Origin of the sequence: Pseudoduganella albidiflava (assembly GCF_004322755.1) — a bacterium.
Classification (GTDB): Bacteria; Pseudomonadota; Gammaproteobacteria; order Burkholderiales; family Burkholderiaceae_D; genus Rugamonas; species Rugamonas albidiflava.
The window spans coordinates 4,760,831-4,817,041 of sequence record NZ_CP036401.1 but is presented as its reverse complement, the minus strand read 5'-3'; the positions used below and the strand labels follow the sequence as shown (position 1 = coordinate 4,817,041).

The following is a 56,211-nucleotide window of genomic DNA, read 5'->3' as shown; positions in this document are numbered from 1 at the left end:
GGTTCAGCGACAGCGAGCGCCGGTAGTTGTCGATCGCCGCTTCGCGCTGCCCGGCCTTGGCCTGCGCCTCGCCCAGGCTGTCGTACAGGTTGGCGTCCTTGGGATGGAGCTGCGTGCCGAAGCGGAAGATGGCCACCGACTCGTCGAGCATGTCGTCGCGCAGCAGGGCATAGCCCCAGCTGTTGAGGTCATGCGGTTCGAGCTTGAACGTGGCGCCCTGCGCCAGCAGCTCCTGGTGGATCGCCGCCGCCTGGTCGAAGCCGCGGGCCGCCAGTTGCGCGGCGAAGTGCTCCAGCGTGGGCGGCACGCCGCTGCCGGGCCGCGCATCGAGCGATACCATGTGCCGCGGCACGCCGTTCGCCACCGGCTTGTTGGCCATGAAGGCGCGCGCGGCCGCGTCGCCCTTCAGGTAGCCGTCGAGGAACTGGCGCACGTAGCGGGCCATCCAGCCATAGGCTTGCGTGACTTCGTCGCGGCTGTACTCGTCGAATTCCCGGTCGCGCGCGAAGTGCAGGCTGTCCGCGGCGAAGTGGCCGTGCAACAGCGGATGCATCGTCACCACGTACGTGTCGGCATAGGTCATGCGGTTCAGCAGGCTGAAATCCGTGCTCTTCTCGCGCTGGTTCAATTGTTCGATCGAGTTCGGCCGCTGCGCCAGGTACAGCATCGGCACCGCCAGCCGCGCCGGCGTCACGTAGCCGATCGCCGACTTGCCGCCATCGACCATCTGCGGGAAGTAGCGCACCGAGCCATCCAGGCTGACGAGCGCCTTGATGCGGTCATCCTTCGCGGCGGCCACCACGTTGGCCAGTCCTCCCCAGCTGAAGCCGGCCACCGCCAGCCGCCCGGCGTCCGCATGGGGCAGCGTGCTGGCCTGGGCGATCAGCCAGCCGATGTCGGCGGCCTGCGTTTCCACGCCTTCGATATCGGCAGTCATCGAGCGCTGGCGGGCTCCCTGCGAAACGCTGGAGAGCACGATGTAGCCATGGCTTGCCAGGTATTCGCACAGGTCGGCATTTTCCGTTGCCCGGGCACTGAAGCTGGGCGCGTAGATCACCACGGGGAATTTGCCCGCCTGCGCGGGCGCGTCGCGCACTGCCCGCATCGGCCGCGCCAGCGCCCGTTCGCCAGCCGGCCAGCCTTGCGTCAGCTCGGCGAGCCCCTTGTCCGTCACGCGCTTCACGGCAGCGGCATCGAGCGTGAAGTCGGCCTCGGTGGCCGCGGTGGCGAAGTAGTCGCGCAAGGTCACCGGCTTGCCGCCACGGACCGCCGGATACCACACCAGCATCTGCATCGGCCGGGCCCGTTCGCCGCTGGCCGGCTTGCCGGTCACGAGCGACACGCGCGTCTTGTACACGCGCGAGTAATCGTATTGCTGCTTTACCTGCAGGCCCACGGCATGCGGGCCGGGCGGCAGCGGAAAGGTGAAGGTGTCGGCGGCTTGCGCAGCCGTCGCGGCGCAGAAGACCAGGGCAAGAAGGATATGGCGCATGGCGGAAGGGAAGGGGGAAAGGCGCAGTATAGGAGAGCTATTGCAAAGGAAGTCTCTCCGATTGTCACGCGCCGGCCCGCCCCATGCGAAACGGCCCGGCCGCTTGCGCGACCGGGCCGTCCTCGGCAGGTGTTTCACGAAACGGGAAACCGTGTCAGCAGCAGCCGCCCCGCTTGCCTGCACCGCCGTAGCGCGCTTCCTGGCGCTCCTTGAAGAACTCCTCGTAGCTCATGATCGGCTGGTCCGGATGGGTAGCCTCGCAGTGCGCCACATAGGTGTCGTACTCCGGCAGGCCCACCATCAGCCGCATGCTCTGGCCGAGGTAGCGGCCGGCCTTGACGATTTCATCGAACATCTCTGCCTCGCGACGTTTACTGCGCGGCCGGCATCAGCTGCGCCGGCGTTTCCTTGTGGCTCGGATGGGCCGCGGCGTGGGCGCGCAGCGCCATGCGCACGCCGAACACCAGCACCGACAGCACCACCACCATGAAGAAGGCAGCCAGGCCGGCATTGATGTAGTCGTTGAAGATCACCTGGCTCATCTGTTCGAGCGACTTGGCCGGGGCCAGCACTTCGCCCTTGTCCAGCGCGTCCGAGTACTTGTCGGCGTGCGACAGGAAGCCGATCTTCGGATTCGCGTCGAACACCTTCAGCCAGCCGGCATACAGGGTGCAGATCAGCAGCCAGATCGTCGGCACGATGGTCACCCAAGCATAGCGGGCGCGCTTCATCTTGAACAGCACCACGGTGGCGAGGATCAGCGCGATACCGGCCAGCATCTGGTTGGCGATGCCGAACAGTGGCCACAGCGTGTTGATGCCGCCCAGCGGGTCGACCACGCCCTGGTACAGGAAGTAGCCCCATGCCGCCACGCACAATGCCGTGGCCACCAGGCTGGCGAACAGGTTGTCGGTTTCCTTCATGGCCGGAGCGAAGGCGCCCAGCAGGTCCTGCAGCATGAAGCGGCCGGCGCGCGTGCCCGCGTCCACCGCGGTCAGGATGAACAGCGCCTCGAACAGGATCGCGAAGTGGTACCAGAAGGCCATCATGGCCTGGCCGCCGATCACGTTGGACAGGATGTGCGCCATGCCCACTGCCAGCGTCGGTGCGCCGCCGGCGCGCGAGATGATGGTGTGCTCGCCCACGTCCTTGGCCATCTGCGTCAGCATTTCCGGCGTCACGTAGAAGCCCCACTGCGAGATCGCCGCGGCAGCCGATTCTGGGGTGGTGCCGATCAGCGCGGCCGGGCTGTTCATGGCGAAGTAGATGCCCGGTTCGATGGTGGAAGCGGCGATCAGCGCCATGATGGCGACGAACGATTCCATCAGCATCGCGCCGTAGCCGATGAAGCGGGCGTGCGTTTCGTTCTCGATCATCTTCGGCGTGGTGCCGGAAGAGATCAGCGCGTGGAAGCCGGACACGGCGCCGCAGGCGATGGTGATGAACAGGAACGGGAACAGGTTGCCGGACCAGACCGGGCCGGTACCGTCGATGAATTTCGTGATCGACGGCATCTGCAGCGTGGGTGCCACGATGATGATGCCCAGCGCCAGCGCGACGATGGTGCCGATCTTCAGGAACGTCGACAGGTAGTCGCGCGGCGCCAGCAGCAGCCACACGGGCAGCACGGAGGCGATGAAGCCGTAGCCGATCAGCATCCAGGTCAGTTCGGTGCCGGTGAACATGAACATCGGCGCCAGCGCCTCGTGTTCCTGCACGTACTGGCCGCCGACGATGGCCAGCATCAGCAGCACGAAGCCGATGATCGACACCTCGCCGATGCGCCCCACGCGGATATAGCGCGAGTAGATGCCCATGAAGATGGCGATCGGGATGGTGGCCATCACGGTGAACGAACCCCACGGGGAACCGGTGAGGGCCTTCACGACGATCAGCGCCAGCACGGCCAGGATGATCACCATGATCATGAAGGTGCCTAGCAGGGCGATGTTGCCGGGGATCGGCCCCAGCTCGGACTTGATCAGGTCACCCAGCGAGCGGCCATCGCGGCGCATCGACAGGAACAGCACCATGAAGTCCTGCACGGCGCCCGCGAACACCACGCCGGCCAGGATCCACAGCATGCCGGGCAGGTAGCCCATCTGCGCGGCCAGCACGGGGCCGACCAGCGGGCCGGCGCCGGCGATCGCGGCGAAGTGGTGCCCGAACAGCACGTTCTTGTTGGTGGGGACGTAATCGAGGCCGTCGTTGTGCTTGTAGGCCGGCGTCATGCGCCGCGCGTCGAGCTGCATCACGTCGCGCGCGATGAACAGGCTGTAGAAGCGGTAGGCGATCAGGTACACGCACACGGCAGCGATGACGATCCAGATCGCGCTGATCGGTTCACCGCGCTTCAGGGCGATCACGCCCAACGCGCTCGCGCCGGCCAGCGATAGCGCTGCCCAGCCGAATTTCTTCATTACGGGGTTCATGTTTCCTCCAGTTGTTTGCCGCGTTGCGCATGAGCGGGTTCACGCGCAGCCCATCACGGCTTTTATATATAGCAAGTATTCATGACCTGTATATCTCCCACAAGCGCACTTCTACGCAGATGCGCTGCGTAGTATTACGTAGAAAGCCACCCCGGCGCGCAACGTACAATCGCGCCATGAAACTCCGGCAAAAAGTCATCTTTCTCGCCATCACGCCTTTGATCCTGGCGTTGTGCGCGATCGCGCTGGCGGTGTGGCACCAGTCGGCCTTGCTGGCCACGCAGCAGAAGGCCGCCATCGAGCAGGCCTACCTGGCCAGCAAGGAAGCGGAACTGAAGCACTACGTGGCGCTGGCCTCGCACTCGGTGGCGCACCTGTACGAAGCCGGTCGCACCGACCCGGCCGCGCAGGAGGAGGCCAAGCGCATCCTGGCTTCCCTCAGCTTCGGCGACGATGGCTACTTCTTCGTCTACGACATGCGGGGCAACAGCCTGATGCACCCGCGCCAGCCGGAACTGGTGGGCCGCAACCTGTATGCGATGCGCGACAATGCCGGCAACCCCACCATCATGCGGCTGCTGGCGCGGGCGCGCGAGGGGGGCGGCCTGGAACGCTACCAGTGGGTCAAGCCGTCCACCCGGCAGGAAGTGGCCAAGCTGGGCTACGTCATCCCGATGCAGCGGTGGGGCTGGATGATGGGCACCGGCATCTACCTGGACGACGTGGAGCGCGCGCTGGCGAAGATCGACACGCAACAGCGCGGCAACATCCAGAACACCATGCTGTGGATCGCGGCGATCGCGATCCTGTCGGCGCTCGCGGTCGGCTTTTCCGGGCTGGCGCTGAACATCAGCGAGTCGCGCGTGGCCGACGCGAAACTCAAGGCGCTGGCCCAGCGCGTGGTCGAATCGCAGGAGGAGGAACGGGCGCGCCTGTCGCGCGACCTGCACGACGGCATCAGCCAGTGGCTGGTGTCGATCAAGCTGCAGATCGAGGCCGGCATCGAGCGGCTGTCCGGCCAGCCCTCGCAAACGGACAAGGCGCTGGCCGTGTTCGAGCACACGGCCGGGCAGCTGAACAAGGTGCTGGGCGAAGTGCGCCGCATCTCGCACAACCTGCGCCCGGCGGTGCTGGACGATATCGGCCTGGCCCCCGCGCTGGCCCACCTGGCCGAGGAATTCCAGCACGACAGCGGCATGCCGGTGCGGTTCAGCGCCGCGGGCAGCACCGAGCGGCTGCCGGAAACCGCCAACACGGTGCTGTTCCGCATCGCCCAGGAAGCGCTGACGAACATCGAACGCCACGCGCGGGCCAGCCGGATCGCCGTCGCCCTGGCCGGCACCGCGCACGGCGTCACGCTGTCGATCGGCGACGATGGCGTGGGCTTCGATCCAGCCGATATCGCCCAGCACCCGAAGCGCGGCATCGGCCTGCGCAACATGATGGAACGGCTGGAAGCCATCGGCGGCCGCCTGGAACTGGACTCTTCCCCGGCCGGCACCACGGTGCGGGCCCATATCGATTACGGAACGTGACATGACGATCAGGATACTGCTGGTGGATGACCACCCGCTGGTGCGGGATGGCTTGCGGGCGCGGCTCGAAGCCGTGCCGGGATTCGAGGTGGTGGCCGAAGCCGGCAGCGCCGCCGAAGCGCTGGAGGCGGCCAGCGTGCACGCGCCAGGCCTGGTGCTCATGGATATCAATATGCGCGGCACGAATGGTATCGAAGCAACGGCGGCCTTCCGCGCGCGGTTCCCGGATATCGCCGTGCTGATCCTGTCGATGCACGACAAGCAGGAGTACGTGTCGCAGGCGATGGCGGCCGGCGCCCGCGGCTACGTGCTGAAGGATGCGCCGGGCAAGGATATCGTGGTTGCCATCGAAACCGTGATGTCCGGCGGGATCTACTACAGCGCGGCGCTGGCCCGGCAGCTGGTGCGCGCGCCGGCGCAGGAAGAACTCACTTCGCGCGAGCAGGAAGTGCTGCGCCACATCGCCAACGGCGAATCGAACAAGCAGATCGCCCGCGAACTCGACCTGTCGGTGCGCACCGTCGAAACGCACCGCCTGAACATCAAGCGCAAGCTCGGCATCGAAGGGCAGGCCGAGCTCATCAAGTTTGCCGTGCAGCGGGCACGCGACCTGTAGGCGCTAGATGTCGGCAGGCGTCGGCAGGTGGCAGAACTGACAACTGTAGCAGGGAGTTACCGGGAGTAAGCGATTTTCTGTTGCTCGAATTGAACACGGGCCGGTGCATTTTGCGACTCCGTATCGTGCATGACCGTCTGGCGGTGGTTTTCTGATATATTCCCAAATGCATCTTTTTGCTTAATTGAAATATTCAGATAGCAACAGCCGATAGGTTTTGCCCTGCGCAGGGGGCGTGCTGTCCGTTCCAGCTTGCATGACCATTGCGCCCAACCGCAACGAGAAAACGATGTTCCAATCCGACCTGTTCCCCGTGCTGGGACTGGAAGCCGTAGCCGACACCCGGTATCAATGGACCGCGCTGGCCGTCCACCCGCATCCCGCCAGCGCACAAGGCGCCGCACTGCTGGCATTGCTGAGCCAGCCCGACGCGCAAGCCGCCTTCGCTCCCCTCGACTGCATCGTTCCGCTCGCCGATCCGCTGTCCATCGACGCGGCGCAGGCCGCGCTGCTGCCGGCCGCCCGATTCGTGCTGCAGGTACCCGCCGCCGCGCTGCAGGATGCGGCCGCGCGCAAGCATTGCGCCGTGCTTGCCGAGCAGGGGTTCCGCCTGCTGGCGGAAGGGGAGGCGGGTGTGCATGCGCCGCAGGCCGGCATCCGCGGCATCGCGCATGGCGGCAAAGGCCTGCCGTCGGCGCTGTCGCTCCTTAGCCTGCCGGGCCCGCACTGGGCGCATGACGTGGACGATACCGCCCGTTTCGCCGCCTGCCGCGATGCCGGCATGGGCTGGTTCAGCGGCCCTTATTCGCGCCGCCGCGCGGCGGAAGCCGGCGACGGCACCTCGCGCAAGCGCCTGCTGTCGCTGCTCGGCCTGCTGGCGCAGGATGCCGATTCGCGCGAGCTGGAAATGCTGCTGAAGCAGGATCCGGCGCTGTCGTACCACCTGCTCAAGCTGGTCAACTCGGCGGCCTTCGGCTTCACGAACCCGATCCACAATTTCGGCCAGGCGATCAATGTGCTGGGCCGGCGCCAGCTGCAGCGCTGGCTGCAACTGCTGCTGTACGCCCGTCCGCAACAGGATGGCATGCCGAACCTGCTGCTGCCGGAAGCGGCGCGCCGCGCGGCGCAGATGGAAGCGCTGTGCAAGGCCCAGGGCGGCGACCGCGACCGGCAAGACCTGGCCTTCGTGGTCGGCGTCTTCGCGCTGCTCGATGAACTGCTGGCGATGCCGATGAGCGAGATCGTTGCGGCACTGACGCTGGACCTGGACGTGGTGGGCGCACTGCTGGACCGCGCCGGCCCGTTCGGCGCCATGCTGGCACTGGCGGAACAGCAAGTGCCCGATCCCGCCGCCATCGCCGCGCTGGGCCTGACGCCCGGGCAGTTCTGGGAAAGCCAGTTGCAGGGCTGGCGCTGGGCGATCCAGGTCAGCAGGACCATCTGATGTCGCTGCACCCGCCGCCGGCACTCCCCCTCCCGGACTCCATTGCCAGCAGCGCCGCGTTATGCGACGCGGTCCTGCGCCTGCGCGGCCCGGCCCTGGCCGCCGAACTGGGACGCATCGCCGGCGAAGTGACGCACAGCCCGTGGGCCCGCTACGTACCGGCCGACACGGCACCCGCCACCGCGCCGCCGCCGGACGCGCTGATTCAGGACATCGCGCACGACGATTGCCGCCTGGGCCGCTTCGAAGTGGCCGGCGGCCCAGGCGGCCCCGCCGAGCGTCGCAGCCTGGAAAACCTGGCCCGCCTGGCGGCCGGCGTGCTGCACGTGCACTCGCTGGCGCAGCGCTCCACACATGCCTACGCGCAGGTGGAAGCGATGCTGCAGCACCAGGCGCAGATCCTCGACCAGATCCACGAATCGGTCGTCACGATGGACCAGCATGGCTTCATCACGAGCTGGAACAAGGGCGCCGAGCGCCTGTTCGGCTACACGCCGGTGGAAGCGATCGGCCGCAACATCCTGTTCCTGTACGACGACGAAGACCCCACTTTCCACGACCCGTTCCTGATGCAGGGCGGCCGCCTGATGGAAGTGCGGCGCAAGAAGAAGTCCGGCGAAGTGTTCTGGGCCAGCCTGTCGCTGTCGCCGCTGGTCGACGCGAACGACCGCTCGACCGGCCTGATCGCCTACCTGACCGACATCACCGAGCGCAAGCAGGCCGAGGAACGCATCCACCACCTGGCGTACTACGACGCCCTGACCGGCCTGCCGAACCGCACGCTGCTCACCAAGCTGGTGGACCAGGCGCTCTCCGTGGCGCAGCGCACGAAGTCGCACGGCTGCGTGCTGTTCATCGACCTGAACCGGTTCAAGCTGATCAACGACACGCTGGGCCGCGTGGCCGGCGACCAGTTGCTGCGCGAAGTGGCGCAGCGCTTCCGCATGGCGCTGCGCGAGCAGGACGTGGTGGCGCGCCTGAACGGCGACGAATTCGCGGTGGGCCTGTTCGAACTCACGCAGCACTACGAGGCGGGCACGGTGGCGCAAAAGCTGATGGCCGCGCTGTCGCAACCGTTCCTGATCGATGGCCACGACCTGCGCGTGGGCGCCGCGATCGGCATCAGCGTCTACCCGGAGGATGGCCAGGACGCCGAAACCCTGCTGCGCCAGGCCGACATCGCCATGTACCGCGCCAAGCAGGGTGCCGAAGTGGATGGCGTGGCGTTCTACAGTGCGGACATGAACCAGGGCATGCATGAGCGCATGCGCATCGAATCCGGCCTGCGCCACGCGCTGGGCAGCAACCAGCTGCTGCTGCACTATCAGCCCAAGTTCTCGATCGGCGACGGCAGCATCATCGGCGCCGAAGCCCTGGTGCGCTGGCAGCACCCCGAGCGCGGCATGGTGCCGCCCGGCGAATTCATCCCGCTGGCCGAAGCCACCGGCCTGGTGGTGCAGGTGGGCGAATGGGTGCTGGAAGCCGTGTGCGCCCAGGCGCAAGCGTGGAAGCTCGCCGGCATGCGGCCGATCCGGCTGGCCGTCAACGTCTCCGCCCGCGAATTCACCGCCACGCTGCCCGACCGCGTGCAGAACACCTTGCGGCGCTATGAGCTGGAACCGGAGTGGCTGGAACTGGAAATCACCGAGAGCACGCTGATGCACAACATCGACCGCGTGATCGCCATCATGGACCGCATCTCCGCGCTGGGCGTCACGCTCTCGCTGGACGATTTCGGCACCGGCTACTCCAGCCTTTCGTACCTGAAGCGCTTCCCCATCGACACCCTGAAGATCGACCGTTCCTTCACCACCGGCATCCCGCACGACAGCAGCGACTGCGCCATTGCCAGCACCATCATCAGCATCTCGCGGCAGCTCTCGCTGCGCGTGATCGCCGAAGGGGTGGAGACGGTCGACCAGCTATCCTTCCTGGAGCGCTCCGGTTGCGACGAGGTGCAGGGCTACCTGTACTCCCGGCCATTGCCGCCTTTGGAGTTCGAGCAGGCGCTTGTTGAGAAGGGCTGGGCGCCTTCCGCTGCGCACTCTGGCGGTGGGGAATGATTTCTGTATAATGCGGGCACTTCGTTAGTCCGTTTAACGGTACAAAACGTCGAGGGAAGCGTGGCCGAGTGGTTGAAGGCAGCAGTCTTGAAAACTGCCGACGGGGAGACCTGTTCGTGAGTTCGAATCTCACCGCTTCCGCCAATATCCTGAACTAAGCCCCTGATTTCAAGGGGCTTTTTTCTTTTTCGGCGCCGTTTCTGTGCGGGCTAGCCATCTTCGCGAGGCCTTCGAAAAATAATAGTTGCGGAAACGGTTTCCGCAACCCCGCGTCACCTTGTGGGCTTCACGACCTCGCCGACGCGCCGGTAGACCCGCTGCGTGATCTGGTTGTCGCTATGCCCGAGAAGCTTGTTCGCGTCGTCCAGGCTGACAATTTCGCTGGCCGCCTTCGGGCGAATGTCCCGGAACTGGAACGCCCGTACGCGCTTCGCCAGATCAGTCAGACCAGCGGACTCGGCCTTCGCTGCCGCTGCCACGCGGGCGGCATCGAAGCGATCGCGCAGCATCTTCGCCGCGAGCGGCTGGCCGTCCTCCGTGCTGATCAGCCGCCCATTCATCGCCTGCACCGGCCGCGCAAGGAGTCGCTCGATGCACGCGCCCAGCTCGGTTACCTGGCCTTCCGCACTCAGCCGGATACGCACAGGCCGAGTCGTGCGGAAGTACCAGCGTCTGGTCGAGCGATACGACGAATGCCGAGCGCTGAGCAACGGCGTTCAACCCGCCGCGGTGGCAGAAGAGTAGCTTACCCCTTGCGTTTGCGGCCTGCGAAGGCGAGCAGGCCCAGGCCGCCAATCATCATTGCGTACGTTGAGGGCTCAGGGATAGGGGCTATAGCACCCGTGTTGATATCGTATCTCATTGAACCGATTGCAGCATTCCCACTGGTATTAGCGAAAGTGAGCGTGAGTGTCTTCTCTAGATCAAGGTGGGTTCCGACTCCCCAATGTCCAACCCTGTCGCCCAAAAGCTCTTGCTCAAAATGGATCTGCCCGCTAACCGGCATGGTTCCAAACCAATAGGCGTACGCACTTGCAGCATATTCACCGAGTGGATCGTCAGTGTACGCTGCAACATGAGCATCGAGTGAAAAAACCACTTTCGTATTGGCCGACAAAGTAAACTCGAATGCTGAGCTTTCGAGCGCGACGTCGCTCAGCATACCGATATCGTTCCGGCCACTGTCTTTAAGCGTAACGCTTCCAGAGAGCGCTTCTGTCAACGGTGAGTCGCGGCCGACGATACTTCCTATTGCATGCGCGAAGGGGGTGTCGATCTCATACGAGAGGGGCCCCGTCCCGGTGCCAGGCTCATTGATTCCGGTAGACGTGCCATCAAGAGTCTGCACGCTCACACTAATGTTGCCGCGACCGGGCCTTTGCGAATAGCCGATATTCAGGCTGGGCGCAATGCCATCGTTGCTGTTGAGATCGACTAATGTGTAGCGAAGCCCTGAGATTGAAGCTTCAGCGTGCGTCTCCGCAAGCGCCTGAGCGGTTCCTGCCACCAACAAAGCAGCCAATAATCCCTTCCGGTAGTCCATTATTTTCTCCTATAAAACCGCTAATTTAACTTGCAAGGATGGAAATAGTAAACTGTTAACTTTCGGGAGTCGTATCGGATTTGGTAGACTGTACGGATATACAGCACTTCCCATAAGCGATCATGAACGGCAGCACGCATCCCTCGGTGGCCCGCCGGCCGCCGAAATCACGCCTGGACTGCGCGTGTCGGTGATTCTGCTTCGTCGCGACGGCAAGCGCATCACGGGCGAAGAGTTCCGCGCCGCCGACCCCGTGCGCGGCTACCTGCTGCTCGGGCCGACACAGAAGCACCGCAGCGGAGGCGGCGCCTCGCACATGGCCGAGGTGATGCGGCCGGGCACCGTCGCTACGGGCTCTATCTGCAAGCCTGTTCAATCCGGTGATCGAGAAGGCGGACGCGCGCGGTTTCGTGCTGAGCGGCTACGAGATCGCGCTCGAGAACGAGCAACCGGTTTATGTCGAGCAGGTGTGGCTGCTGCGCCCGCTGACGGCTGCCGACTCCCTCTGGCTGACTGCAGACCCTTCCAGTTTCTAAGCTGCAACCCGGTTGACGCAGATCAACCGGTGCCGGCCTCAGCCGTCCTACCCGTGCAACACGGGAGAAACCATGGAAAACAAACCGATGACGATCGAGCTGGAGCCGACGCGCTAAGGCGCCTGGCCGAATAGCTGGACGCCACGCACGCCGCACCGTTCAAGACCTGCTTTCTGGATGAGCACTGGGATGCAGTCGAGCGTGCTTTGGATTGGCTTGTGAATGGTGCGGAGTCGGGGAAACTGTCTAATATGCTGGCAACAGCGATCTCAGAATGGGCATGGACGCGCAGTCTAGGAACCACTGTGTATTTGACGACTCTGGCGCAGGGCTAGACTGCATGCGGCCTTCGAGCTGGTGCGGTCCCGCATGGGGTGCAGGTACGCTACAGTTGGGTTGTCTTCGGTCGAACTGGGGTCTTGCCGGTGCGAATATTGTTGATAGTCGCATCGATGAGTTGGCGGAAGCTTGGGTCTTGATACGCAGCCGTGAGAAAAGCAATGGTCGCCTCAGCTCCGCCCGAGAACGTAAATAGCGGACTGGTGAATTCGCAGTCCTCGAAACCTGTTACGCTTTTGCCGAAAAAGTCAGCTCAGCGCCACTAAACTTGCAGCGCGCGAAGTGCCTTCCGTCAATGACGAGCTGTTGAACCCCAAAATCCTTCCCCTCAATGCGCTCGACGACTTCCGCAGTTTCCTGAGTCGGCTTACCTCGGGCATATAGGACCAGCGACGCGGCGGAGCCGCGTCGCGCTTCGCTTTGCGACCTCGACTGTAGTGATCGTGCCGCTACCGTGCCTGGCGTGTGCAGGCTTTCCAGGCGCCAGCCGCCGCATTGCGGAACGAATGCCGCCCCTAGCGCGGACGCCTTCCCGTACTCGCCGGCGCTCATCAGCATATCGTCCAGATACCCGGGAAACCTCTCATCCAGGACATCAACGGCAGCTACAACACGCGAAGGCGCGCCTCGGCATCGCCCGCATCGAAAAAGCTGCCGAGCAACCGTTCGCATAAGAATATGCAGAAACGATTGTTCATATAACAAGTTCCCACCAGTAAGATCGCATTCTCAACTCTCAAGGAACCGCGATGCGTCACCCACCTCTGCAGCGTTTGCCGCTACGCCAAACCACGATTGTCTGCGCGCTGCTGTTCGCGGCCCTCCCGACAACGCACGCACAAGCCCAAACCGCCAATACCGCCGAAGCCACAAATGCCACCGCCGCCGTAGAATCTGAAAGCGCCGCCGCCATCGATCAGGTCACCATCGTCGGCTCCCGCGCCCGCAACCGCACCGTCTTCGACAGCGCCGTCCCCATCGATCGCTTCGGCACCCGGGAAGTCGAGAACGCACTGTCGACCGGGGACCTTGGCGCAGCCTTGCAGGCCCTGGCACCATCGATCAACTTCCCCCGCATCGAATCGAGCGGCGCAGCCGACTCGGTAAAAGGCATCCAGCTGCGCGGCCTGGCGCCGGACCAGGTGCTGGTGCTCATCAACGGCAAGCGCCGCCATGCCAGCTCTGTGCTGGACACGGAAAGCAGCTTCGCCGGCATCGTGCCGGTCGACATCAATGCCATTCCACCGGGCGCCATCGACCACATCGAGATCCTGCGCGACGGCGCCGGCGCGCAGTACGGCAGCGATGCGGTGGCCGGCGTGATCAACATCGTGCTGAAGAAGGCACGCACCGGCGGCTCGGCATCCATCAGTTACGGCGCCAACCATACCGACTTCGCGCCAACCAATGACACGAAGACCGATGGCCACACCACCATCGTCAGCGCCGATGTCGGCGTGCCGATCGGCGACTCCGGTTATTTCCGCTTCGGCGCCGAACACCGCGGCCGCAATCCGACCAACCGGGCCGGCCCCAGCGATGCCGGCTGGACGTCGTGGAACGCCACGGCTGCCGACATGGCACTCGATGGCCAGGTGGTCTTCAAATCGGGTGATTCCGAACAGCGCAACAACTACGCGTTCTACAACGCGATGGTGCCGCTCGCGGAGGGCGTGGACGCGTATTCGTTCGCCACCGTCAACAAGCGAAAATCCGATGGCAGCGCCTACTTCCGCTACCCGGGCGATCCGTCGAACGTGCCGGAGATCTATCCCGCCGGCTTCCGTCCGACCACGAAAGGCGACATGACGGACGTGAGCGTGGTCGCCGGCCTGCGCCTTGCCGGCGGAGGCTGGAACTGGGACCTGAGCGCGCGCCATGGCGGCAACGAGTTTCGCTACGACTTGTCCAATTCGGTCAACGCTTCGCTGGGTGCAGCCAGCCCGACCCGCTTCCACCTGGCCACGTTCGACTTCGACCAGAACGCCGTCAACGCAGACCTCACGCGCGAGCTGGACGTGGGCATCGGCGCACCGCTCCACGTGGCCGTGGGTGTCGAGTACATGCGCGAAACCTACACCAGTTCGCCGGGCGACCCGGCGTCGTATGCCGCTGGTCCCGTTACCGGGGCGCCGCCGGGCGCGCAAGCCGGGCCAGGCCTGCGGCTGCAAGACACGTTCGATGGCCGCCGTTCGGTGCGCTCGGTATATGCCGACATCGAAAGCGACCTTACCTCGCGCCTGCTGTTGGGCGCCGCCGCCCGGTATTCCGATTACAGCGACTTCGGCAATGCGCGCACTGGCAAGCTGTCCGCTCGCTACAAGGTGACGGAAGCATTCCTGCTGCGCGGTTCGCTGTCGAACAGTTTCCGAGCACCGGCACTGGTGCAGACGGGCTTCCGCTTTTCTACCCTCAACTTCAACAGCGATGGCACGGCGCTGCAGACGGCCGCTCTGCTGCCGGGCAGCGATGCGCTGGCACAAGCGTTCGGCGCTCGCACCCTGCAACCGGAAAAATCCACCAACCTGTCGCTGGGTGCCGCCTGGCGGCCGCAACGCAGTACCAGCGTCACGGTGGACGCCTACCGCATCCGGCTGCGCGACCGCATCGCCCGCACCAGCGACCTGCAAAGCGATGCCGCTACCGCATACCTCACCAGCATCGGCCGCAGCGATATCCAGTCGGTAGCCTACCTGGCCAACCTGCTCGACACGGTCACGACCGGCCTCGACGTGGTGGTCAACCACGACCTGCCATTCGCTGGCGGCAACCTGGACCTGAACGCCGCGCTGAACCTGAACAAGACACGCATCGACCGCGTGCACCAGACCCAGGCCGCGCTGGCCCGCATCGACCCCGACCTGACGCTGCTGACCGAAAACAGCCTGTTCCGCATCCGTCACGCTTCACCGAAATCGAAGCTCGTGCTGGGTGCAGACTGGCAGGCCGCGCGCTGGGGCGTGCAGGCACGCGCTACCCGCTTCGGCGCCCTGAAGGATTTCTCTTACGATGACGAAGCGGAGATGATCGACGGCGTGCACGCGCAGCGCTTCGCCGCGGTGTGGACCGTGGACGTGGAAACGCAATACAAGCTGACGAAGCAGCTGACCCTCGTGGTGGGTGCCGACAATCTGTTCGACCGCTATCCGCAGCGCGTGCGCGAAACGAACAATGCGACTTACGGCGGCGCGCTGCCGTACAACTTCATCAACCCGATCGGCCTGAACGGCGCATACTTTTATGGCCGCGTGCGTTACACCTTTTGAAAAGAGCAACCCATGAAACTATCCAGGATTTTCACTGCAATCTGCTTCAGCGCGCTGATGGCATCCTCCGCGCAGGCCGCCGACAAGAATGCGCTCGTGCTGATGACCGACTTCGGCACGGGCGACGGCGCGGTATCGGCCATGCGCGGCGTGGCCTTCGGCGTCGACCCGGCGCTGCACGTTTCCGACCTGACCCACGAGATTCCCGACTACGACATCTGGCTGGGCGCCTACCGGCTGTACCAGACCGCCAATTACTGGCCGAAGGGCACGGTGTTCGTCAACGTGGTGGATCCCGGCGTCGGCACTCCGCGCAAGTCGGTGGTGCTCAAGACGCGGGAAGGGCGTTACTTCGTTGGCCCCGACAACGGTTTGTTCACGCTGATCGCCGAACGCGATGGCGTGGCGGAGTTGCGCGAGATCGACGAGAACGTCAACCGCCTGGCCGGCTCCGCCGAGTCCTACACCTTCCATGGCCGGGACGTGTACGCCTACGTGGGCGCACGGCTCGCATCGGGCACCATCACGTTCGAGCAGGTGGGCCCCGTGCTGCCGGGCGAATCGGTGGTCAAACTGGCCTACCAGAAGGCAGTGCGCAATGGGGATGTCATCCGCGGTATCGTTCCCGTGCTCGACGTGAAGTACGGGAATGTCTGGACCAATATACCGAAGGCGCTGTTCGAGGAACTAAAGATCGGCGTGCATGACCGGGTACAGGTGCGCTTCCTGCACAAAGGCAAGCAGGTGGCGAGGGTAGTGGCGCCGTTCGAGCACACCTTCGGCGGCGTGGCCAAGGGCAAGCCGCTGGTTTATCTGAACAGCCTGCTGGAAGTGGCCGTGGCGATCAGCCAGGGGAATTTCGCGGGCAAGCATAAGATCGAATCGGGGGTGGATTGGGAAGTGGAGATCGCCAGGTACGCTGGAAAATAGCCGGCTGTTGACGACATGAAGCTGATGATGAGACGATTCGGTCGCCGAATATTCAGATAAATCCGATAAGGCAACCGAATGACATTCAAGTTCCTGTGCAACGGCTGTGGCCAAGTCCACCAGGGCATGCCAGCCTTCGACGCAGTAGCGCCGCTGAGCTATTACGGCGTACCTGAACAAGAGCGCGAAGCGCGTTGTGAGCTCGGCTCAGACGCGTGCATCATCGATGGTTCCCATTACTTCGTCCGCGGCTGCCTCGAGATTCCTGTACATGGCGAATCAGAGCCTTTTTCCTGGGGCGTTTGGGTATCGCTGAGCGAAAACAGCTTCCAGCAATGGTGCGATACTTACGAGTCCGAGAAACGTTCGCATGTCGGTCCGTTCTTCGGCTGGTTGAACGCGGCGCTCGATCCCTATCCTGCCACCGCAAGCCTGAAAACCCACGTTCATCTCAGGGACGGTTTCGTCCGGCCATTTATCGAACTGGAACCGACCATGCACCCGCTGGCCGTAGAACAGCGTGAAGGCATTCCTGTCGCGCGTGTCGCTGAACTCTATGCGCTTGTAGTTCACGGCGACTTTGCGACAGGAATGGAAAGCAATGCCCGGAACTGACAGTCGGGTCACGGCGAACGTGAATAGAGTGTTCCACTATCGTCGACGGCCGTCGGCGCGAGGTTGGCGTTGCATCTGACCGATAGGCCGGCGCAGTTGGAGATGCGTTGAATTTCCCGGTCCATATCACGTTCGAACCTGACTGGAGAACCGCACCACTGGCGTTCTGAGTCCATGTATCGGTAGCTACGTCGGCAAGCGAATTTATTCCACCAGTTCCACGCCCGGTGCTGCACAACGGTACGTCTTCCTGCATGTCGATGCCGGCGGAACCGATCTGCAATTCAGCTCGTTGGCGCAACTCGACCACTTTATCGAAGTCATGGTGGCGAAGTCTCTGCCCACGAGTAGCCAGCTCTCCAGGAAACGTGCAGCGGCCGCCGGCCCGAACGGCCATTGGCTGAGCCGCCTGCCTGCCAGACTCAAAGCGCCGAGGGTACGGGAGAAGCTGGTGATACGGCTCCGCGTCATCAGGGATGCACCGCTACCGTTCGAAGAGGGGCGCACAGTCGTCACATAGGGATAGTTATTGATCTCGCTCGCTCGTATTTCTGTTGCAAACCAACTTCTGTCTTTTGCGCCGGATCAAGAATCGCTATCTGATCCACCCCTGACCAAGGAGACAGAAATGGCAACCGATGCATATTTGAAGATTGATGGGATCAACGGCGAATCTGAAGACGAACGACATCGCAACTGGATCGAAGTGCAAAGCGTTGTCTATGCAGTTCACCAGCCAAGAGCCACGGTCCTGTCGACGGCAGGCGGACATACAACAGGCAGGGCCAACCTCTATCCCATCACGTTTCAGAAACTAGCTGATCTCGCTTCTCCTATCCTTTTGCAAACCTGCGCTGTTGGGAAGACCCTATCCAACGCAGTATTTGAGTTCATGAGGGCTGACGGGGACGGCAAGCCGATTACGTACTTCAAGATCGAACTCGAAAACTTGATTATCGCCAGCATTACCCCTGATAGTGGCGAAGGGGGAATTATTACTGAGCGGGTCCAGTTCGCGTACGCCAAAATCAAGTGGCATTACATACGCCAATCGATAAAGGGCGGAATGCAAGGTAATACGCAGGGCGGTTGGGATTGCTCCACTCATAAAGTATGCTGATCGGAGGAGCTATGTCTAAGCCCTATGACGGAGCCCGAATGATCATATGCCCTCTTGAGGAGGCAGACTTCAGACATGCCTGTGCGGTTATTGTGTCTGGCGACAGCTTCAACCCTTGTGGTCATGCGTTACTGCACGTAGGGAGTAACTGGAGTTGGTATGCGCATATTTCGGGCCCTTACGACATGCCTAAATTTATGCACGAGAGTGAATTCACGCGGTACCTGAACGAAAACGGCAAGCGGGAGATTCGTCGTTGGCCTATCGTTCTTAAGAACCCTAAAGGCGCGCATGACAAATTGCACGAACTGATGGAAAAGCCGTGGCTATGGGGAGGCTTGATTCACAATTGCGCTTCCTTTGTAGAGGAAGTGGTGCAGGCAGGCGGTAGTGAAGCTGGGATCTATCTGAATTGCCCTAGAGCGGAGTCTTTTTCATGAAAACCCTACTCATTTCGATTGGCGTTGCTTTCCTGGTAGCTGGAATTGTGTATGTCTCGATAATTTTGTTCTATCCGAAAATGAATCTCGATTATGCGTTTGGTCTCCTTCTTTATTCTTTCGTCGGGTCAGTGTTCGTAACAGCGCTGGTGTTAATTTTTCGGAATCGTCGTCGTTAGTTGCGGGAGATGACCACATTGCTCGGGAAAGCAAAAGGCCGCTGCGACGGACTTTTGCTTTAGGGGCTAATGTAGTTGGAATAGTTGCGTCCTACTGCACCGTCGGGAATTTCGGATAAGCACTCTGAACTCTACTCTTTTAATAGCATCGAATAACCGAAGTCAGCTCACTACTTCAATATCAAAATCGAATGGCTTTGTGGCGTTGTTTATGATAATTGCGCATCCTTCATCGAGGAGGTCGTGCAGGCAAGCGATAGTGATGCTGGCCGCTACCTGAATTGCCCTAACGCGGAGTTGTTCTCATGAAAAGCATATTCATATCCCTTGGCGTTGCCCTATTGGTAGCTATAGTTGTGTATGTATCGATATTTTTCGTCGATCCGGGGATGAACGTCGAAAAAGCGCTAAATCTTATTATCTGTTCTTTCCTCGGCTCAGTGGTTCTGACGGCGTTGGTGTTGCTGTTGCGGCGTTTTGGCCGCTAGCTGTCAGTTCCGCCAGATCGAAAGCTCCCGGTTCTGACTGACCAACGCTAGCACATGACTTCCCGTGGGCATTCTTCATGTTGAAACCGGTGGCCACAGCACTTTGAAAAAGCAAAAGACCGCCGCAGCGGTCTTTTGCTTTTTTAGCGAACGGTACGACAATACCCGCATCCCGGGGCACTATCCGGCACAACCTGCTGCCCGGCACCCGGATCAGTGACTACGCGCCTCCTCATCAATCTTCGAACTCGCCGCGGTATCCCGCATGAACCAGCAAACCACCAGCGTGCAGGCAATCACCCCAGTCACGTACCAATAGAAACCACTCTCCAGGTTGATCGACTTAAACCACAGCCCCAGGTATTCCGCCGTGCCGCCGAACACCGACACCGCGACGGCATAGGGCACGCCCACGCCGGTGGCGCGGATGGAAGCGGGGAACAGCTCGGCCTTGACCAGCGCATTGATCGACGTGTAGCCCGAGACGATGATCCAGGCGCAGGCGATCAGCGCGAACGCTTCCCACGGGCCGCTGGCGTTGCGGATAGCGGTCAGCAAAGGCACCGTGAAGATCGTGCCGAGCAGGGCGAACGCCACTAGCAGCGGACGGCGGCCGATCCGGTCGGAGAGTGCGCCATACAGCGGCTGCAGGCACATGGCGAACAGCAGCGAGGCGGCCGAGACAGCGGTAGTCTGCGCATCGGTCAGGCCGACTGAAAGGCGCAGGAACTTCTGCATGTACACGGTGTAGACATAGAAGGCCAGCGTGCCGCCCATCGTCAGGCCGATCACCAGCAGCACTTCCTTCGGGTGCTGGGCCAGCTGCTTCAGGCCGCCCATCGGCTTGGCCTTCTTGCGCGCGGCCTCGAAGGACTGCGTCTCGGGCATGTCGTGGCGCATCATCAGCGCGACCAGCGCCAGCAGCGCGCCGATCACGAACGGGATACGCCAGCCCCATTCGCGCAACTGCTGGTTATCCAGGAAGTAGTTCTGCAGGACCAGCAGCAGCACCAAGGCCAGCAACTGCCCGCCGATCAGGGTGACGTACTGGAAGCTGGCGTAGAAGCCGCGCCGTTTCGAGTCCGCCATTTCCGAGAGATAGGTGGCGCTGGCGCCGTATTCACCCCCCAGGCTGAGGCCTTGCAGCAGGCGCGCCAAGAGCAGGATGCACGGCGACAGGATGCCGGCCGTGGCATAGGTCGGCGCACAGGCGATCAGCAGGGAGCCCACGCACATCAGCAGCACGGAAGCCATCAGCGCGACCTTGCGGCCATGCCGGTCGCCCAGGTGGCCGAACAGGATGCCGCCGAGTGGGCGCACGAAGAAGCCCAACGCGAAGATGCCTGCCGTCGACATCATCTGCGCGGTGGGGTCCTGGGAAGGGAAGAACGAGCTGGCGAAATACAGCGCGAACGCCGCATAGCAGTAGAAGTCGAACCATTCGACCAGGTTGCCCGCCGAGCCGACGAAGATCGCGCGCAGCCGCGCGCCGGAGATGCGTTCGGTGGTGTCCGGGCGAGCGCCGCCGATCGCCTTGCCTGTGACTGTATTCATGGGTTGTCTCCTTTATCAGAAGACTCATTGTCGCCATCGGCACGGCGGCGGACATCCGCAACTTCCGGCGCTGCCGTCTCCGTAGAATTACGGAGGCGGTGCCGCGCCGGCCGTGCAACTGTTATCGTTCGCTGCTCAGAGTCACATGGATTGCGATGGCCACCTGGTTCAACCGACGCCGAATGCTGGCCCTTGCCGCCGCCGCGGGAGCGATCGTCCTGGTCGTCGCCGCGGGGAACTGGGCCGAGCGATTCGAGCTGCAAGTCAAGACGGACGCCCTGCGCCAGGCTGCGGCGGCGCACGCACTGGGTCTCCGGGGGCTGGTCGAGAAACATGACTTCCTGCCCCACGCCGCCGCGCGCCACCCGGACGTGCAGGATTTGCTTCGCGCGCCCGGGGATCCGGCCCTGCGGGCACGCGTCAACGCTTACTTCGCCGACCTGCAGGTGACGACCGGCGCCGCCGCGCTGTTCCTGGTCGACCGCGCGGGCATGACGCTCGCCACCAGCAACTGGAACCTGCCAACGAGTTTCATGGGGCAGTCCTACCACCAGCGGCCGTATTTCGAGGATGCCATCCGCGGCAAGCGGGGGATTTTCTATGGGCTCGGCCTGACGACGGGCCAATCGGGCCTGTTCATCGCCGAACCGGTCGGCGCGGCCGGCAAGATCCTCGGCGTGGTGGTCGTCAAGATCAGCCTGGAGCCGCTGCAAGCGACCTGGATGCGCGGCAGCGAGCCGGTGGTGCTGCGGGACAGCCGCGGCATCGTCTTCCTGAGCAGCGTGCCCGCCTGGCTGTTCCACGGCATTCGCCCGGTCTCCGCTGCCGATGCGCGCTGGATCGCAGAGCACGTCCAGTACGGCAACCGGCGGCGCTTCGAAGTCCTGCCGTGGACTGTCAGCGCGCCCCAAGGCGTGGACGGTTTCATCCTGCGCACCACGCTGGACGGGCAGCGCGCCAGGCTGCTCGCGCTGGATACTCCGCTGCCGGAACTGGGGTGGACGCTGACCGTCACCTCCGACATGAAGGAAGTGGTCCAGGCACGCCAGGCGGCACTGGCCCTGACCGCGCTCGCCATGGCACTCGTCTTCGTCGGCGCGCTGTACTGGCGCCTGCGCGAAAAGCGCTATGCGGAGCAGCAGTCGGCACGGCTGGAACTCGAACGCCGCGTCGAGGAACGCACCCGCGACCTGCAGAAGGCGCACGCGTTCCAGAAGGCCATGGAAGACTCGCTCCTGGTCGGCATGCGCGCACGCGATCCCGAAGGCAAGATCATCTACGTCAATCCGTCGCTGTGCGCCATGGTCGGCTACAGCGCGGAAGAACTGCTTGGGTGCCGGCCGCCGTATCCGTACTGGCATCCGGACGACCTGGAAAAGCAGGCCCGCGAGAGCGACGCGGCGCTGCAGGGAAGGGCGGCGCCGCACGGCTTCGAGTCGCGCATCCGGCACAAGGACGGCCACGATGTGATCACGATGGTCTACACGGCGCCGCTGGTCGATGCGCAGGGGCAGCACTGCGGCTGGATGAGTTCCGTGGTCGACATCACGGCGCAGAAACAGGCCGAAGCCCGCCAGCGCGAGCAGGAACTGCGGCTCCAGCGCAGTGCCAGGCTGGCCAGCGTGGGCGAGATGGCTTCCACACTGGCGCATGAACTCAACCAGCCGTTGATGGCGCTGTCGAACTTCGCCGTCGCGGCGCGCGCGCTGGCCGCGCAGGGGCCATCCGACATGATTGCCGGGGCCCTCGATGAAATCGTCGACCAGTCGAAGCGCGCCAGTGAGATCGTCAAGCGGGTGCGCTCCTTCATCAACCCGCAACGCGCGCTGTATGAAAGGGTGCCGGTGGCGACCGTGATTGCCCATGCCGAGGCGCTGCTGCGGCCGGAGCTGCAACGCCACGGTGTCACCTTGCGCCTGTCGCTACGCGATGGCGGCGCTTCGATACGGGGAGACCAGGTCCTGCTGCAGCAGGTACTCGTCAACCTGATCCACAACGCCGTGCAGGCGGTGCAGGATCTTCCCGCGCCACGGCGCTGCATCGACCTGGCCAGCGAGCTGGCCGGGCCAGCGATCAGCATCCAGGTGGCCGATCGTGGCCCGGGCATTCCGGCCGAACAGCTGGACCAGGTTTTCACGCCTTTCCACACCAGCAAGCCGGACGGCCTGGGGCTGGGATTGAGCATTTGCCGTACCATCGTGGAGGCGCATGGCGGTGCCATCGCCGTCGAGAACCGCGCCGGCGGCGGCGCCGCCTTCACCTTTACACTGCCCACCGTGCCATGAAAGATTTTCCCCTGACCTTATATGTCGTCGACGACGACGAGGCGCTGCGCCGTTCGCTGCTGCTCCTGCTGTTTTCACAGGGCCTGGCAGTCCAGGCGTTCGACTCCGGCGAAGCCTTCCTCGAGGCGGTCGACATGCGCCAGCCGGGGTGCGTGCTCCTCGATTTGCGGATGGGCGGGATGAGCGGCCTGACCGTCTTCGAGCGGCTGCTCGCTGAACACAGTCCGCTCGTCACGCTGTTCCTGTCGGCCCATGGCGATATCGCGACCGCCCTCGAAGCGGTACGGCGCGGCGCCTACGACTGGGTGGAGAAGCCGGATACCCGGCAACTGCTCGACAAGCTTCCCTCCGCCATCGCGCTGGCCCGCTCACGCGCGCAGGCGCTGTGGCAATGGGCGCAGCTGACGCCGCGCGAGCGCGAGGTCGCCCGCCTCGTCGGCGTCGGCCAGCAAAACAAGGAGATTGCCCGCACGCTGGTGCCGCCATGCGGGCCACGGTCGGTGGAAACGCACCGCGCCAACATCTTCAGCAAGCTGCAATGCGCCAACGATAACGAGCTGGGGCGCTGGCTGTCGGCGCATCCGTGGCTGGATTGATGTTGCGCCGCGAATGGGCGGCCTCGATTACAACCAATACTGGTCTTGCGCGCCTGTCTCGGACATCCCGATGACCGCCGCTGCGCCAGCATCTGGTCGAACGTCGGCGGCCGCCACGGGTCGTACACTCACCAGGGAGGCAACCGCTTCACCAACTTCGTCCTGGTAAGCAAGGACGTTGGTTGTACTCTCGACGCCCTCCAGCAGATCACGTACCAGCGTGGCGGCCGCGGTGCCCGCATAACTGCCGGCCTTTGCCGGCGTATCCAGGCTGAGAGAGAAGTTCGTGGCCACGTCGATCTTCTTGTCGATCAGGGTCGCATCGAGCCTTCCTTGCGCGGTGTCGTTCGCCAGCGCGCCGGACATGATCGATATCGAAGCGTTGGCCCGGCTCAATGCGCCCGAATCGATTGCGCCCGTCCAGAATGCCAATCCATCGGCATCGGGAGCCCGATCGAGGATGTTCGTGTAGATCGCGTTAACGAAGCTCGTCGTGTCACCGGAGTAAAGCTCTTTGGATTCAAGGCTGGTACCGAACGAATCAACCAGTGCTTTCACGGATGGGTCCGAGTTGTATCGGGCGGCGAAATCGATCACGTTGGTGGGCGCCTCCAGCGCGGACAACTGCAGCTGGAAGCTGGCCAGCGCACCAGGATCGGCCGCCCGGCCGAAATAGCCGATGTACAGGGCTTGCGTGACGTTACTGTATTCCAGATTGACAGTCGTATCGGAAAATTCAATATTCTCCACGGACTCCAGCGTGTCGGCAGATAGTGTGCCCATCTTTGGCGCAACGATGACTTCCGCGCCATTCTTCATTATCCGATAATCGCTGCCTGGCTTGAGGTAGCGAATGGTGTCGATACCGTCTCCGCCGCTGACACGATCTTCCAGAGCGGTCGCCAGGAATGTGTCGTTGCCGCTCCCGCCTTTGAGAACGTTCGCGGTCGGTGGAACCGGCACGGTTGGCGTCACCGGCGGCGTGCCCGGTGAAATCGCGACGATGGAGTCCACATTTTCATAGACCCCGACCGACACGGCGCGATAATACGAGCCTTGGTCCCACCCGGCAGAAAAATAGTAGGTTCCGGAGTAGGGAGCGACAAAGTCGAATACCATGTCGATGCCGTACGTGATATCGGGTCCATTGACAGCAACGACATTGCCTGCGGAGTCGTAGACTTGAATCAGGAATGGATCGAAATAGCTATAGCTGAAAATGTCGTAAGTAGCACCTTCCCTGGCGGTAAATGAGAATGTCGAATTGAGAATGGCATATTTCTCGGAAGTGTAATAGCTCGCACTATTGTCCCATCCAACACTATTATCTTCAGCTTTAGAAAGTTCCAGCCGGATGGCTGACTTCATTTCCGGGAAACTCAAGTCTGGTAAAAAGTCTAAGGTTTTGTATGTCGGCATTTTCTGACCTCCCTGTCAGTAGTGTGGCGTGCTGTTACGCCTTTTGGTTTTCTGTTAGATGACCATGGAATCTCTGGCGGGCGTCCAGCCAGGCGTCGCAGCGAGCGATACGTCGGCTCTGTCCAGGAATGATCGCTGAGGTGGCTATCGATATGAATGCCCGCGCCATGCTTCGTTAAATATGACCGGCATCGCGGTCAGGCTGAAGCCAGTCGCAAGGAACCAGGCGTGAGCAAAAAGACCCCGTCGATAACTTTTGATTTCTCGTCTCCAGGCTGCCGGCAACTCGCATGTATCGTTACCGGAGCGCCTCGCCGCCGTTGACCGCATGAGAGATGGAGAGGTGCCGGCGGCACGCGGGCGGCATTGGTCGCAATTAATGCCACAGAGCAACCAAAACTCTTTGCGGTTTCGTAATTAAGATTGAATAATGGAAATTGTACAGGATTGTCTGGTAAGTAATTCTCACCAATACTCACGGCGATCCCCGATCGGTGAAGATATGGCTTCATTTTTTTGACCGCATGCCGCAGCGATCCTGCATCGCCGGCCTGCCTCGTCACTCTCAGCGGAAGAGGCTCGATCAAGCGCTGGGGTATGAAGTCTTTTGACGGCATCTCCTCCGTGGGGCCCAGTGCTCATCCGCCCGATTCGTGGTTCATCCCGCGCCACCGTACCTCGTCGCATTCCCTTTGCACCCACGCTTTCCCAACGCCATACTCGCCCACACATCAACACACAGGGAGCGTGAATGGTCACCGAAAACAAACTGGGCCGCCTGGTCGGCCTCATGATGCTGCTGTCCATGGCCACCGGCATAGTTGGCTTCTTCGTCGTGCTGCCACCGGCCTTCGACGACCCGGGCTATCTGGTGAACGCAGCCGCCCATGCCGGCAACGTCAGGGCGGGCGCTATGCTGGTGCTGGTGCCGGCGGCCCTGATGCTGTGCATGGTGCTCGCGGGCTGGCCGGTGTGGCGCCGCGACGGCGAACGCCTGCCGCTGGCCCTGCTGGCCCTGGCGGCGACGGGACTGGCGGTAACGGTCATCGAGCAGGGCCTGCTGCTGGCAATGTTATCCTTGAGCCAGGCCCACGCAGCGGCCAGCGCGCCACAGCAGGCCTTGTTCGATGCCGCCCGGGTGTTCGCCGGCAGCGCGCGCTACTGGATTCATTATCTTGCCCTGTTTCTCAGCGGAGTCGCCAGCTTGACCCTGTATGCCCTGTTGTTCCGTTCTCGCCTGCTGCCCCGTGCATTGCCCGCCTTCGGCATGGCGGCGGTAGCGCTGCATCTGGTGGCGATCCTGCTCCACGTAGCGGGACAGCCATTCAACTTCACCCTCGTGGTGCCGGCCGGTGCGAGCCAGCTTGCCACCGGCTGCCTGCTGCTGACGCTGGGCTTCCGCGCGCGGCAAGGTGGCGCACAGCGCACCGTGGCACAGGCCTGACCCTTGCCGGCTGCCGTCACCTCCATCACGCGATTCGACGCCGCGGTGCTGCTGCGGCGCATCGCTGTCGCGGCCGTGGTGGCCATGGCGGCATGCGGGCCACTTGGCCTTCTGTTCGACGTGCCGTTGCCCGCGCTGTGGCTGCGTGCCGCCACGGTCGGGCTGGCAGGGGTGCTGGCGTTTTCCATCCTGGAGCGCTGGCCGCGGCGGTTGCCGAAGCGCGTGGCCCGCTGGGCGTTGCAGGTCGGCGGCGTGGCGCTGGCCGTGCCGTTCACCACGCTGTCGATCTATCTCTTCTCGACCGAGGTCGGCGCGCCGCCATTCTGGGCGGTTCCGGAGCGGCTCTCCGGCGTGGCGCTGCTCACCATGGCGGGCTTGCTGCTGGGGCCATGGACGGCGGTGGCCGCGCTGGTGCGCCAGAAGGATGCGCTGGCGCGCCACCAGGCGCTGGCCTTCGACCTGGAACGCAGCGAACTGGCGCGCCAGGCCCTCGATGCGCGCCTGAAGCTGATGCAGGCGCAGGTCGCGCCGCACTTCCTGTTCAACACCCTGGCCAATGTGCAGGCGCTGGTCGACGTGGGCTCGCCCCAGGCACCGGCGGTCCTGCGCAGCCTCACGGCCTACCTGCGCGCAGCCGTACCGCAACTGCATGACGGCGGCGACACGCTCGGGCAGGAAGTGCGCCTGGTGGAAGCCTACCTGGCACTGATGCACATGCGCATGCCGGACCGGCTGCGCTATTCGCTGCATGTCGACGCATCGCTCGAATCCATTCTCTGCCCGGCGATGACCTTGCTGACGCTGGTCGAGAATGCCGTCCGTCACGGCATCGATCCGGCCGAGGAGGGCGGCAGCATCGATATCGGCATCGAGCGCCGCGGCACGCGCTGCCTGATCCGCGTTGCCGATAGCGGCGTCGGCTTCAGCCAATCGGGCCTGCCTGGCACCGGCCTCGCCACGCTGCGCGAACGCCTCGCCCTGACGTTCGGCGGCGACGCGCAGTTGCGCCTGATGGCGCGCCAGCCCCAGGGCGTGTGCGCCGAGGTGGAATTCCCCGCACTGGAAAGCATGCCATGAACCATCCCACCGCCCTGATCGCCGACGATGAGCCGCTGCTGCGCGATGCGCTGGCGCGGCAGCTGGCCCAGGCCTGGCCCGAGCTGCGCGTGGTGGCACAGGCCCGCAACGGCCGCGAGGCCATCGAACAGTTCGAGGCGATGGCGCCGGACATCTGCTTTCTCGACGTGCACATGCCGGGCATCTCGGGTGTCGAGGCGGCCAGCCGCATCGGCCGGCGCGCGCATCTCGTCTTCGTGACGGCGCATGACCAGTATGCTGTGCAGGCCTTCGCGCAGGGCGCGCTCGATTACCTGGTCAAGCCGGTCGAGATGGCGCGCCTGGCCGACACGGTGTCCCGCCTGCAGGAGCGCCGCGCGGCCGCGCTGCCCGTCACGCAAACGGACGCGCTCCTGCGGCAACTGGCCGCGCAACTGGGCCGCGCCGCGCCGCCACGGCCGCTGAGCTGGATCTACGCCCAGGTGGGCCAGGCCCTGCGCCTGATCCCGGCCGACCAGATCGACTACCTGCGCTCGGACACCAAGTACACGGCGGTGGCCTGGCGCGACAACGGCCAGCCGGCCGAGGCGCTGGTGCGTACGCCGCTGAAGGAACTGCTGGCGCAGCTCGATGGCGACCACTTCGTGCAGGTGCACCGCGCCGTCGCCGTCAACCTGCGCGCCGTCAGCCACATCACGCGCGGCAGCGAGACCGCCACCATCCACCTGAAGCATCGCGCCGAGTCGCTGCCGGTCAGCCGTACTTTCGTGCACCAGTTCCGGCAGATGTGAGCCAGGGAAATCGGCTGCAGCGCCCGCGATCTCGCGGCCGGCCTTTCATTTTCGCGCGCCTTGATTATGGGCTGCCGGCATCGGTCGCCAGGCAATGCCGGATCTCGAAAAAAATAAGAACGAAGTATGAAAAAGGAAGCGGGATGCGCCAGGCCATCCTGACCGGCATCGCAGCCCTGGCGATCGCCACGCCTGGCCTGGCATGGTCCGCGCCCGCCCTTGTGCAGGCCACTGCAAAGCCGGTCGGCGCGGCCCGGGCGGTGACGGTCACCATCGACAGCGCTTCGATCAAGGCCGTGGGCTGACGACCGGCGCGCAGGTCGGCGACGACGACATCTATGCGCTGGGCTTCTATGGCCATGAAGCGCTGCATGCACTGGGCTATGTGATGGCCCGCGCCATCGTTGCCGAGGAGGGCAAGGGCGCCATTGCCGAACTGACGGCAGGCCGCACCGCGCTGACGCAGCGGGCCTGCCCGATCGCTCACGGCTTCAGCGTGACCTTGTAGATCGCGGTATCGGTATTGTTGGGGATACTGTCCTTGTCGCCCGCGGCATCGCTGTTCGTCATCCACAGGTTCCCGTCGATCGTCGGTTCCACGGTGCGCAACCGGTCATAGGTACCGACGAAGAACTGCCGGACATTGACCAGCCTGTCGCCGCTGATCTCGCTGCGATACAGGCGCTTGCCCAGCAGGCAGGCCACGTACAGCGAATTGCGGACGACCGCGATGCCGCTGCACGACGCTTCGGTGTTGCGATACGTGTACTTGGGAGCGATATAGCCGGTCGTCGCGCAGCCCGTGCCCGAGCGGGAGATGACGCCTTCGCAGTTGGGCCATCCATAGTTTCCGCCTTTGACGATCAGGTTGGTCTCATCCTGGGAATCGCCGAACTCCTGTTCCCACAAACGGCCCAGCGAGTCGAAGGCGAGTCCCTGGGGATTGCGGTGGCCATAGCTCCACACATAGTTGCCGAACGGATTATCGGGCGGCGGCGTGCCGTTGGCATTGAGCCGCAGGACCTTGCCCGACAGGTGGTTGACGTCCTGCGCATACGCGCCGTTCTGGGCATCGCCGGTGGTGGCGTACAGTTTGCCGTCCGGGCCGAAGCGCAGGCGCCCGCCGTTGTGGTACTTGTTACGGCCGATCCCTTTCAGCAGTACCTCGAGCGATGCCATGTCCAGCGTACCGTTCACGTACCGGACGCGGACGATGCGGTTGTCCGTCGGGCTGGTGTGGTAGATGTACAGCCACGGATTGCTGGCCGGGAATCCCGGCGCGATGGCCAGTCCCAGCAAGCCGCCTTCGCCATCGGTACCCTGCACGTTCGGGATGACCCCGAGGTTCTTCTTGGCGCCGGTGGCGGGATTGAGCGCGATGATGTCCTTCGCGTCGCGGCGGCTGTACAGCACCGTGCCGTTCGGGAGGGCCACCAGGCCCCAGGGAATATCCGTGTCCTGGGCCACCCTGGCCGTCGAGCAGATCACGTCGGTGCAGGCATTGCCCGAGGTGAGGGACACGGCGGCGCTGCGCGGCGAGACATTGCCCTGCGCATCCCGCGCGGCGACCGCGTACTGGTACGTCGTGTTGGCGGACAGCCCCGTGTCCGTGTACCCGAGCGTGCCGGACGCGCCGACCGCGATGCTGTTGCGGTAGATGTCATAGGCCGTCACGGCCACGTTGTCGGTGGAAGCGGTCCAGTTCAGGGTCACCGTGGTCCCGGCGACCGTGCCCCGCAAGCCCGTGGGAACGGAGGGAGGCTGGGTATCCGCCTGGCACTGCGGCACTTGTACCTGGAGCGAGGTACTGGCCTGCGAAACGTTGCCCGCCGCATCGCGGGCGTTGACGTAGATGCCCCAGCTGGCCCCCGCTGTCAGTGCCAGCTGGGCGGTGAGCGTGCTGGCGTTGACCGTGCCGAGGGCTTGCCCGTCCCGGTAGATGTCGTAGTAGGCCACGCCGACATTGTCGGTGGAGGCTTCCCACTTCAGCGTGGCCGAGCGGCAGGTGAGGGCGCTGATGGCCAGGCCGGAAGGCGGCGTCGGCGCTTCCGTGTCATCCGGTGGCGGCTCCGTGTCGCCGACGATCCATTGCTGGTGGGCGGTGGCTTCGCAGCGCCATGTGTCGATGCCGGTGGCATTGGCGGTCTCGCCGCCTTTCACGGTCAGGCACAGCCCCGATGCCGGATTGATGATGGTCCGGTCCGGCCGCAGCGTCCATTTCTGGTTGGCGCCGCCATGGCATGGATACGATTGAACGACCGCCTGGGGCTGGGTGCTGGCACCGCGGATATCCAGGCAGCGGGCGCCGTCGAACGTGCGCAGTTCACCTGCCGCGGTGAATTCCCATTGCTGGTTGGCGCCGCCGTGGCAGTCGAAGATGATGGCTGGCGTACGCGGCTCCTGGCTGCCCCGGGCGATGTCCAGGCAGCGCTGCGAGTCGGCGCTGATCAGCGTCGCCGATTCGCCCGCGTACGCTGGCGCGGCGCCCAGTATTCCCATGGCAACGGTGGCCTGCACCGCCACACGGCAATTGGCCTGGAGCCGCGGCGCAAAGCGGCGGCGCGTCCCCGCGAACGCAGGCTTCACCCGCGGCCCGAGTGAAGTTGAACCATTCGGAAAATGTCGCATTGCATGGATCCTCATGAATACTCGGGGCCCGGCGGGCCAGCCAAGGGCAGCATAATCCAAGCCCGGTACGGCCTCCGCACCGTTAGACACCGCCAGGGAAGCGAACCGATCTTGCGTCACGATCGTTAAGTCACAAGCGTTGCGTCACAAGCGTTACGTCACAAGCGTTAAGTCACAAGCGTTACGTAACAATCGTTGCGCAACAATACTTACGTAACAAACGCAGTTGCATGATCCGGATTATGCGTTATCATGTAACTCCATAAAGTACATAAGGAGCGATCATGTTCGATGCGATCATCGTTGGCGGCAGCTTCGCCGGCCTGTCCGCCGCACTTCAACTGGCTCGGGCGCGCCGCAGCGTGCTGCTGGTCGACGCAGGCCAGCCGCGCAACCGGTTCGCCGCCACCGCGCACGGCTTCCTGGGCCATGACGGCAAACCGCCGCAACAGATCCGCGCCGAAGCGCGCGAGCAGCTCGCGCGCTATCCCACCGTGACGTTCGCGGACGGATCGGCCACGGCCGCCACCCGGGCCGGCGCCGGCTTTGTCGTCGAGATCGAGGGCACCGGCGGCCAGCGCCAGGAGCATGGCCGCCGCCTCGTGCTGGCGACCGGCGTGCGCGATGAACTGCCCGACTTGCCCGGCCTGGCCGAGCGCTGGGGCAGTACCGTCATCCACTGCCCGTACTGCCACGGCTACGAGGTTGCCGGCAGCACGCTGGGCATCCTGGGCGGCGACGCGATGGCCGCGCACAAGGCCGCGCTGATTGCCGACTGGGGACCGGCGATCCTGTTCACACAGGGCGGCGAGGAGCCGGCAGCGGAGCAGGCCGCGCTGCTGGCGGCACGGGGTGTGGCGATCGAGCGCGTGCCGGTGGCCGCGCTGCTGGGGAACGCGCCGGACCTCGACGGCGTGCGTCTCGCCGATGGCCGCGTCGTCACGCTGGGCGCGCTGTTCGTGTCGCCAGGGGCGAAGCCGGCCAGCCCGCTGGCCGGGCAACTGGGCTGCGCATTCGACGAGGGCCCGTTCGGACCGTACGTGCGCGTCGATGAGCGCAAGCAGACCACCGTGCCCGGCGTGTTCGCGGCCGGTGACGCGGCGACGCCGATGCACAGCGCGACCCTGGCATCGGCCGCCGGCGTGCTGGCCGGCGTGCATGCGCACCAGTCGCTGGTGTTCGGCTAGCGCGGGGGGCGCGAGGAGCGTGGCTGGCGCGCGGATGCCAGCCGCTGGGCTGCTCGTCAATATCGTCGGCCGCCGCTGCGACAGCAACGCATGCCACCGGCCCGGTTGGCGAATCCGGATGACGAGGAGTGGCTGCTGTTGCAGGCGCAGTAGGCGAATGTCGGCTTCAGGGCGCCCTCCGCTGCGCGACCGGGTACCGAAGATCAGCAAGGCGATGCCGGAAGCCAGCATGGCCCAGGCGTCCGGTTCCTGAATGGCCGGCAGCGCAAACGACAGGTTATCGGCATAGCGATGGAGAATGAGACCGCCCTGGCAAGCGAGCATGGCCGCTTGGAGCAGTCACTTCTTCATCAGTAAGGCGTCGCAGGTGTCACAGCCGAACAGTTGCACGCTGCCATCCGGAAAAGTCATCCTTGCTGTGTTGCCAGCGCGAATTTCCCATTCCACTTGTCCCCGTGGCGACCGCGCCGCGCCGCGCACCCAGCATGGCAATGAATCGAACGCATCATGTAGCTGTTGTGGCGGCAATGTCCTGGCGCGGCCAAAGAAGTCCTCGACCTGGCGGGGAGTCAGCCTGAAATCCTTGCAAAACTCCCCGCCTTGATCCGCGCCGCTGGCGTGGATTTCAACATGAGACAACGCGACAGCACGTTCGTCCCGCACCGCGCCCGAACAGCCGGTAGCCAGTACCAATGCCAGCAGAGTGCCCAGGTAGCACCCGGAGGACATCATGGGTTGGTCCAGTTTGCGGTGCTGCCTTCGCTGGCTTGCTTGTAAGCTATCGAGCCGTGGCGATAAATATCGTCTGCGTCCAATACAAGCTTTGTTTCCAATACGCCGACGAGCCACGACAAGGAAGTGTTCTGGTCCTTGCTGACAGTCGCGTAGGTCTGCGATTTGGCGGAGAACTCGCCGACAATCTCGATCCCGAGTGAATCTTCGTTGATCGGATACCGGACAGGGTAAGCCTTGCCAGCTTCGTGCTGGCTCAGGCTCTTGATTCGTGCACTGTAGGATTCGCCTTTCTTGAACAGGAGGGCATTCACGGCTTTCAACGCATCGGTATCGCAGGCCTTCATTTCATTGCACCGCGAGCGGATGTTGCCGACGTGCCAGCACTTCTGGTCAATCCTTGCCGTTTGATAGATCGCGCCATCGGTATCGATCAAAAAATGTGCGCCATTCAATCCCGCATCGTAGCTGCTGAACGATGACTGCGCCGTCGCAGCGCCCGTCTGATGCACAACGATGGCGTTGACCCCAGCGAGAGTTCCCTTCTCGATTTTGCTGTTGACCTTGTCGGTCACCCTCGCGTGAATCAGCTTTCCACCCGACCAGACTATCTCGTCCGCCATGGACAGCTCCCTGTTCAATGATTCGTGGATCGGGCCGGATGCGAGGCAACGTGCCACGCTCGCGCAATTCAAGATAGGCACACGGGAGGGCTTGCACAAGAAAAAACCTGACGCCTGTCGTTATCGCGACAGACGCCGCAGGTGATTGCAAAAGCAGCCGCGGTGAGCTGGCGCTCGGCATCGCCATATAATCGACAGAAGAACAATTTCCTGTGTGCCGCCATGACCGGATTGCGCCGCCTGCCGCCCGCCGCCGCACTTGCCGCGCTCTTCTTCTGCATCCCCGCATCGGCCGGCGATACGATCGACGACCTGGCGGGCGACTACGGCCTGGCATCGTCGACCACCGTACCGGCCAGCGACTGGGGATATTCGAAAGGCCGCATCTCGATCCGGAAGCTGGACGACCGGCATGTGCTGATCCTGCTGGCCTGCGAGTGGAAGCGCGACCCGAAGGCCGTGTGCGGCGACCATTATTTTGCCCGGCAGCGCGATGGCGGCATCTATCTGCAGGACATGAATACCGGCTGGCTGCGGCTTTACTTCGATCCGGCGACACGCAGCCTGGCCATCATTTCACGGGGTGCCGATGCCCGGGAAAGCGTGCGCCGCGACATCTTCACGCCGACTTCGGCACCGCTCGGCGACCGTGCGCTGATCCGCCGCATGCAGCGCGAACAGCGCAGTGCCGGGCACCAGGAAAACCTGCGCGTGTTCGGCCATCACAGCCGGCGCGCCTACCTGAATAACCGCATCGAATTCCAGAGCACGCCGTGAGCCCGGCGTGCGTGTGGCCCAGTAAGCCGGACAGGCGCCGCGGCAGGGTTGCCCGTCAGCGGGGATACACGAACCCCGTCCGGATATCCATCGGCACCAGCCGCTGGCCATCGCGCACCGTCAGGCGCTGCGGCGGCTCATCCCCGGCCAGCGCGCGTGGCGCGACAGGCAAGCCTTCGCCCTTGCGCAGCAGCGCGTCGCAGCGCTCGTAGACATTCGGGCAGCCGGTGGCGCTCAGCAGCGCCTGCACAACCGCCACTTTCCACAGGTCGACGCCACCAGCGTTGAACTGGCACACCAGATATCCGGCAGTGCCGCCATAACCCTGCACCACGAGCCCCGGCAAGCCATCCTTGTCGCCATCGACCAGCAGCACCAGCGCCTGGGGATCCGCATTGCGCACGGCGGCGGCGCGGCGCGCCACGGCGGCCTGCACGCGCCGCTTCATCATCGCGTGGTCGACCGGTTCATCCTCGCGCAGGGTCCACACGCGGGCGGCGATCTGCGACTTGGCGTTATAGGCTGCCCGGGCCAGGAACTGGCGCGCCGACGATTGCACGATGGCCGTGGCGCCCGGCTTGTTCCGTTCCTGCGGCTTGCCGTCGACCTTCTCGATGGCGGAGGCATAAATGAACGGGTCGCCCGCCAGGAGGCTTTTTTCCTTGCCCTGCTTGATGGTGATGATGAGCATATGCAGCTTTCGTGTAAGGGGCGGGATGATACAGCATGCCGCGCGGATCGAAGCGGGATTGTCGGGCTGGAGCGCGGATTCCCACGGACGCGGTACGTAGCGATTGATTGCATCTTGCTAGCTGCTATCCCTGCAAAATTGCCCTGATTTGGCGAAATGCTCCGCACGTCCAATCATAAAAGTCGAGCACTTTCCAGCGTTTTCTTTAGTTAGACGACTACAGTAAACTTATTTACAACATCGATGCCGATTCCGTACCAATCGTGCCGACATGCTTGGAAAAAACGTGGCACGCTGTGCGTTATCGAACGATGCCAGACACTTTGCCGCCACGTGCCAAGGCAGCAAAGCGAAGCTAGTCATGCTGAACGGCCCATGCGCCCGGCCTGGGCCGTTATGCGATACCTGTCTCCTAACGCCGGGAATCAACCTGAGGAGCAAGAATCCCATGTATGTAGAAGACCAAACCACCGTATCTGCCGAGTTGGCGGAAGCATCGTCCGAAGTGTTCAGCGAATCGACGATCGAGAGCATCCTTGCCCTGATCAGCACGACGGAAGATCCCGAAATTGCCATCGATAACCTCAGCGCGGCCAATAACGCCGTGATCAATCCGGACGATGAAACCGAGCTGCTCTTCGTGGAGCTCACTGGCACCACGCCAACGACGGTCACCGTCACCGGCGATACGGAAGTGATCGTGTTCCAGGGAGGCGGCGGCGTGGAGGCAACCTTCAATTCGGTCGCCCCGGCGGGTGCGCGAGTCGAAGGCGAGATCATCCTTGGCGCGGGGCCGCAGGCGGCCGAAGGCGACGAGACGATCGAGCGGGTCATCGTGGGAACGGCGCAGGCGGATGAAATCACGATCCTGGATGACGTGGCCACCAAGGTCATCGCCGGCGATGGCGACACGATATTGGCGGGCGACGGACACACGGTGGTGGTCGCGGCGCAGGGCAGCAGCACGGTATTCGGCGGTGCCGACACGATGCTGCAGGCGGTCGGGAAGGATACCGACTTCACTGTCACGGCGGGAGACGGGTCCGTGACAATCGCCAATGCGACAACCGGGGTCGAGGTCGAGATATCGAATGCGCAGTACGTGATGCTCGACGATGGCGATGCCCTGATCTTCGCGGCGAACGAGGCGGAAGCGGCCGTGGCGAACCTGTACCAGGCGGTGCTGGGTCGAGCGGCGGACGCGGAAGGGCTTGATTTCTGGTTCGGCGCGCTACAGCAGGATCAGACGGTCGACGCGATCGCGCAAGGGTTCCTTAACTCCACGGAGTATGGCGACCCGGATCTGGACAACACCGAGTTCATCGCCGAGCTGTACCAGAACGCGCTGGGCCGAACGGCGGACACGTCAGGCGCGGCGTTCTGGGTGGCGGCGCTGGAGAGCGGGGCCTCGCGGGCCGGGGTGGTGGCCGAGTTTGCGAGAGTGGCGGCCAACCATGAAGAGTTGAACGAGCCAGGCGTGGTGGGTTCTGTCACCATCGTCGACAACATCATCAGTTGACGGTCGCTCGGCGCAGATGAAAGGGGGCTTCGGCCCCCTTTTTTTTGCTGGCCGAGACCGTGAGCACGGTCGATGGACGGCGCGGCACAGGCCCGCTGTAGCGGCAAGGTCTTTGCGAACGTCCGCGCGGCATGTACCGGCGGATGGTCCAGTACAGTAAGGCATGCCGCTGTACTGCCCGGGCGCGCGCGATTGCCCTACGATGGCGCTTCAACCAGGAGCCCACATGAAAACCATCGGCCTGATAGGCGGCATGAGCTGGCAATCGACGGTGCCGTACTACCGTGAAATCAACCAGGCGATACAGCGGCGCCTCGGCGGCCTGCATTCGGCAAGGATCGTGCTGTACAGCGTGGACTTCCACGAGATCGCGGCATTGCAGCATGCCGGCGAATGGGCTGCCGCGGGCGCCGCGCTGGCGGACGCGGCCACGGCGCTCGAGCGCGCCGGCGCGGACTTCATCGTGCTGTGCACGAACACCATGCATACGGTCAGCGATGCCATCACCGCCGCGGTCGGCATTCCGTTGCTGCATATCGCCGATCCGACAGCCGATGCCGTGGTGCGCGCCGGTGCGGGAACGGTTGGCCTGCTGGGTACGCGCTTCACGATGGAGCAACCGTTCTATCGGCAGCGGCTGGTCCGGCGCGGCCTGGAGGTACTGGTGCCGCCAGCCGATGAGCGCGAGCTGGTGCATCGCATCATCTACGAAGAACTCTGCCAGGGGCGCATCGAACCGGCTTCGCGCGAACTCTACCGCCGCGTGATGACGGGCCTGGCGGCGCGCGGCGCGCAGGCGATCATCCTGGGCTGTACCGAGATTTCCCTGCTCGTCAACGGAGACGATGCGGCCGTGCCGCTGTTCGATACCACCGCGCTGCACGGCGTCGCGGCCGCGGAGCGGGCCCTGCGGGACGGGGACTGAAGAGCGCGTTCAAGAGCGGCCGATGAAGGGCAGCTGCTGAAGGGCAGTTGTTGAAGGGGCACTGCTGAAGTGCAGATGCTGAAGGACAGTCGATCAAGGACAGCCGATCAAGGACAGCCGATCAAGGCCAGCTGCTGAAGGGCAAGCAACCGAAGGCCGCGACCGATGCACCCGTCATCGGTGGCAGCGCTGTGAGGCGGGCAGAGCGAGTTATGCGCCCCGCCTGGTACCGCGCCGCTGCGCGGGTTCGTCCAGCACGCGCCGGATCACCGGTGTCGGCACGCCATCGCGCGCCATCACCAGGGCGGCCTGGTAGCGGCTGATGTTCGGCATCAGGTCCACGGTGGCATCGACGGCTTCGGCCACCGGTTCGTTCGGCTGGGTGCGGCGTTCGTTTTGCATGGTTACCTCCGGTTGCCAGCTTACACTCGTCCGGCGCCGGCGGCCAGGACGTTACCGCTGTTTTCGCTGGCGCCGCGCCGCCAGCACGGCCAGCGGCAAGCCTGCCAGCAGCAGCGCCCATGTGCCTGGTTCGGGCGCGGGCGAAATGGCAAATGTCGTTTGCGCTGTCCAGTGGTATTCCCACTCCTCGGAATGTTCGGGCCGGAACGAATAGCGGTATTCGCGCTCGCCGGAAAAGTAGAAATGGCCGTCACGGATCCAGCCTTCCGGATCGCTGCTGTACTGGCCGGCGGTGAAGGACAATGCGCCGTCCCGGTAAGCGAAGGCTTCCGCGCCACAATGCCAGAACTCGTTGCTCTGGCTTTCGCACGCAACGAAATCGAAGCCGTCGACGATGAGCGAGGTGATTTCCGAGCGGACCAGCACACCGTCGGCATCGGCGTCCCAGCCATCGAAGCTGCCCGTCATCTTGCGGTCGGGCAGGAACTTCCCGGCCATCAAGTCATGGAAGCCCTGGTACTCGAAATGCCAGGTTTCGGCCTGGCCGGGAATGGCGCAGGCCGCCAGGACAACACAGAGGAATGTTCTCGACATGGCGGCCTCCCGAAATATCGCAAGGCTTCCAGTCTACGAGCAAGTGCGGTGCGATGGTCCCGGCAGTAGCAGCGATTTGTGGAAGCTCAATGCCCCGGTCAGGGATGCAGCAGGCCGGCGGTGCTGGGTGCGGGGCCCAATGGTCCGGAGCGCAGCTGCGTCAGTTCCGGCAGGTGATCGGTCACGAAGCGCGCCAGCGGCTCGCCCAGCAGCAGGCCGCACAGCCCGACCGCGGCGATGACGCCCATCGCCAGCGCGATCGACATCACGAAGCGGCGGTTCGGTACCCGCAGCACAAAAGGCAGGTTGATCGCCACGCTCGCCAGCGAAGCGAGAATGGCGCCGGTGGCGGCCACGTCCAGCTCAAGCTTGCCTTCGGCCGCCAGGCTCGCCGCCGCCGCCACCGCGCTGGCACTCGACACGGTGCCGCCCAGCGCACTGACGACATAGAAGCCCACGTTGCCGAAGTATTTTTGCGTCAGCACGCCGACGATGTGCAGCAGCAGGAAAACCAGGCCGTACTTCAGTGCGCTCCACAGCGAAAACGGCAGCACGATCTGGTTTTCCTGCCCGTCGGCGGGCAGCTGGACGTCCGGCGTCGCCGGGTGGCGCCGCACGAACACGAAAAAGGCCGTGGCCGCCAGCATGCCCGCGAAGGCACCGATCCCCGCCACGGCCACGGCCGGGGCCAGCAGGGCAAGAATCACGGCATTGCGCATCACCATCGCCACGGTTGCCAGCAAGATGCCACGGTAGGCCGCCGCCGCCACCGCGCCCACCGCGCCGCCGCTGACGCGCGAGGCCAGTTCGTTGACGGTCACGCTGCTGTTCACCAGGCCGCCGAGGAAGCCGGCGATCGCCACGCCGCGCGCGCCGAAGGCCTTCCACAGCACGTAGTTGACGAATCCGATGCCGGCGATCAGGATCACGGTCGCCCAGGCGGCGCGCGGCTGGATCAGGCCCATGGGCCCGATGCTGCCGGTCGGCAGCGCCGGATAGATGACGATCGCCAGGATCGCCAGCAGCAGCGCCGAGCGCAGTTCGCGCTCGGTGAGCCCGATCGAGAAGCCTTGCAGGATATCCTTCCACGCCAGCAGCGCGGTGGACGACACCATGATGGCCGCGGGCGTCAGCGTGTGGCCCTTGCCGCACATGATGCCGGCGATGCAGGTCACCAGCATGGCGGCGGAAGTCGTCAGCTCGGTGCCTTCGTGGGTGCGCATGTCCTGCAGGTTCAGGAAGATCGTCAGCAGACCGGTCAGGCACAGCACGATGTAGGCGTACATATCGCCGAGCGATGCGCCTACCGCGCCCAGTACGGCAATAAAGCCGAAGGTGCGCAAGCCCGCTTCCTTCTTGCGGCGTTCGCGTTCCAGGCCGATCAGCAGGCCGAGCGCCAGCGCCAGCGCGAAGCGCGTCAGCATTTCGAGGTAGGGCCAATCGGTGACAGGGTGAATGACCCCTGGCGCGGCCGGCAGCGCGGAAATCAAACTCATGAGCCGACTGTACCGCCGAACGCGGCGCGCCGCCCACACATTTTGGAGCGCGGCAATGCTGTGCGGCGAAAAAACGCGTTGGGCTAAGATGAATATTCGGATAACACAGGAGGCATCATGCAAAACGACGACAAGGAACGGCTCCAGCAGCCGCCGATCCATACGCACCTGCCGGACACGGTGCCGCCCGAGGACGTGAAGAAAATCGTCGGCGACGCGGTACCGCACGGCGCCGACTACAACCTGCCGCCGCCAGCGGGCGCCGGCAAATCGATGGGCAGCGGTCTCGATGACTCGGTGGGCGGCCCGACGATGGGCGCCGACCCGGCACCGCGCGGCCAGGCAGCCACCACGCGCGACCAGGACAGCCGCGCCGTCGACCAGCACATGGGCAACCTGCAACAGGGCAGCCAGCAGCTGGGTGGCCAGCAGCAGGGGAATCAGCAGCAAGGCAACCCGCAGCAGGGCAATCAGCAGCAGGGCAATCAGCAGCAGGGCAATCCGCAGCAGGGCAATCAGCAGCAGGGCAATCAGCAGCAAGGCAACCCGCAGCAGGGCAATCAGCAGCAAGGCAACCCGCAGCAGGGCGGCCAGGGTAGTAGCGCGGGGGGCCGTTCGGACAGCGCGTCCGGAGGCAGCCAGTCGGGGTCGCCCGGCAATACCCAGCGCGCAACGGAGCAAGGCGGAGCGCGTTCCGAAGGCTTGCTGCCTGCCGGCGGCGAGGCTGACGGGCGGTTCGAGGTGGGCGAGGAAGTCAGCTTCGACCAGCAATCCGACCAGGCGCGCAAGGTCGGCAGCATGGACGAGACGGCGAAAGGACCGCACGGCGAGAAGCTGTCCGATGCGGTGGCCGGTACGCTGGGCAAGGACAGAGACAAGACCTGATCATTGGCCGATCGTTGAAATTCCAATGCGTGGGCAATCGGCTGGCTGAAACGCCGGCCGATTGCCCGCACGCGCATTGCGAAAAACACATTGCGCACATTTTTCGCCGCGACTTTTAAGCTGTATCAAATCTCCTGCTGAGCATTCCCCCGGGTCCCCTGCCTATACTGCGGAGTATTGCGCAACGCAACGTGTGTTGCCTAAGAAAAAGGGGACTTTCCATGCATCAGGATCCGCTGTTAGCCAGCATTGGTGGCATGCTGCGCCGCTTCAGGCGCGCCGAGGCGTGGTTACGCAAGGCCGGGCTGCCGGTGCTGCTGGCGCGCTTGCCCGTATGGCTGCTGTGCCTGCAATATTGCATCATGATGCGCGGCAAGACGGTGCGCATCACCCGCGTTTCCCAGCGCATCGGGCGCTGGCTTGAAACGATCACCGATCTGTCCCGGCATGAAACCGCGCGGACCGAACTGCTCGACATGGATGGCGGCATGCGCAACGATATCGAGTCGACCAAGCGAACCCTGCTGCTGCTGCGCGATCTGTGCGTGGACATGGGCGGCATGTTCGACAGCATCGGCTTCCACTCCAGGGTCCTGGACCGCACGCAGGAAACCTTCCTCGCCATCGTCGACGAATCCTGCCTCACCGCCACGACGCTGCAGCGTGCGCTGGTCATGCACGATACGCGCGCACTCGCGCTGCTGCGCGAAATGCATGAGGCGGAACACGGACCCGGTGCGATTGGCGCCGATAGGGAAGGAGCCAACAGGGATGGCGCCGATAGGGATGGCGCCGATAGGGATGGCGCCGATAGGGATGGAGCCGATAAGGATGGGACCGATGCAGGTGTCGATGCAGGTGCGCCGCCGCAAGCGGGGCCGTACCGGGATATCGGCGTAGTGGCCAAGGCCTGATGCACGGTGATGGCAACCCGGCCATCACGCCAGGCACGATGTCCGGGCAGGACTTCCAGGAGCGGTGCCCGGCTGCATCCGCCGCTAGTCAAGGCCGTGTTTCAGCCTGCACCGCCTGTCCAGCCAGCCCGCGCCGCTTTCCCAGCCAATACCGCTTGTCCAGCCTGCATCGCCTTCATGGCTGCATTGCCATCAGCCCGCACTGCCTTCAAGTCCGCATTGCCTTCGAGTCCGCACTGCCTTCAGCCCGCATTGCCTTCCACCCGGCATCCGCTGCCCAGCTCCTCCGGCGTCCCACTTTTTCTCACAGCCACTGTCAAGTCACGCCGGGACGTGGCCACCGGCACGGCTGCCGGCTGCGCTGCGGCACATGGAACGCGGCGGGTGAAGAGGTGCCGCCGCGTGCCCCAGTGCGCTGGCCACGTCCGCCGTGAGCGGTTGTCGCCGCACAGTCGTGGCCACTGTGCGACACTGCACAGATCGATTACTGTGCTTTGGACAAGATCAACAGCCAGCGGCCGAACAACAGGATCTCGATATGGCCCGGCTGCACGCCGGTATCGCATTCGATGATCGGGTTGACCGCGTAGAAGCGCTTGCGGAAGTCGCGGCAGACCAGCATCTCGCGCTTGCCGAAGCGCACCAGGAAAGACGTTGGAGCGTACTCGAGGCCGAAACGCGATTCGAAACGCGAAGGGAGACGGCGAGGGTCGTAGTCGATGGTTGCCATGACAGTGTTCCTTATCGAAAAAGGATCAAACAAGAAGTTCGCAGTGCCAGCCGCACGCCAGGGGATGCCACGTAGAGCTTCTAAGCTGCTGTTAAGCCGCTGCAGGGAAGCTACATGGACGCCTGGCCACCGTACGCTGGCGGTGCCTGGAGCACGCGGAAAGCATCCCTGGGCGAGGTCTGCAAGGATCTGCCGGACCGGTCCTGGAGGCGCTTACCGAGTGCTGCCTACTGGATAGAAGCTTAACATAACTACTGTACAAAAACACAGGACTGTATGAAAAAACAGGTTTTTTGTTCACCCGTTGCAAAAGTGCGAAAACGATGAACCAGACCATGTACTCCAGGCTGCTGCGCTTCCTCGCAGCGCGTCTCACGCCCGGCGGCGAATTCGGCCTGCACCTGACGGCAGGGCTGGCGCTGCTGGTCTCCGCCGTGGCGATGTTCCGCGAAATTGCCGAAGCCGTCGGCGAGCAGGACGATGTCGCCCGCTTCGATGTCCACCTGGCCGAGTGGTTCAATACCCACGCGTTCGAACCGCTGACCACCATCATGCTGGCCATCACGCATTCTCACGGCATCGTCGGCATGTCGATCGCGTCGAGCCTGCTCGCACTGTGGTTCTGGCGCAGGAAGGCACAGTACTGGCTGCTGTGCGTCGTCATCGCGGCACCCGGCGGCATGCTGATCAACGTGCTGCTGAAGAACGTGTATGCGCGGCCGCGGCCCATGTTCGAGGAACCGCTCCTCACGCTGGCCACCTACAGTTTCCCCAGCGGCCACACGGCCGCCTCCACGCTGTTCTACGGCCTCATCGCCAGCTATATCGTCACCACGTCGCCCAGCTGGCGGCGGCGCTGCACGGCGATGGTGGCCGCCGCCATCATGGTGCTGCTGGTGGCATTCAGCCGCGTCTACCTGGGTGCGCATTATGTCTCCGACGTGCTGGGCGCGATGGCCTACAGCGCGGGCTGGCTGGCGGTCTGCATCGCCGCCGTGTCCACGCTGCGCCGCCGCCGCCTGGCACGCAGGGACGAGTGATGGCCCGGGCCATCGTGATCGTCAACGGTGGGGCGGGGCAGGGCCATGACGGCGAACGGGTCGCGGCGCTGCGCGACAAGTTCGCGGCCGTGGATATCGAAGCCGACGTGACACTGGCCGGCAGCGGCGAGGAGATGACCGGCGCGGCGCGCGAGGCGCTCGACAGCGGCATCCGCCTGGTGGTGGCTGGTGGTGGCGACGGCACCATGAATGCCGTGGCCTCGGTGCTGGCCGGCAGCGACGCCACTTTCGGCGTGCTGCCGATGGGCACGCTGAACCATTTCGCCAGGGACCTGAACATCCCGCTGGCGCTGGACGATGCCATCGCCAACATCGCCCAGGGCCGGCCGATGGCCGTCGACGTGGGGGAGGTCAACGGCCGCATCTTCCTGAACAATTCCAGCCTGGGCCTGTATCCGGACATCGTGCGCGACCGCGTCAAGCAGCAGCGCCGGCTCGGCCGCGGCAAGTGGCTGGCGTTCTGCTGGGCCAGCCTGGCAGCCCTGCACCGCTACCCGTTCCTCAGCCTGCGGCTGCACGTGCACGGTGACGAACATGCGCGGCGCACCCCTTTTGTCTTCATCGGCAATAATGCCTACACGATGCAGGGCTTCAATATTGGCGAGCGCACGCGGCTCGACTGCGGCCACCTGAGCCTGTACGTGGCGCAGCGGCCCACGCGCTTCGGCCTGGTGCGCCTGGCGTGCCACGCGCTGGCCGGCAAGCTGGCGCAGGCCCGCGATTTCGACGTGCTGCTGGCCGACGAGCTCACCATCGATACCCGGCGCAAACTGGTGCGCGTCGCCACCGATGGCGAAGTGACGCTGATGGCGCCCCCGCTCAATTACCGTTCGCGCCCCGGCGCGCTGACGGTCATGGTACCCCGCTAGGAGAAAGCATGCGAATCATCGTGCACCTGTCCGACATTCATTTTGGCCGCGTCGACGAGCGGCTGCTCGCGCCGCTGCGCGCCACGGTCGAGGCGGTGCAGCCGCATGTCGTGGTGGTCTCGGGCGACCTCACGCAGCGCGCCCGCAGCGAACAGTTCAAGCAGGCCAGGGCCTGGCTCGACACGCTGCCGCAACCGCAGATCGTGGTGCCCGGCAACCACGACATCCCGCTGTACAACGTGGCGGCACGCTTCCTGGCGCCGCTGACGAAGTACCGCCGCTACATCACGCCGAACCTCGCGCCCGAATACGTCGACGAGGAGATCGCCGTGATGGGCCTGAACACCGCGCGCTCGCTGACGATCAAGGATGGCCGCGTCAACCGCGAGCAGGTGGAACGGCTGCAGGAAAGGATGGCGAAGGTGGCTGCGAACGTGACGCGCGTCGTCGTCACGCACCACCCGTTCGACCTGCCCGAATCGTTCAACGAGGACGACCTGGTCGACCGGGCGCCGATGGCGATGGAAGCGTTCTCGAAATGCGGCGTGGACCTGCTGCTGGCCGGGCACCTGCATGCCAGCCATTCCGGCAACAGCGCCCGGCGCTACAAGATCGCCGGCTATTCCGCGCTGGTGGTGCAGGCCGGCACGGCCACGTCCACGCGGGGCAGGGGAGAAACCAACTCGTTCAACGTGCTGCGCATCGAGGGCGATGAAATCCAGGTCGAGCGCTACGGCTGGAAGGATGAAACGGCCGCGTTCGAGGTGGCCACGATCGAGATCTTCCGCCGCGACGGCAATACCTGGCAACCGCTGGGCACCGCCCCGGACATGCCGGAAGCGATCACCAGCGACGAAACGGTGGCGCCGCAGACCGTCAGCGGCTGAGGGCGGGGAAGTGCTGGTTATCGTGCCGCCGGCTGGTGTCCGATTCCGCTCAGGAAGGCCTACCCCAAGTGCAGACTCCGGGGTCAGACCCGGCGGGTCTGACCCCAGCACTTCGCCGTTGGGGTAGATGCATGCACTGGTAGGGCTACAGCCAGTAATCCCACACCTTCGAGGCGAACTCCTTCATCCGGTTCAGCAGGGGCCGCGCACGCCACGCGGTCAGCGTGACCTCGGTGGAATTCTTGACGTCGTCGCGGAAGGCCGCTTCCATTTCCTTGCCGAAGGCGTCGCCCAGCACGATCACGTTCACCTCGGCGTTGTGCTGGAAGCTGCGGCGGTCGATATTGGCCGAGCCCACGGTGGACCACACGCCGTCGATCACCATGGTCTTGGCATGCAGCACCGCCAGCTTCAGTTCGTAGATCTGCACGCCCGCCGCGAGCAGCCGGTCGTAGAACGCGCGGCCGGCGTGGAACACCATGCCGCTGTCGGAAACGCTCGGCAGCACGATGCGCACCTTCACGCCCCGTTTCGCGGCATCGACCAGCGCCTGCAGCGTCTGCTCGTCGGGCACGAAATAGGCGCAGGTGATGTGGATCGACTTCTTCGATTCCTGGATCGCCAGCAGCATCGCCTTGTAGATCTCGTACTGTCCGCCCGGTTCGCTGCCGAGCACGCGCATCAGCTTGTCCCCGGCGATCACCGGGGTGGGGAAGTAGTCGGCCTCGCGCAGGTCGTCCGCATCCTGCCCGGTCCAGTGCTGGATGAACAGCCACTGCATTGCCTGCACGGCGGGGCCCTCGATGCGCACGTGCGTATCGCGCCAGCCTACGTCCTTGGCGTTGCGCGGCCGGCTCTTCGAGCGGAACGGCGAGCTCTTCGAATAGGTATCGCTGATGTTGATGCCGCCCGTGAAGCCGATCTTGCCATCCACGATGAGCATCTTGCGGTGGTCGCGGTTGTTCACCTTCCAGCCGTTGCCGCGCACCTTGGCCGGGTTGACGGGGTTGTAGGCGATCAGGTGGACACCGGCGGCGCGCATGCGGTCGAAGAAGGCCTGGGGCACCATCAGCGTGCCCACGCTGTCGTAGATGATGTTGACCGTCACGCCCGACTTCTGCTTGGCGATCAGCAGGTCGGCGAACTTGTCGCCCATCTCGTCCTGGTCGAAGATGTAGGTCTCGAAGTTGATGTGGTTCTTCGCCCCCTCGATGGCCTTCATCATCTCGGCCATCGTCACGGGGCCGTCGAACAGCAGTTTCACCTGGTTGCCGGCGATCAGCGGCACGCCGGTGGCGGCTTCCTCGAGGGCGGCCTGGGCTTTCAGGTCGAGCGTGTTCTTCGACCAGCGCTTGGCCAGCAGTGCCTTGGCGCGGGCCGGCGACAGCTCGCCGTTGACGGACTTGACGACCGGTACCGCCGAAGCGGCTTCCTTGGTCTTGTCGGGATCGACGGCCGGCAGCGACGCGCAGGCCGCCAGGCACCATCCGGCCAGAAGCACCGCCAGCGAGCGGCGCGGATTCCAGTGTTTCATTTCAACTCCTTGGTGCCAAAGAAAAAGTCCACCGGCGACTTCCACAGCCGGCTGCCCAGCGCCCGCAGCAGCAGGAAGCCGTGCTCGAACGGGATGCGGCGCGCGCGCAGCGCCACCCACAGCGCAAGACCGAAACTGACCAGCAGGTTGACGGCCCCGATCGCCAGGAAACCGGTAACGGATGTCACGACCAGTTGCCAGCTCACATTGTGATCCAGCGCGACCAGGGCTGTCGCGAAATTGGCCGAGGAGAAAGTAACGTGGCGGATATCGATCGGCAGCCCCAGCAGCAGGCCCAGGGCGCTGGCCATGCCCAGCATGATGCCGAAGAAGAAATTGCCCATCAGGCTGCCCAGGTTGTTTTCCAGGTAGCGGCCCAGGCGGATCGTGCGCTCGGCGCCCAGCAGGTCGTTCAAGCCGCGCAGCTGGGCGATCCGGCGGCCCCAGCGGGTGTACAGGGCCTGGTTGTCGTAATAGCCGGACACCAGCCCCGCCAGGAACAGGCACACGCCGGCGATCGCCGCATAGAACAGGGCCGGCGTATGGATGGGATCGATGTCGTGCAGCAGGTGCATCGCCTTGCCCTGGCTGACCAGGTGCTCGCCGGTCAGTTGCAGCCAGCCCCAGGCGATCACCCAGGCGGTCGGCAGGCAGGTGGCGATGTTGCCGAGTACGGCCGTGACCTGGGTGCGGAATACCTTGGTGATCAGCTCGGCCAGGCTGTCCGGATCGATGTGGCGGCCGTCGCGGCTTTGCAGGCTGGCGGCGATGTGCGACGCCGTCATCGCCGGCTGCTTGGTCGCCACCGTGAAATGCAGCAGGTGGATCAGCACGAAGCCCAGCGAGTAATTCATCGAGAACAGGAACGCTTCCACCAGCGGCGCCGCGCGCAGCGTGCCCAGCAGGATCTTGAACAGGGCCATGAAGCCGACGATCACGCCGGCACCCGCCGCGGACAGGAACATGCCGCCCAGCGCGCGCCGGTTCTCGGCGATGTAGTGCTCGCCCGTGCGGCTGGCGTTTTCCGTCACGTTGCGGGCCAGCAGGTGGATATTGTCGCGGAACAGGTCGCGCACCGTGTACTTGTTGTTGTGCGCCTCGATCAGTTCCAGCGCCAGCGCCAGCGTGGCGGCACGGCGCTGGGCCTGCCGGGTGACGGGCACGCGCTGCGGCTGGGTGCCCACCGTGCCCGTCACCAGGTTGACGGACGGTTCGGCACGCAGTTCTCCCGATACGTCGACCAGGAACAGCAGCTTGCGCAGCCGGTCGATGCTCTGGGTGAGCGTCACCAGCAGGTAGGTGAGGGCGATGGTGGTGCCCTGCACCAGGGCCTTGCGGCGGATGCGGGCGATCACGCTGTCGCACTGGTCCAGCATCACCAGCAGGTGCTTCGGATCGTCGAGCTCGATGTCCTCGCCGGCCATCAGGCGCGCGTAGCCGTCCAGGTAGTGCAGTACTTCGCGGTTCTGCACCAGGAACGGCGATTCGAACTCTTCCATCTCGGTGTGGAAATTGGTCAGCTTCGGTTCCAGCCCCACCGCCGCCACGCGGTACGACAGGGTGCGGATCGCTTCCAGCATCCCCGGCAGCATCACCTTGCGATCGCGCCGGTGGAACACCGTGTCGAACAGGTCGAGCCAGTCCAGCGAGGGCACCGCGCTGATCCATTGCCAGTCGCTCTGCTTGTAGAACACCTGGTCCAGCAAGTCCGCCAGGTATTCGTCGCCCAGCGCGGGCGGCAGCATGCGGTAGGCGATACGGCGCTTCAGTTCGGTGAAGAAGCCGTCGTTCGACAGCACGCCCACTTCCGTATACAGGCTGGCGTGGCGGCGCGCCTGCAGCAGGCGCAGCACATAGGCGCGCAACTGGCGGGCGTGTTCCGGGTTACCGCGCAGCAGCTGGGTAAGGGTGCGGACATTGGCGGCGGCACGGATGTAGTTGCCGCGGCGGCGCGGGCGCAACTCGGCAACGAGCGCGACCAGTGCGGCCACCCCCGTGGTGTGTTCATCGATGCTGTCGAGGATGGCAAGCATGGGGCACTTGGTGAGGAAAGTCCGCAGTATACCGCTCAGCCATATCTCGTCTGTACGCTAGCGAACCCAAGCCCCGGCTGTGGTTTCCCGGGCGTGGCGTGGGTGAGTCATTTCCTTGTAACAACTTCATGTGCTCTGCAGTTTTTGATTCACTTTCACCGTGCAGGGGTATATGGTTGAACTACGAGTCCTAGTTTGTGAACCTCCGCACAGAGAGGCGGTGCAGGTCGGCGATAAACTTGCATCAAGCTTTAGGTACAAAGCACGCAAGGTGGCGGGGCCGAGCCAATCGGTCGTTGGACTTGACCTAGAGACGAATCATGAATACCAAGCTGATGGCGCTGGCCTGCCTGTTCCCGATGGCGGCGCTGGCGCAGGAATCCTCTTCGATCCGCGTGTATGGCGTGCTCGATGCCGGTGCCGTGTCCGAACACGATTGCCCGAACGGCGACTGCCCCAGCACGAAGATCTCCCCGGGTGTCTCCACCGGCTCGGTGCTCGGTTTCTCCGGCCAGGAAGACCTCGGCAACAACACGCGCGCCATCTTCACGCTGGAAGCGGGCGTGCGCAACGATACCGGCCAGTCCGACCAGGGCGGCCGCCTGTTCGGCAGCCAGGCCTACGTGGGCCTGGCCAATCGCTGGGGCGCGCTGACAGTGGGGCGGCAATACGACGTCGGCTATGAAACGCTGGTCGAAGTGGCCGACCCGTTCCGCACCGGCACCGCCGGCACGGCGACGAACCTGATCGGCAACGGCACGAAGCGTTCCGACAACTCCATCAAATACCGTTCCAGCAAGTTCCGCGGCTTCTCCGCCAGCGCGATCTACAGTTTCGGCGAGTCGGCGTTCAGCACTACGCGCAACCGCGCCTATGGCGCCACCATCGGCTACGAAGGCGGCCTGTTCACGCTGCGCGCGGCGCACCAGCGCAAGAACAACTTCCTGCAGGGCGCAGGCGCCACGACGCCGGTGGACCTGTCGGCGCGCAATTCGATCATCGCGGCCAACATGCACATCTCGAAGGCGGCCACGCTCTACACGGCCTACGCCGTCAACAAGGGTGTCGGCAGCTCGCCGTGGGACCAGGACAATCCATATGGCGCGCTGGTGCTGGCATCGCCCTCCACGCGCAGCAACGACGCGCTGGCCGGCGTGTCGTATTCGGCCGGTCCCGCCACGTTCATGGTGTCGTACATCCGCAAGGACGACCGCACGCTGGCCAACCAGGATGCCAACCAGGTGGCGGTCGGCATGACGTATTCGATGTCGAAGCGCACCGCGTTCTATGCCGCCTACGCGAAGATCAAGGATGAGAACAACGCGCCTTACCGGGTCGGCAACTTCAGCGAACAAGGCAAGGGGCGCAGCGCCTTCAACGTGGGGTTGCGGCACGCGTTCTGACGGATGGGGAGGACACTGGTGTCGGACACCGATCTCACCCCAAGTGCAAATTCAGGGGTCAGACCCGGCGGGTCTGACCCCTGCCCTTCGCTGTTGGGGTGAGTGCATGCGCTTTCAATCTGCCGTATGAGACTCAACTCAACGGCAACAGTGTCCGACACCATTAGTGTCTGACACCATTTCTGGATGAAGCGCCCGAAAAGAGTGTCAGATACCGTGCTCATGCGGAGAGGTGTGAGTCGCGGGCAAGACGCAGACAACGGCGGCCAGTGCGCCGCCATGATGTCACTGCACCGGCGGGGTACTTCCGCAATCCGCGGACAGCCAGCGCCCGGCGCTTTCCACCGTCATTTGCTGCGCCTGGCCCTGCACGGTGCTGTCCACGTTCATGCGCATCGAATAGCCGCTGTCGCCTTCGAAGATCACCTGGCCGGTGCCGGACGAGGGCGGCCGGGTGCACTTGAAGGCGATGTTCAGGCCGCCGGGCACGGGTGTCTGCGTGGTGCTGCACTGGCCCGGCTGGCCCGATGGCAGCCGTGGATTGGCGGCCTGTTCCTTCGACAGGCAGAAGTTCACCTTCACGCCACCGCCCTCGGCCAGCTGCATCGTCACGCCATGCTGGGCCAGCATCTGGTCGATGGCGCGGCGCTGCTCGGGTGGCAGCCCGGCCATCTGCTGCTGCGCCATTGCCAGCGCCTGCATCGTTTCGGGCGAAGCGGCGGCGACCTTGCTGGTCATTTCCCACAGCCCCGGTTTCAGCGCGGCGCCATGGGCCGCCTGCGCGCAGGCGGCGGCGAACACCACGGCAAGCAGGCGTGACGATGTCATCGTGGCCTCCGGGGTCAGGAACGCGGTGCCGGTTCGGCCACGTAGATTTCCACGCGGCGGTTGCGGGCACGGCCGCTGTTGTCGTCGTTCGACGCGATCGGTTCGCGGGCACCGCGGCCTTCGACCACCACGCGCGTGGGCGATACGCCGCGCGAGGCGAGGTAGTCGCGGGTGTGCGAGGCGCGTTCGACGGACAGCGGCTGGTTGACAGAATCGGAACCCGTGCTGTCGGTATGGCCGATGATCGTTACCGTGGTCGCCGGATTTTCCTTCAGCGTGGTGGCGAAGCGGTCCAGGATCGGGCGGAAGTTGTCCTTGATGTCGGCACGGTTGGTGTCGAACGAGATATCGCTCGGGATCTCCATGCGCAGGCGGTTGTCGGCGGTCTGCGAGACTTGCACGCCGGTGCCCGCGGTCGCCTGTTCCATCGCCTGCTTCTGGCTTTCCATCCGTTTCGACCAGATGTTGCCGACCACCGCGCCAGCGGCCGCGCCCAGCACGGCGCCGCCGGCGGCACGGCCGCCGCCACCGCCACCGGTGGTGGCACCCAGGATGGCGCCCAGCCCGGCACCGACGCCGGCACCCGTGGCGGTGCCGCGATCCGTCGAATCCATGTTGGCGCAACCCGTGGCGCCAACGGTCATTGCGGCGGCCACGGCGACAGCCACGGCCTTGCGCATTGCATAGGGAATATTCATGATGTTCTGTCCTCCTTGTCAGTGCATTCTAGACCCATCGAGCCGGGCCATAAAAACAAGGCGGCGCTGCAGTCGAATGCAGCGCCGCCGCGGTGCCCGTCAACGCTACAGGCCTCGTCCGCTGATCAGGCGCAGCAGGATCATGATGACGGCGACCACCAGCAGGATATGGATGAAGCCGCCGATGGTGTAGGAGGTCACCAGGCCCAGCAGCCAAAGGATGATAAGTACTACAGCAATGGTATAAAGCATGATCGTGTCCTCTCGTCTCGGGTTTATATGTCCGGCGTTAGCCGTCATGGGTTTCAGTATGCGACCGGGCGGTAAGCGCTTCTGTACGGTGCCGTACGAAGTTTGTCATTTTTTCATTGCGCCGGGCGGCGCCACCCAGCCCAGCAGGCCAAGCAGGCCGGTCACGCCGAGCAGGCCGGCCAGCAGGCCACCCGTCAGCAGTACCAGCGCTAAGACTTCGGGCGCGCCGCCTTCCACTGCCTGTCTCCCGGCATCCAGTTCCAGGTACGCGATCCGCGCCAGCAGCAAGCCTGCGGCGATCAGCCAGCCCCACAGCATCCTGTTCATGTGTCCTCCCGCGCGCCCCCATGGCGCATGACTTATTGTCGGGTTCACTCATCAGGAGGCTCTGTTCGCTGGCAGACAGAACGAAAAAAAGCCCCGCGCGGTGGCGGGGCTGCAACAGGACAGAAACGGATCAGCGCGACTGCAGCTGACCCTCGACCACCTTGACCTGGTCGCCGCCACGCCACACGGGCGAATCGGTGTAGAAGGTGCGCAGTTCGCCATCCTGCATGCGCACCACGACTTCGTAATTGCGCTTGCCTTTCAGGTTGCCTTCGACCTGGTTGCCGATCACGGCGCCACCCACGGCGCCGGCCACCGTGGCCAGGTCGCGGCCGCGGCCATCGCCCACCTGGCGGCCCAGCAGCCCGCCGACCACGGCGCCGCCGGCGGCACCGAGGCCACTGCCTTCGCCGCGGGTCTTGCCATCCTTGACCGATTCCACGGTGCCGCATTCCCGGCATGCCGTTGCCGCGCGCTGCGGTTCCTGTGCCTTGTCTTCGGCGCGCTCGCGTTCACGTTCGCGCTGCAACGCCTTGTCGCGCACCGGGGCCGCGACGCGCTCTTCCTGGGCCGGTACCACCGGCGCCGGCACCGAACCGCCGCTGCTGCCGCTGGCCGAATTGCCGGAGGTCGACACGTTGCCCGCGGGACCGCCGTTGATGGTGCCCGCGCCGGCCGCATAGTGGCTCGACTGGGTGGCCGGGGTGGCCGGCGCGACGGGCGCCGTGGCCAGCTGTTCGGCGGGCGGCGTCATCAGTTCGCCGGGCCGGCCGGCGTGCTTGTTCGACGGCAGCCAGCCCATCAGGGCGGCGATGCCGACACCGGCGAACAGGATCAGCACGATGGCCACGATGATGGCGAAGGCAGGCTTGTTCTGCTTGGTGGGAGGGGTGCTGGGGTGATTCATGTCGAGTCCTTTTTTGTGTGTGGCGGCCATTGCTGGCACGGTGAAACGATTGTCCTGCCGCACCGGCGGGTGTTCCGTGCGTCACCGTACATACACCCCTGTAAGGAATCGTTAACCTCGTTACAAGATGTGCACATGCCAACCGATCAGACCAACATGAACCTGAATTTTGACACCGCGCACAGCAATCCCGCACTGCCCCCACCGGTGAGCAATCGCCTGCTGGCGAGCCTGCCGGAAGAAGACCTGGCGCAGATCGAGGCCCTGTGCGAAACGGTGGAAGCCGACGTGGGCGAAGTGCTGTACGAGCCGGGACGCCCGATCGCCTCCATTTATTTTCCCATCGATGCGCTGGTCTCGCTGCTGGCCGTCGCGGAAGGCCGCATGACGCTCGAAGTGGGCTCGGTGGGCCGCGAGGGCATGCTCGGCGCCTCGGTGGCGCTGGGCCACCGGCAGGCGCAGGTACGCGCCGTGGTGCAGCGCGCCGGTACCGTGCTGCGCATGCGCGCCGAGGACTTCCGCGCCGAATTCACCCGCATGGAATCGCTGCAGCACCTGCTGCACCGCTATACCGATACGCTGCTGGCGCAGGCGATCCAGATCGCCGTGTGCAGCCGCTTCCACGTGCTGGAAGCACGGCTGGCGCGCTCGCTGCTGATTACGCGCGACCGCCTGCAGTCGGAGAAATTCCACCTCACGCACGAGTTCCTCGCCCATGCGCTCGGCGTGCGGCGCGTCGGCGTCACCAAGGCCGCCAGCGCGCTGCAGAACCAGAAGCTGATCACCTACAGCCGCGGCAATATCGAGATCCTCGATTCCACCGGACTGGAAGCCGTGTCCTGCCGCTGCTATGAACTGGTGAAGGAAAACGGCGCGATCGGCATGGGCACGGTATTCGTCTAGCACGCCAGCGTTGGAACGCCAGGCGCCTAGAACTCCAGGTCGCGCGCCGTGAACAGGCGTGGCGGCACGCCTTGCAGGATCACACCCATGACCGTGTTCATCGTCACCGGATCGTTGTCGAAGCCGCCGTGCGTATTGCTCTGCGTGCCCATGCCGGACGGTGACACGTTCCCCGCCACGAACACGCCTGGCAGCATGGCGCCCGCGTCGCCGTGCGGCCGGGGCGCCCGCAACGGCGCCAGCGCCGCATCGGCTTCGAGGAATTTCTGCATGCCCAGCAGCGGTATCGCGCGCGACGGTTCGAACGCGTTGCTGACCAGGTACAGCAGCGACTTGCCATAAGGGCCCACGTCGTCGTCGAGTTCGCCCACGTCGCTCAGTACGTACAGCTGCGGCAGCGGGCAGCGCTCGCCCACGGCCGGCTCGAAGAGGCTGCGGTAGTCGGCCACCGTGATGGCTGGCGCCAGCAGCTGGGTGGTTTTCCATGGCACGCCGGCTTCCATCAGCAGCGGCGCCGCCGACGCGGCGAAGATCGAGCCGGCGCTATGCCCGACCACGTGCAGTTCCCACGCCTGCAGCCCGGCCGGCGGCAGCGCGGCGGTGGCCTGGCGCACCGCATTCGCAACGATGCGCATCGCGCCCTGCGCGCCTTCCGATGCCAGGCGGGCGTTTTCCTTCATCTCCTGCCACAGGGCGCCGCCGGGCTTGGCCAGCGTCAGCTCGAACATGCGGTCGCGCGCTTCGCGCACCCAGTCCTTGAACGACCAGCCGGCGCGCTGGTCCTGGCTGGTGAACAGGTCTTCGAGCATGCCGACGGTGGAGCGGAACCAGTCGCTTTCCCACATGATGTGCAGCGGGTAGATCTCGTTTTGCAGGCACACGTCGCGGAACGCCACGACGCGCTTGGCCACGGCTTTCTCGTCGTTCAGGCCACCGTGCAGGAACAGCATCACGCGGCGCTTGCGCCAGCCCGCGGTCTGCCGCGGAATCGTTTCGGCGAACAGGCGGGTGACGTCTTCTTCCGAGGTCCAGTAGTCGCCGCTCTTCGACAGCAGGCCGTTGTTGCCGATGTTGATGACATATGGCCGGATATCGCCGAGCGGGATCACTTCGCCGGCGCGGTGGCGGCCGCTCAGCACGTCGGCCGCGCCGCGTTCCCACAGGTCCGCGGTGACCGGCACGCCCAGCTGCGCCACCCACACGTCGGTCGCATGCATCATGAAGTCCTCGTAGGGCAGCAGGGCGTAGCCGCCGTTGCCCCAGCCGCGGCCCCACGAATTCTGGATGATGAAGCCGCGCGCGGTATAGCCGACGATGGCCACCGCGTGGCCGGCATCGGCGCGCCCCTTGCGCATGATGACGGGCAGCGCCATGGTGGTGGCGCCGTCGACGTCCACGTCCACGGTGGGTTCGTCGCCTTCCAGGCCCCAGCCCTCGTGCACCATCAGCGTGGCGAAGGCGATGCCCGCTTCATTCAGCGCGGCATGCAGGTGGCGCACCTGGCGGAAGTCGACCCGGTAGTAGGCGCCGCCCGGCACCTTGCGGGACAGGATGCCCAGTTCGTCGGTCAGGTGGCCCGGCCCGTGCAGCTCGTCCGGCCAGCGCTCGCGGTCGCACACGCCGTGGCGCTGCCAGCCCTTCATGGCGCCCCGCGCGGACGAGCCTTCGTATTCCTCGCCGGGCCATTCATCGTAGCGCCGCGCCATCTCGTACAGCATGCGCGGACTGACCCGCGTGGCGCAGCCCCGTTGCGCCTGCAGGTAGTTGATCACGGCGGCCAGCGCGAAACCGGTGCAGGCGCCTTCGCGCCCCTGGTCCAGCACTACCGGCACGGCGCCGATGTTGACCAGCTGGTCGGGCAGGGCGCGCAGCGTCGGCCGGTAAGGCCAGTCGCCCGCATCGAAGCGGTCCGGAAAGGCGTCGAACGTGCGGCTCAGCGGTATTTCGACGGATTCGTTTTCCGCGTCGTCGCGCCGCGACGGCGCCTCGGGGCGGGTGGTCTTCGGCGCGGATTCGCGGGCTACGCCGGCGGGCGTGGTCGCGGTGCTGTCATCGGTATGGGTGGTCATCTCGGTCCTCCAGGAATGGGCGTCAGGATGCGCGGCGCGCGCCTGCCCGGGGCGCCGTCGCCGATCGCTTGCGCGAACCCGCGGCCAGGAAGAGTGACTTGTATTTGTAGACTGACAGTATGCGAGCCACCCGCCAGGCGGGCGCTGCGGTGTT

51 protein-coding genes and 1 tRNA gene (1 of these 52 running past the window's edge) are annotated in these 56,211 nt (G+C 64.5%); 28 read left to right on the top strand and 24 right to left on the bottom strand.

Translation table 11 applies throughout. The annotated features are described in order from the left end of the window. From EYF70_RS19955 to EYF70_RS19945, 3 genes are all read right to left on the bottom strand, one after another. Positions 1 to 1,492 carry the 5' portion of a CocE/NonD family hydrolase gene (locus EYF70_RS19955; RefSeq protein WP_131146976.1) on the bottom strand. The gene continues 59 nt to the left of window position 1, outside the view, so the window shows 1,492 of its 1,551 coding nt (coding positions 1-1,492); the start codon lies at positions 1,490 to 1,492; the stop codon falls past the left edge of the window. 154 nt (positions 1,493 to 1,646) lie between these two features. Next, positions 1,647 to 1,847 carry a YbdD/YjiX family protein gene (locus EYF70_RS19950; protein ID WP_131146975.1) on the bottom strand — a complete coding sequence of 67 codons (201 nt, stop codon included), beginning with the start codon at positions 1,845 to 1,847 and terminating at the stop codon, positions 1,647 to 1,649. Positions 1,848 to 1,863: 16 nt separating this feature from the next. Then, positions 1,864 to 3,924 carry a carbon starvation CstA family protein gene (locus tag EYF70_RS19945; protein ID WP_131146974.1) on the bottom strand — a complete coding sequence of 687 codons (2,061 nt, stop codon included), beginning with the start codon at positions 3,922 to 3,924 and terminating at the stop codon, positions 1,864 to 1,866. A 176-nt stretch (positions 3,925 to 4,100) separates the two neighbouring features. Here EYF70_RS19945 and EYF70_RS19940 point away from each other — a divergent pair, with 176 nt between their 5' ends. The 5 genes from EYF70_RS19940 (at position 4,101) to EYF70_RS19920 (ending at position 9,726) form a co-directional block, all read left to right on the top strand. Then, a complete protein-coding gene (locus EYF70_RS19940) occupies positions 4,101 to 5,459 on the top strand; it encodes a cache domain-containing protein (RefSeq protein WP_131146973.1) in 1,359 nt (452 codons plus the stop codon). Between the two features lies 1 nt (position 5,460). After that, complete coding sequence (locus EYF70_RS19935; RefSeq protein ID WP_131146972.1) at positions 5,461 to 6,075, top strand: response regulator; 615 nt, start codon at positions 5,461 to 5,463, stop codon at positions 6,073 to 6,075. Between the two features lie 289 nt (positions 6,076 to 6,364). Next, positions 6,365 to 7,519, top strand: a complete 1,155-nt coding sequence (locus tag EYF70_RS19930; protein ID WP_131146971.1) for an HDOD domain-containing protein — start codon at positions 6,365 to 6,367, stop codon at positions 7,517 to 7,519. Then, entirely contained in the window at positions 7,519 to 9,582 is a 2,064-nt protein-coding gene (locus EYF70_RS19925; protein WP_131146970.1) for a putative bifunctional diguanylate cyclase/phosphodiesterase, read from the top strand. The genes EYF70_RS19930 and EYF70_RS19925 overlap by 1 nt, the downstream gene beginning before the upstream one ends. 54 nt (positions 9,583 to 9,636) lie before the next feature. Beyond that, positions 9,637 to 9,726: transfer RNA gene (locus tag EYF70_RS19920), tRNA-Ser, on the top strand. A gap of 128 nt (positions 9,727 to 9,854) precedes the next feature. Here the strand turns inward: EYF70_RS19920 and EYF70_RS19915 are convergent. Together EYF70_RS19915 and EYF70_RS19910 are read right to left on the bottom strand one after the other, a co-directional pair. Beyond that, on the bottom strand, positions 9,855 to 10,226 hold the full coding sequence (locus EYF70_RS19915) for a site-specific integrase (protein WP_131146969.1): 372 nt from the start codon (positions 10,224 to 10,226) through the stop codon (positions 9,855 to 9,857). A gap of 101 nt (positions 10,227 to 10,327) precedes the next feature. Beyond that, positions 10,328 to 11,125 carry a PEP-CTERM sorting domain-containing protein gene (locus tag EYF70_RS19910; RefSeq protein ID WP_131146968.1) on the bottom strand — a complete coding sequence of 266 codons (798 nt, stop codon included), beginning with the start codon at positions 11,123 to 11,125 and terminating at the stop codon, positions 10,328 to 10,330. A gap of 380 nt (positions 11,126 to 11,505) precedes the next feature. Here EYF70_RS19910 and EYF70_RS31150 point away from each other — a divergent pair, with 380 nt between their 5' ends. The 7 genes from EYF70_RS31150 to EYF70_RS19880 all read left to right on the top strand — a co-directional run bounded on the left by EYF70_RS31150 (position 11,506) and on the right by EYF70_RS19880 (position 19,038). Continuing rightward, positions 11,506 to 11,661 (top strand): hypothetical protein, encoded by a 156-nt coding sequence (locus EYF70_RS31150; protein WP_165497747.1) that lies wholly within the window; start codon positions 11,506 to 11,508, stop codon positions 11,659 to 11,661. Positions 11,662 to 12,749: 1,088 nt separating this feature from the next. Beyond that, complete coding sequence (locus tag EYF70_RS19905) at positions 12,750 to 15,266, top strand: TonB-dependent receptor plug domain-containing protein (protein ID WP_131146967.1); 2,517 nt, start codon at positions 12,750 to 12,752, stop codon at positions 15,264 to 15,266. A 12-nt stretch (positions 15,267 to 15,278) separates the two neighbouring features. Then, complete coding sequence (locus EYF70_RS19900; protein ID WP_131146966.1) at positions 15,279 to 16,196, top strand: SAM hydrolase/SAM-dependent halogenase family protein; 918 nt, start codon at positions 15,279 to 15,281, stop codon at positions 16,194 to 16,196. A 78-nt stretch (positions 16,197 to 16,274) separates the two neighbouring features. Continuing rightward, positions 16,275 to 16,811 carry a DUF2199 domain-containing protein gene (locus EYF70_RS19895; protein WP_131146965.1) on the top strand — a complete coding sequence of 179 codons (537 nt, stop codon included), beginning with the start codon at positions 16,275 to 16,277 and terminating at the stop codon, positions 16,809 to 16,811. Positions 16,812 to 17,439: 628 nt separating this feature from the next. After that, positions 17,440 to 17,931, top strand: a complete 492-nt coding sequence (locus EYF70_RS19890; protein ID WP_131146964.1) for an Hcp family type VI secretion system effector — start codon at positions 17,440 to 17,442, stop codon at positions 17,929 to 17,931. Positions 17,932 to 17,942: 11 nt separating this feature from the next. Beyond that, complete coding sequence (locus tag EYF70_RS19885; protein WP_131146963.1) at positions 17,943 to 18,371, top strand: hypothetical protein; 429 nt, start codon at positions 17,943 to 17,945, stop codon at positions 18,369 to 18,371. Positions 18,372 to 18,855: 484 nt separating this feature from the next. Further along, a complete protein-coding gene (locus tag EYF70_RS19880; RefSeq protein WP_131146962.1) occupies positions 18,856 to 19,038 on the top strand; it encodes a hypothetical protein in 183 nt (60 codons plus the stop codon). A gap of 213 nt (positions 19,039 to 19,251) precedes the next feature. Here EYF70_RS19880 and EYF70_RS19875 read toward each other — a convergent pair whose 3' ends face one another. Beyond that, complete coding sequence (locus EYF70_RS19875; protein WP_131146961.1) at positions 19,252 to 20,592, bottom strand: MFS transporter; 1,341 nt, start codon at positions 20,590 to 20,592, stop codon at positions 19,252 to 19,254. Positions 20,593 to 20,774: 182 nt separating this feature from the next. Here EYF70_RS19875 and EYF70_RS19870 point away from each other — a divergent pair, with 182 nt between their 5' ends. Both EYF70_RS19870 and EYF70_RS19865 read left to right on the top strand, forming a co-directional pair. Continuing rightward, positions 20,775 to 22,877 carry a sensor histidine kinase gene (locus tag EYF70_RS19870; RefSeq protein WP_229420468.1) on the top strand — a complete coding sequence of 701 codons (2,103 nt, stop codon included), beginning with the start codon at positions 20,775 to 20,777 and terminating at the stop codon, positions 22,875 to 22,877. Beyond that, a complete protein-coding gene (locus tag EYF70_RS19865; RefSeq protein ID WP_131146959.1) occupies positions 22,874 to 23,473 on the top strand; it encodes a response regulator transcription factor in 600 nt (199 codons plus the stop codon). Before EYF70_RS19870 ends, EYF70_RS19865 begins: the two co-directional genes overlap by 4 nt. A 27-nt stretch (positions 23,474 to 23,500) precedes the next feature. On the opposite strand, the gene EYF70_RS19860 is transcribed toward EYF70_RS19865, so the two are convergent. Next, entirely contained in the window at positions 23,501 to 24,892 is a 1,392-nt protein-coding gene (locus EYF70_RS19860; protein WP_131146958.1) for a DUF4214 domain-containing protein, read from the bottom strand. A 751-nt stretch (positions 24,893 to 25,643) separates the two neighbouring features. On the opposite strand from EYF70_RS19860, the gene EYF70_RS19855 reads away from it, so the two are divergent. The 3 genes from EYF70_RS19855 to EYF70_RS19845 are packed head-to-tail and all read left to right on the top strand — an operon-like array spanning position 25,644 to position 28,183. Next, positions 25,644 to 26,336 (top strand): DUF4386 domain-containing protein, encoded by a 693-nt coding sequence (locus EYF70_RS19855; protein WP_131146957.1) that lies wholly within the window; start codon positions 25,644 to 25,646, stop codon positions 26,334 to 26,336. Positions 26,337 to 26,339: 3 nt separating this feature from the next. Further along, on the top strand, positions 26,340 to 27,413 hold the full coding sequence (locus EYF70_RS19850) for a sensor histidine kinase (RefSeq protein WP_218943703.1): 1,074 nt from the start codon (positions 26,340 to 26,342) through the stop codon (positions 27,411 to 27,413). Continuing rightward, positions 27,410 to 28,183, top strand: coding sequence for a LytR/AlgR family response regulator transcription factor (locus EYF70_RS19845; RefSeq protein WP_131146956.1), 774 nt, complete (start codon positions 27,410 to 27,412; stop codon positions 28,181 to 28,183). The genes EYF70_RS19850 and EYF70_RS19845 overlap by 4 nt, the downstream gene beginning before the upstream one ends. Before the next feature lie 64 nt (positions 28,184 to 28,247). Here EYF70_RS19845 and EYF70_RS19840 read toward each other — a convergent pair whose 3' ends face one another. Together EYF70_RS19840 and EYF70_RS19835 are read right to left on the bottom strand one after the other, a co-directional pair. Beyond that, positions 28,248 to 28,670, bottom strand: a complete 423-nt coding sequence (locus tag EYF70_RS19840) for a hypothetical protein (RefSeq protein WP_131146955.1) — start codon at positions 28,668 to 28,670, stop codon at positions 28,248 to 28,250. Further along, positions 28,667 to 30,682 (bottom strand): PQQ-dependent sugar dehydrogenase, encoded by a 2,016-nt coding sequence (locus EYF70_RS19835; RefSeq protein WP_131146954.1) that lies wholly within the window; start codon positions 30,680 to 30,682, stop codon positions 28,667 to 28,669. Before EYF70_RS19835 ends, EYF70_RS19840 begins: the two co-directional genes overlap by 4 nt. A 410-nt stretch (positions 30,683 to 31,092) precedes the next feature. On the opposite strand from EYF70_RS19835, the gene EYF70_RS19830 reads away from it, so the two are divergent. Next, the gene (locus EYF70_RS19830) at positions 31,093 to 31,998 is read left to right on the top strand and encodes an NAD(P)/FAD-dependent oxidoreductase (protein WP_131146953.1); all 906 of its coding nucleotides are present in this window, start codon (positions 31,093 to 31,095) and stop codon (positions 31,996 to 31,998) included. A 339-nt stretch (positions 31,999 to 32,337) separates the two neighbouring features. On the opposite strand, the gene EYF70_RS19825 is transcribed toward EYF70_RS19830, so the two are convergent. Continuing rightward, complete coding sequence (locus tag EYF70_RS19825; RefSeq protein ID WP_131146952.1) at positions 32,338 to 32,730, bottom strand: hypothetical protein; 393 nt, start codon at positions 32,728 to 32,730, stop codon at positions 32,338 to 32,340. Next, complete coding sequence (locus tag EYF70_RS19820; protein ID WP_131146951.1) at positions 32,727 to 33,353, bottom strand: peptidoglycan recognition protein family protein; 627 nt, start codon at positions 33,351 to 33,353, stop codon at positions 32,727 to 32,729. The genes EYF70_RS19825 and EYF70_RS19820 overlap by 4 nt, the downstream gene beginning before the upstream one ends. A 141-nt stretch (positions 33,354 to 33,494) precedes the next feature. Here EYF70_RS19820 and EYF70_RS19815 point away from each other — a divergent pair, with 141 nt between their 5' ends. Next, complete coding sequence (locus EYF70_RS19815; protein ID WP_131146950.1) at positions 33,495 to 34,130, top strand: hypothetical protein; 636 nt, start codon at positions 33,495 to 33,497, stop codon at positions 34,128 to 34,130. 55 nt (positions 34,131 to 34,185) lie between these two features. On the opposite strand, the gene EYF70_RS19810 is transcribed toward EYF70_RS19815, so the two are convergent. Then, positions 34,186 to 34,821 (bottom strand): class I SAM-dependent rRNA methyltransferase, encoded by a 636-nt coding sequence (locus EYF70_RS19810; protein WP_131146949.1) that lies wholly within the window; start codon positions 34,819 to 34,821, stop codon positions 34,186 to 34,188. 448 nt (positions 34,822 to 35,269) lie between these two features. On the opposite strand from EYF70_RS19810, the gene EYF70_RS19805 reads away from it, so the two are divergent. Together EYF70_RS19805 and EYF70_RS19800 are read left to right on the top strand one after the other, a co-directional pair. Next, a complete protein-coding gene (locus EYF70_RS19805; protein WP_165497746.1) occupies positions 35,270 to 36,340 on the top strand; it encodes a DUF4214 domain-containing protein in 1,071 nt (356 codons plus the stop codon). Between the two features lie 226 nt (positions 36,341 to 36,566). After that, the gene (locus EYF70_RS19800) at positions 36,567 to 37,265 is read left to right on the top strand and encodes an aspartate/glutamate racemase family protein (RefSeq protein WP_131146947.1); all 699 of its coding nucleotides are present in this window, start codon (positions 36,567 to 36,569) and stop codon (positions 37,263 to 37,265) included. A 210-nt stretch (positions 37,266 to 37,475) separates the two neighbouring features. On the opposite strand, the gene EYF70_RS19795 is transcribed toward EYF70_RS19800, so the two are convergent. The 3 genes from EYF70_RS19795 to EYF70_RS19785 all read right to left on the bottom strand — a co-directional run bounded on the left by EYF70_RS19795 (position 37,476) and on the right by EYF70_RS19785 (position 39,757). Continuing rightward, positions 37,476 to 37,667: a hypothetical protein gene (locus EYF70_RS19795; RefSeq protein ID WP_131146946.1), complete on the bottom strand. Its 192-nt coding sequence runs from the start codon at positions 37,665 to 37,667 to the stop codon at positions 37,476 to 37,478. A gap of 51 nt (positions 37,668 to 37,718) precedes the next feature. Next, positions 37,719 to 38,261, bottom strand: a complete 543-nt coding sequence (locus tag EYF70_RS19790; RefSeq protein WP_131146945.1) for a PEP-CTERM sorting domain-containing protein — start codon at positions 38,259 to 38,261, stop codon at positions 37,719 to 37,721. 98 nt (positions 38,262 to 38,359) lie between these two features. Continuing rightward, positions 38,360 to 39,757 carry an MgtC/SapB family protein gene (locus tag EYF70_RS19785; protein WP_131146944.1) on the bottom strand — a complete coding sequence of 466 codons (1,398 nt, stop codon included), beginning with the start codon at positions 39,755 to 39,757 and terminating at the stop codon, positions 38,360 to 38,362. A gap of 117 nt (positions 39,758 to 39,874) precedes the next feature. On the opposite strand from EYF70_RS19785, the gene EYF70_RS19780 reads away from it, so the two are divergent. Then, positions 39,875 to 40,642, top strand: coding sequence for a hypothetical protein (locus EYF70_RS19780; RefSeq protein WP_131146943.1), 768 nt, complete (start codon positions 39,875 to 39,877; stop codon positions 40,640 to 40,642). A gap of 221 nt (positions 40,643 to 40,863) precedes the next feature. After that, a complete protein-coding gene (locus EYF70_RS31400; RefSeq protein ID WP_218943702.1) occupies positions 40,864 to 41,556 on the top strand; it encodes a hypothetical protein in 693 nt (230 codons plus the stop codon). Between the two features lie 484 nt (positions 41,557 to 42,040). On the opposite strand, the gene EYF70_RS19770 is transcribed toward EYF70_RS31400, so the two are convergent. Beyond that, the gene (locus EYF70_RS19770; protein ID WP_131146942.1) at positions 42,041 to 42,286 is read right to left on the bottom strand and encodes a hypothetical protein; all 246 of its coding nucleotides are present in this window, start codon (positions 42,284 to 42,286) and stop codon (positions 42,041 to 42,043) included. A gap of 323 nt (positions 42,287 to 42,609) precedes the next feature. Between EYF70_RS19770 and EYF70_RS19765 the strand changes: the two genes are divergently transcribed. The 3 genes from EYF70_RS19765 to EYF70_RS19755 are packed head-to-tail and all read left to right on the top strand — an operon-like array spanning position 42,610 to position 45,103. Then, positions 42,610 to 43,326: a phosphatase PAP2 family protein gene (locus EYF70_RS19765; RefSeq protein WP_131146941.1), complete on the top strand. Its 717-nt coding sequence runs from the start codon at positions 42,610 to 42,612 to the stop codon at positions 43,324 to 43,326. After that, positions 43,326 to 44,216, top strand: coding sequence for a diacylglycerol/lipid kinase family protein (locus EYF70_RS19760; RefSeq protein ID WP_131146940.1), 891 nt, complete (start codon positions 43,326 to 43,328; stop codon positions 44,214 to 44,216). The genes EYF70_RS19765 and EYF70_RS19760 overlap by 1 nt, the downstream gene beginning before the upstream one ends. Before the next feature lie 8 nt (positions 44,217 to 44,224). Next, entirely contained in the window at positions 44,225 to 45,103 is an 879-nt protein-coding gene (locus EYF70_RS19755) for a metallophosphoesterase family protein (RefSeq protein ID WP_131146939.1), read from the top strand. Between the two features lie 145 nt (positions 45,104 to 45,248). Here the strand turns inward: EYF70_RS19755 and cls are convergent, their stop codons facing one another. Together cls and EYF70_RS19745 are read right to left on the bottom strand one after the other, a co-directional pair. Beyond that, positions 45,249 to 46,637, bottom strand: a complete 1,389-nt coding sequence (gene cls / locus EYF70_RS19750) for a cardiolipin synthase (RefSeq protein WP_131146938.1) — start codon at positions 46,635 to 46,637, stop codon at positions 45,249 to 45,251. Further along, on the bottom strand, positions 46,634 to 48,670 hold the full coding sequence (locus EYF70_RS19745; protein ID WP_131146937.1) for a site-specific recombinase: 2,037 nt from the start codon (positions 48,668 to 48,670) through the stop codon (positions 46,634 to 46,636). Before EYF70_RS19745 ends, cls begins: the two co-directional genes overlap by 4 nt. A 320-nt stretch (positions 48,671 to 48,990) precedes the next feature. Between EYF70_RS19745 and EYF70_RS19740 the strand changes: the two genes are divergently transcribed. Beyond that, positions 48,991 to 50,073, top strand: coding sequence for a porin (locus EYF70_RS19740; RefSeq protein ID WP_131146936.1), 1,083 nt, complete (start codon positions 48,991 to 48,993; stop codon positions 50,071 to 50,073). A gap of 285 nt (positions 50,074 to 50,358) precedes the next feature. On the opposite strand, the gene EYF70_RS19735 is transcribed toward EYF70_RS19740, so the two are convergent. The 5 genes from EYF70_RS19735 to EYF70_RS19715 form a co-directional block, all read right to left on the bottom strand. Next, positions 50,359 to 50,901, bottom strand: coding sequence for a DUF3617 domain-containing protein (locus tag EYF70_RS19735; protein ID WP_131146935.1), 543 nt, complete (start codon positions 50,899 to 50,901; stop codon positions 50,359 to 50,361). 14 nt (positions 50,902 to 50,915) lie between these two features. Beyond that, positions 50,916 to 51,581, bottom strand: coding sequence for a YiaD family glycine zipper/OmpA-like lipoprotein (locus EYF70_RS19730; RefSeq protein WP_131149215.1), 666 nt, complete (start codon positions 51,579 to 51,581; stop codon positions 50,916 to 50,918). A gap of 123 nt (positions 51,582 to 51,704) precedes the next feature. Beyond that, on the bottom strand, positions 51,705 to 51,851 hold the full coding sequence (locus EYF70_RS19725; protein WP_121670992.1) for a lmo0937 family membrane protein: 147 nt from the start codon (positions 51,849 to 51,851) through the stop codon (positions 51,705 to 51,707). 105 nt (positions 51,852 to 51,956) lie between these two features. Next, complete coding sequence (locus tag EYF70_RS19720; protein ID WP_131146934.1) at positions 51,957 to 52,178, bottom strand: hypothetical protein; 222 nt, start codon at positions 52,176 to 52,178, stop codon at positions 51,957 to 51,959. Positions 52,179 to 52,308: 130 nt separating this feature from the next. Then, positions 52,309 to 53,085, bottom strand: coding sequence for an outer membrane lipoprotein (locus tag EYF70_RS19715; RefSeq protein ID WP_229420467.1), 777 nt, complete (start codon positions 53,083 to 53,085; stop codon positions 52,309 to 52,311). Positions 53,086 to 53,241: 156 nt separating this feature from the next. Here EYF70_RS19715 and EYF70_RS19710 point away from each other — a divergent pair, with 156 nt between their 5' ends. Further along, a complete protein-coding gene (locus tag EYF70_RS19710; RefSeq protein WP_131146933.1) occupies positions 53,242 to 53,988 on the top strand; it encodes a Crp/Fnr family transcriptional regulator in 747 nt (248 codons plus the stop codon). A 26-nt stretch (positions 53,989 to 54,014) separates the two neighbouring features. Here the strand turns inward: EYF70_RS19710 and EYF70_RS19705 are convergent, their stop codons facing one another. Beyond that, positions 54,015 to 56,057: a C1 family peptidase gene (locus tag EYF70_RS19705; protein WP_165497745.1), complete on the bottom strand. Its 2,043-nt coding sequence runs from the start codon at positions 56,055 to 56,057 to the stop codon at positions 54,015 to 54,017. Positions 56,058 to 56,211 lie beyond the last annotated feature (154 nt).

What these genes read in the sequence shown, in the direction of transcription:
- EYF70_RS19950 (WP_131146975.1), bottom strand. Translation starts at nt 1,847, where the DNA reads ATGTTCGATGAAATCGTCAAGGCCGGCCGCTACCTCGGCCAGAGCATG.
- EYF70_RS19945 (WP_131146974.1), bottom strand. Translation starts at nt 3,924, where the DNA reads ATGAACCCCGTAATGAAGAAATTCGGCTGGGCAGCGCTATCGCTGGCC.
- EYF70_RS19940 (WP_131146973.1), top strand. Translation starts at nt 4,101, where the DNA reads ATGAAACTCCGGCAAAAAGTCATCTTTCTCGCCATCACGCCTTTGATC.
- EYF70_RS19935 (WP_131146972.1), top strand. Translation starts at nt 5,461, where the DNA reads ATGACGATCAGGATACTGCTGGTGGATGACCACCCGCTGGTGCGGGAT.
- EYF70_RS19930 (WP_131146971.1), top strand. Translation starts at nt 6,365, where the DNA reads ATGTTCCAATCCGACCTGTTCCCCGTGCTGGGACTGGAAGCCGTAGCC.
- EYF70_RS19925 (WP_131146970.1), top strand. Translation starts at nt 7,519, where the DNA reads ATGTCGCTGCACCCGCCGCCGGCACTCCCCCTCCCGGACTCCATTGCC.
- EYF70_RS19910 (WP_131146968.1), bottom strand. Translation starts at nt 11,125, where the DNA reads ATGGACTACCGGAAGGGATTATTGGCTGCTTTGTTGGTGGCAGGAACC.
- EYF70_RS19905 (WP_131146967.1), top strand. Translation starts at nt 12,750, where the DNA reads ATGCGTCACCCACCTCTGCAGCGTTTGCCGCTACGCCAAACCACGATT.
- EYF70_RS19900 (WP_131146966.1), top strand. Translation starts at nt 15,279, where the DNA reads ATGAAACTATCCAGGATTTTCACTGCAATCTGCTTCAGCGCGCTGATG.
- EYF70_RS19895 (WP_131146965.1), top strand. Translation starts at nt 16,275, where the DNA reads ATGACATTCAAGTTCCTGTGCAACGGCTGTGGCCAAGTCCACCAGGGC.
- EYF70_RS19890 (WP_131146964.1), top strand. Translation starts at nt 17,440, where the DNA reads ATGGCAACCGATGCATATTTGAAGATTGATGGGATCAACGGCGAATCT.
- EYF70_RS19885 (WP_131146963.1), top strand. Translation starts at nt 17,943, where the DNA reads ATGTCTAAGCCCTATGACGGAGCCCGAATGATCATATGCCCTCTTGAG.
- EYF70_RS19880 (WP_131146962.1), top strand. Translation starts at nt 18,856, where the DNA reads ATGAAAAGCATATTCATATCCCTTGGCGTTGCCCTATTGGTAGCTATA.
- EYF70_RS19875 (WP_131146961.1), bottom strand. Translation starts at nt 20,592, where the DNA reads ATGAATACAGTCACAGGCAAGGCGATCGGCGGCGCTCGCCCGGACACC.
- EYF70_RS19870 (WP_229420468.1), top strand. Translation starts at nt 20,775, where the DNA reads ATGCTGGCCCTTGCCGCCGCCGCGGGAGCGATCGTCCTGGTCGTCGCC.
- EYF70_RS19865 (WP_131146959.1), top strand. Translation starts at nt 22,874, where the DNA reads ATGAAAGATTTTCCCCTGACCTTATATGTCGTCGACGACGACGAGGCG.
- EYF70_RS19860 (WP_131146958.1), bottom strand. Translation starts at nt 24,892, where the DNA reads ATGCCGACATACAAAACCTTAGACTTTTTACCAGACTTGAGTTTCCCG.
- EYF70_RS19855 (WP_131146957.1), top strand. Translation starts at nt 25,644, where the DNA reads ATGGTCACCGAAAACAAACTGGGCCGCCTGGTCGGCCTCATGATGCTG.
- EYF70_RS19845 (WP_131146956.1), top strand. Translation starts at nt 27,410, where the DNA reads ATGAACCATCCCACCGCCCTGATCGCCGACGATGAGCCGCTGCTGCGC.
- EYF70_RS19835 (WP_131146954.1), bottom strand. Translation starts at nt 30,682, where the DNA reads ATGGGAATACTGGGCGCCGCGCCAGCGTACGCGGGCGAATCGGCGACG.
- EYF70_RS19825 (WP_131146952.1), bottom strand. Translation starts at nt 32,730, where the DNA reads ATGATGTCCTCCGGGTGCTACCTGGGCACTCTGCTGGCATTGGTACTG.
- EYF70_RS19820 (WP_131146951.1), bottom strand. Translation starts at nt 33,353, where the DNA reads ATGGCGGACGAGATAGTCTGGTCGGGTGGAAAGCTGATTCACGCGAGG.
- EYF70_RS19810 (WP_131146949.1), bottom strand. Translation starts at nt 34,821, where the DNA reads ATGCTCATCATCACCATCAAGCAGGGCAAGGAAAAAAGCCTCCTGGCG.
- EYF70_RS19805 (WP_165497746.1), top strand. Translation starts at nt 35,270, where the DNA reads ATGTATGTAGAAGACCAAACCACCGTATCTGCCGAGTTGGCGGAAGCA.
- EYF70_RS19800 (WP_131146947.1), top strand. Translation starts at nt 36,567, where the DNA reads ATGAAAACCATCGGCCTGATAGGCGGCATGAGCTGGCAATCGACGGTG.
- EYF70_RS19795 (WP_131146946.1), bottom strand. Translation starts at nt 37,667, where the DNA reads ATGCAAAACGAACGCCGCACCCAGCCGAACGAACCGGTGGCCGAAGCC.
- EYF70_RS19790 (WP_131146945.1), bottom strand. Translation starts at nt 38,261, where the DNA reads ATGTCGAGAACATTCCTCTGTGTTGTCCTGGCGGCCTGCGCCATTCCC.
- EYF70_RS19785 (WP_131146944.1), bottom strand. Translation starts at nt 39,757, where the DNA reads ATGAGTTTGATTTCCGCGCTGCCGGCCGCGCCAGGGGTCATTCACCCT.
- EYF70_RS19780 (WP_131146943.1), top strand. Translation starts at nt 39,875, where the DNA reads ATGCAAAACGACGACAAGGAACGGCTCCAGCAGCCGCCGATCCATACG.
- EYF70_RS31400 (WP_218943702.1), top strand. Translation starts at nt 40,864, where the DNA reads ATGCATCAGGATCCGCTGTTAGCCAGCATTGGTGGCATGCTGCGCCGC.
- EYF70_RS19770 (WP_131146942.1), bottom strand. Translation starts at nt 42,286, where the DNA reads ATGGCAACCATCGACTACGACCCTCGCCGTCTCCCTTCGCGTTTCGAA.
- EYF70_RS19765 (WP_131146941.1), top strand. Translation starts at nt 42,610, where the DNA reads ATGAACCAGACCATGTACTCCAGGCTGCTGCGCTTCCTCGCAGCGCGT.
- EYF70_RS19760 (WP_131146940.1), top strand. Translation starts at nt 43,326, where the DNA reads ATGGCCCGGGCCATCGTGATCGTCAACGGTGGGGCGGGGCAGGGCCAT.
- EYF70_RS19755 (WP_131146939.1), top strand. Translation starts at nt 44,225, where the DNA reads ATGCGAATCATCGTGCACCTGTCCGACATTCATTTTGGCCGCGTCGAC.
- cls (WP_131146938.1), bottom strand. Translation starts at nt 46,637, where the DNA reads ATGAAACACTGGAATCCGCGCCGCTCGCTGGCGGTGCTTCTGGCCGGA.
- EYF70_RS19745 (WP_131146937.1), bottom strand. Translation starts at nt 48,670, where the DNA reads ATGCTTGCCATCCTCGACAGCATCGATGAACACACCACGGGGGTGGCC.
- EYF70_RS19740 (WP_131146936.1), top strand. Translation starts at nt 48,991, where the DNA reads ATGAATACCAAGCTGATGGCGCTGGCCTGCCTGTTCCCGATGGCGGCG.
- EYF70_RS19735 (WP_131146935.1), bottom strand. Translation starts at nt 50,901, where the DNA reads ATGACATCGTCACGCCTGCTTGCCGTGGTGTTCGCCGCCGCCTGCGCG.
- EYF70_RS19730 (WP_131149215.1), bottom strand. Translation starts at nt 51,581, where the DNA reads ATGCGCAAGGCCGTGGCTGTCGCCGTGGCCGCCGCAATGACCGTTGGC.
- EYF70_RS19725 (WP_121670992.1), bottom strand. Translation starts at nt 51,851, where the DNA reads ATGCTTTATACCATTGCTGTAGTACTTATCATCCTTTGGCTGCTGGGC.
- EYF70_RS19720 (WP_131146934.1), bottom strand. Translation starts at nt 52,178, where the DNA reads ATGAACAGGATGCTGTGGGGCTGGCTGATCGCCGCAGGCTTGCTGCTG.
- EYF70_RS19715 (WP_229420467.1), bottom strand. Translation starts at nt 53,085, where the DNA reads ATGAATCACCCCAGCACCCCTCCCACCAAGCAGAACAAGCCTGCCTTC.
- EYF70_RS19710 (WP_131146933.1), top strand. Translation starts at nt 53,242, where the DNA reads ATGAACCTGAATTTTGACACCGCGCACAGCAATCCCGCACTGCCCCCA.
- EYF70_RS19705 (WP_165497745.1), bottom strand. Translation starts at nt 56,057, where the DNA reads ATGACCACCCATACCGATGACAGCACCGCGACCACGCCCGCCGGCGTA.